General features: G+C 40.4%; 38 protein-coding genes and 3 pseudogenes (1 of these 41 cut by a window edge). 27 read left to right on the top strand and 14 right to left on the bottom strand.

Translation table 11 applies throughout. From position 1 onward, the window contains the following. On the top strand, positions 1 to 1,250 hold the 3' portion of the coding sequence (gene aldA / locus FNT16_RS19785) for an aldehyde dehydrogenase (protein WP_143873754.1). It extends 202 nt beyond the left edge of the window; 1,250 of the gene's 1,452 nt are visible here — the last part of the coding sequence; its start codon lies off the left edge, out of view; the stop codon is at positions 1,248 to 1,250. Positions 1,251 to 1,505: 255 nt separating this feature from the next. On the opposite strand, the gene FNT16_RS19780 is transcribed toward aldA, so the two are convergent. Next, entirely contained in the window at positions 1,506 to 2,333 is an 828-nt protein-coding gene (locus FNT16_RS19780) for a type 2 periplasmic-binding domain-containing protein (RefSeq protein ID WP_143873752.1), read from the bottom strand. A gap of 429 nt (positions 2,334 to 2,762) precedes the next feature. Between FNT16_RS19780 and FNT16_RS19775 the strand changes: the two genes are divergently transcribed. The 7 genes and pseudogenes from FNT16_RS19775 to FNT16_RS19745 all read left to right on the top strand — a co-directional run bounded on the left by FNT16_RS19775 (position 2,763) and on the right by FNT16_RS19745 (position 14,101). Continuing rightward, positions 2,763 to 6,413 carry a TonB-dependent receptor domain-containing protein gene (locus tag FNT16_RS19775; protein ID WP_143873750.1) on the top strand — a complete coding sequence of 1,217 codons (3,651 nt, stop codon included), beginning with the start codon at positions 2,763 to 2,765 and terminating at the stop codon, positions 6,411 to 6,413. Between the two features lie 54 nt (positions 6,414 to 6,467). Continuing rightward, the gene (locus FNT16_RS19770; RefSeq protein WP_143873748.1) at positions 6,468 to 8,552 is read left to right on the top strand and encodes a hypothetical protein; all 2,085 of its coding nucleotides are present in this window, start codon (positions 6,468 to 6,470) and stop codon (positions 8,550 to 8,552) included. Between the two features lie 138 nt (positions 8,553 to 8,690). After that, positions 8,691 to 10,243 (top strand): annotated as a pseudogene (locus FNT16_RS19765) (tryptophan halogenase family protein). A 15-nt stretch (positions 10,244 to 10,258) separates the two neighbouring features. Beyond that, positions 10,259 to 10,969, top strand: coding sequence for a SapC family protein (locus FNT16_RS19760; protein WP_143873747.1), 711 nt, complete (start codon positions 10,259 to 10,261; stop codon positions 10,967 to 10,969). Positions 10,970 to 11,015: 46 nt separating this feature from the next. Continuing rightward, positions 11,016 to 11,804, top strand: coding sequence for an IclR family transcriptional regulator (locus FNT16_RS19755; RefSeq protein ID WP_143873745.1), 789 nt, complete (start codon positions 11,016 to 11,018; stop codon positions 11,802 to 11,804). 343 nt (positions 11,805 to 12,147) lie between these two features. Beyond that, positions 12,148 to 12,912 carry a phytanoyl-CoA dioxygenase family protein gene (locus FNT16_RS19750; RefSeq protein WP_143873743.1) on the top strand — a complete coding sequence of 255 codons (765 nt, stop codon included), beginning with the start codon at positions 12,148 to 12,150 and terminating at the stop codon, positions 12,910 to 12,912. Between the two features lie 103 nt (positions 12,913 to 13,015). Beyond that, the gene (locus tag FNT16_RS19745) at positions 13,016 to 14,101 is read left to right on the top strand and encodes an NHL repeat-containing protein (RefSeq protein ID WP_143873741.1); all 1,086 of its coding nucleotides are present in this window, start codon (positions 13,016 to 13,018) and stop codon (positions 14,099 to 14,101) included. A gap of 101 nt (positions 14,102 to 14,202) precedes the next feature. On the opposite strand, the gene FNT16_RS20935 is transcribed toward FNT16_RS19745, so the two are convergent. Further along, the gene (locus FNT16_RS20935) at positions 14,203 to 17,145 is read right to left on the bottom strand and encodes an Ig-like domain-containing protein (protein WP_246072557.1); all 2,943 of its coding nucleotides are present in this window, start codon (positions 17,143 to 17,145) and stop codon (positions 14,203 to 14,205) included. A 108-nt stretch (positions 17,146 to 17,253) separates the two neighbouring features. Beyond that, positions 17,254 to 17,829: a hypothetical protein gene (locus FNT16_RS20930; RefSeq protein WP_246072555.1), complete on the bottom strand. Its 576-nt coding sequence runs from the start codon at positions 17,827 to 17,829 to the stop codon at positions 17,254 to 17,256. Positions 17,830 to 17,992: 163 nt separating this feature from the next. Between FNT16_RS20930 and FNT16_RS19735 the strand changes: the two genes are divergently transcribed. The 5 genes from FNT16_RS19735 (at position 17,993) to FNT16_RS19715 (ending at position 22,703) form a co-directional block, all read left to right on the top strand. After that, positions 17,993 to 18,385: a hypothetical protein gene (locus tag FNT16_RS19735; RefSeq protein ID WP_143873739.1), complete on the top strand. Its 393-nt coding sequence runs from the start codon at positions 17,993 to 17,995 to the stop codon at positions 18,383 to 18,385. Positions 18,386 to 18,561: 176 nt separating this feature from the next. Continuing rightward, on the top strand, positions 18,562 to 19,860 hold the full coding sequence (locus tag FNT16_RS19730) for a DUF2254 domain-containing protein (protein ID WP_143873737.1): 1,299 nt from the start codon (positions 18,562 to 18,564) through the stop codon (positions 19,858 to 19,860). Positions 19,861 to 19,876: 16 nt separating this feature from the next. Then, positions 19,877 to 20,962: an endonuclease/exonuclease/phosphatase family protein gene (locus tag FNT16_RS19725; RefSeq protein ID WP_143873735.1), complete on the top strand. Its 1,086-nt coding sequence runs from the start codon at positions 19,877 to 19,879 to the stop codon at positions 20,960 to 20,962. Positions 20,963 to 21,834: 872 nt separating this feature from the next. Next, a complete protein-coding gene (locus FNT16_RS19720) occupies positions 21,835 to 22,368 on the top strand; it encodes a DinB family protein (RefSeq protein ID WP_143873734.1) in 534 nt (177 codons plus the stop codon). 35 nt (positions 22,369 to 22,403) lie between these two features. Beyond that, a complete protein-coding gene (locus tag FNT16_RS19715; protein ID WP_143873732.1) occupies positions 22,404 to 22,703 on the top strand; it encodes a hypothetical protein in 300 nt (99 codons plus the stop codon). Between the two features lie 181 nt (positions 22,704 to 22,884). Here FNT16_RS19715 and FNT16_RS19710 read toward each other — a convergent pair. Then, a pseudogene (locus FNT16_RS19710) lies at positions 22,885 to 25,070 on the bottom strand (OsmC domain/YcaO domain-containing protein). A 114-nt stretch (positions 25,071 to 25,184) separates the two neighbouring features. Between FNT16_RS19710 and FNT16_RS19705 the strand changes: the two are divergent. Continuing rightward, a complete protein-coding gene (locus tag FNT16_RS19705; RefSeq protein WP_143873730.1) occupies positions 25,185 to 25,532 on the top strand; it encodes an FKBP-type peptidyl-prolyl cis-trans isomerase in 348 nt (115 codons plus the stop codon). Positions 25,533 to 25,640: 108 nt separating this feature from the next. Here the strand turns inward: FNT16_RS19705 and FNT16_RS19700 are convergent, their stop codons facing one another. The 6 genes from FNT16_RS19700 to FNT16_RS19675 all read right to left on the bottom strand — a co-directional run bounded on the left by FNT16_RS19700 (position 25,641) and on the right by FNT16_RS19675 (position 37,600). After that, entirely contained in the window at positions 25,641 to 28,052 is a 2,412-nt protein-coding gene (locus FNT16_RS19700; RefSeq protein WP_143873728.1) for an agarase, read from the bottom strand. Between the two features lie 13 nt (positions 28,053 to 28,065). After that, positions 28,066 to 29,892, bottom strand: coding sequence for an arylsulfatase (locus FNT16_RS19695; RefSeq protein ID WP_143873726.1), 1,827 nt, complete (start codon positions 29,890 to 29,892; stop codon positions 28,066 to 28,068). Between the two features lie 269 nt (positions 29,893 to 30,161). Then, on the bottom strand, positions 30,162 to 32,498 hold the full coding sequence (locus tag FNT16_RS19690) for an agarase (protein WP_143873724.1): 2,337 nt from the start codon (positions 32,496 to 32,498) through the stop codon (positions 30,162 to 30,164). Further along, positions 32,491 to 33,213, bottom strand: coding sequence for a SapC family protein (locus FNT16_RS19685; RefSeq protein WP_143873722.1), 723 nt, complete (start codon positions 33,211 to 33,213; stop codon positions 32,491 to 32,493). The genes FNT16_RS19690 and FNT16_RS19685 overlap by 8 nt, the downstream gene beginning before the upstream one ends. 8 nt (positions 33,214 to 33,221) lie before the next feature. Then, entirely contained in the window at positions 33,222 to 34,778 is a 1,557-nt protein-coding gene (locus FNT16_RS19680; RefSeq protein WP_143873720.1) for a tryptophan halogenase family protein, read from the bottom strand. A 65-nt stretch (positions 34,779 to 34,843) separates the two neighbouring features. Next, positions 34,844 to 37,600, bottom strand: a complete 2,757-nt coding sequence (locus tag FNT16_RS19675; protein WP_143873718.1) for a TonB-dependent receptor — start codon at positions 37,598 to 37,600, stop codon at positions 34,844 to 34,846. Between the two features lie 534 nt (positions 37,601 to 38,134). On the opposite strand from FNT16_RS19675, the gene FNT16_RS19670 reads away from it, so the two are divergent. From FNT16_RS19670 to FNT16_RS19615, 12 genes and pseudogenes are all read left to right on the top strand, one after another. Continuing rightward, a complete protein-coding gene (locus FNT16_RS19670; RefSeq protein WP_246072553.1) occupies positions 38,135 to 38,794 on the top strand; it encodes a GntR family transcriptional regulator in 660 nt (219 codons plus the stop codon). Positions 38,795 to 38,816: 22 nt separating this feature from the next. Beyond that, the gene (locus FNT16_RS19665) at positions 38,817 to 39,971 is read left to right on the top strand and encodes a mandelate racemase/muconate lactonizing enzyme family protein (protein WP_143873714.1); all 1,155 of its coding nucleotides are present in this window, start codon (positions 38,817 to 38,819) and stop codon (positions 39,969 to 39,971) included. A 16-nt stretch (positions 39,972 to 39,987) separates the two neighbouring features. Next, entirely contained in the window at positions 39,988 to 41,265 is a 1,278-nt protein-coding gene (locus FNT16_RS19660) for an MFS transporter (RefSeq protein WP_143873712.1), read from the top strand. Beyond that, positions 41,262 to 42,278: a sugar kinase gene (locus FNT16_RS19655; RefSeq protein ID WP_143873710.1), complete on the top strand. Its 1,017-nt coding sequence runs from the start codon at positions 41,262 to 41,264 to the stop codon at positions 42,276 to 42,278. The genes FNT16_RS19660 and FNT16_RS19655 overlap by 4 nt, the downstream gene beginning before the upstream one ends. Before the next feature lie 114 nt (positions 42,279 to 42,392). Beyond that, on the top strand, positions 42,393 to 43,028 hold the full coding sequence (locus tag FNT16_RS19650) for a bifunctional 4-hydroxy-2-oxoglutarate aldolase/2-dehydro-3-deoxy-phosphogluconate aldolase (RefSeq protein WP_143873709.1): 636 nt from the start codon (positions 42,393 to 42,395) through the stop codon (positions 43,026 to 43,028). Between the two features lie 12 nt (positions 43,029 to 43,040). After that, positions 43,041 to 45,323, top strand: coding sequence for a beta-galactosidase (locus FNT16_RS19645; RefSeq protein WP_143873707.1), 2,283 nt, complete (start codon positions 43,041 to 43,043; stop codon positions 45,321 to 45,323). Between the two features lie 127 nt (positions 45,324 to 45,450). Next, positions 45,451 to 46,521: an SMP-30/gluconolactonase/LRE family protein gene (locus FNT16_RS19640; RefSeq protein WP_185976774.1), complete on the top strand. Its 1,071-nt coding sequence runs from the start codon at positions 45,451 to 45,453 to the stop codon at positions 46,519 to 46,521. Positions 46,522 to 47,077: 556 nt separating this feature from the next. Further along, positions 47,078 to 48,064, top strand: a pseudogene (locus tag FNT16_RS19635) (IS110 family RNA-guided transposase). Positions 48,065 to 48,468: 404 nt separating this feature from the next. Continuing rightward, a complete protein-coding gene (locus FNT16_RS19630; protein WP_143873703.1) occupies positions 48,469 to 48,864 on the top strand; it encodes a hypothetical protein in 396 nt (131 codons plus the stop codon). 155 nt (positions 48,865 to 49,019) lie between these two features. Beyond that, positions 49,020 to 49,487, top strand: a complete 468-nt coding sequence (locus tag FNT16_RS19625; RefSeq protein WP_143873923.1) for a DUF2059 domain-containing protein — start codon at positions 49,020 to 49,022, stop codon at positions 49,485 to 49,487. 77 nt (positions 49,488 to 49,564) lie between these two features. Beyond that, the gene (locus FNT16_RS19620) at positions 49,565 to 50,077 is read left to right on the top strand and encodes a GNAT family N-acetyltransferase (protein ID WP_143873701.1); all 513 of its coding nucleotides are present in this window, start codon (positions 49,565 to 49,567) and stop codon (positions 50,075 to 50,077) included. 111 nt (positions 50,078 to 50,188) lie between these two features. After that, entirely contained in the window at positions 50,189 to 51,253 is a 1,065-nt protein-coding gene (locus FNT16_RS19615) for a RelA/SpoT domain-containing protein (protein ID WP_143873700.1), read from the top strand. Positions 51,254 to 51,288: 35 nt separating this feature from the next. Here the strand turns inward: FNT16_RS19615 and FNT16_RS19610 are convergent, their stop codons facing one another. The 3 genes from FNT16_RS19610 to FNT16_RS19600 all read right to left on the bottom strand — a co-directional run bounded on the left by FNT16_RS19610 (position 51,289) and on the right by FNT16_RS19600 (position 56,151). Beyond that, positions 51,289 to 53,208 (bottom strand): sulfatase family protein, encoded by a 1,920-nt coding sequence (locus FNT16_RS19610; protein ID WP_143873698.1) that lies wholly within the window; start codon positions 53,206 to 53,208, stop codon positions 51,289 to 51,291. Between the two features lie 174 nt (positions 53,209 to 53,382). Continuing rightward, positions 53,383 to 54,252: an EamA family transporter gene (locus FNT16_RS19605; protein ID WP_143873696.1), complete on the bottom strand. Its 870-nt coding sequence runs from the start codon at positions 54,250 to 54,252 to the stop codon at positions 53,383 to 53,385. A gap of 30 nt (positions 54,253 to 54,282) precedes the next feature. Beyond that, positions 54,283 to 56,151, bottom strand: coding sequence for a TonB-dependent receptor plug domain-containing protein (locus FNT16_RS19600; RefSeq protein ID WP_143873695.1), 1,869 nt, complete (start codon positions 56,149 to 56,151; stop codon positions 54,283 to 54,285). A 117-nt stretch (positions 56,152 to 56,268) separates the two neighbouring features. Between FNT16_RS19600 and FNT16_RS19595 the strand changes: the two genes are divergently transcribed. After that, positions 56,269 to 56,781 (top strand): peptide-methionine (S)-S-oxide reductase, encoded by a 513-nt coding sequence (locus FNT16_RS19595; protein ID WP_246072552.1) that lies wholly within the window; start codon positions 56,269 to 56,271, stop codon positions 56,779 to 56,781. Positions 56,782 to 56,792: 11 nt separating this feature from the next. Here the strand turns inward: FNT16_RS19595 and FNT16_RS19590 are convergent, their stop codons facing one another. Then, positions 56,793 to 57,659 (bottom strand): bile acid:sodium symporter family protein, encoded by an 867-nt coding sequence (locus FNT16_RS19590; protein ID WP_143873693.1) that lies wholly within the window; start codon positions 57,657 to 57,659, stop codon positions 56,793 to 56,795. Positions 57,660 to 57,671: the final 12 nt, after the last annotated feature.

Here is a 57,671-nt window from a genome sequence, read left to right as displayed (position 1 = left end):
CCAGTGTTTTACGTAAATTCGCGAGCTTAATTCGAGACAATAGCGAAGCGTTGGCGGAATTACTCGTTGCTGAACAAGGTAAATTAATCGCAGTTGCACGAATGGAAGTTAACGCCACAGCGACTTTTATCGAATATGCATGTGACAACGCGTTAACTTTGCAAGGTGACATTTTACCTTCAGACAATGAAGATGAAAAAATCTTCATTCATAAAGTACCGCGTGGCGTTGTCGTTGCGATTACTGCTTGGAACTTTCCGTTGGCGCTTGCCGGTCGTAAAATTGGTCCGGCATTAATCACCGGTAATTCGATCGTCGTTAAGCCGACACAAGAAACGCCATTAGCAACATTAGAGTTAGGTCGTTTAGCAAATGAAGCTGGCATACCAGCGGGTGTATTAAATATTGTTAACGGTACTGGCTCGGTAATTGGTCAAACACTTTGTGAAAGCCCAATTACTAAATTAATTACCATGACGGGTAGTACACGCGCAGGCAAGATTATTTACAAAACCAGTGCTGAGTATTTAACACCGACCATGCTTGAACTTGGTGGTAAAGCGCCCATGATAGTAATGGAAGATGCCGACTTAGACAAAGCAGTAGATGATGCTGTGGTTGCACGTTATCTTAACTGTGGTCAGGTTTGTACTTGTGCCGAAAGACTTTATGTACATGAATCTGTATACGATGCCTTTATCGAAAAATTCTTACCAAAAGTGAAAGCGATAAAAGTAGGCGACCCAATGGACCCAACAACCGAAATGGGACCAAAAGTTAACCAATCTGAAATTAAAAACATCCATCATATCGTTGAAAAAGGGATTGAGCAGGGCGCTAAATTAGTTTTAGGTGGTAAACAAGCCAGTATTGAAGGTTTTGAAGGCGGAAACTGGTACGAACCAACCGTACTGGTAGACGTAAAACAAGATAACATCCTAGTACATGAAGAAACATTTGGTCCGATTTTGCCAATTGTTAAAATCAGTAGTATTGATGAAGCTATCGCTTATACCAACGATAGTGAATATGGATTGTCGGCGTATTTATACACACAAAACTTAAACTACATTCATCGCTCAATTGACGAAATGGAAGTGGGTGAAGTTTATATCAACCGAGGCATAGGTGAGCAACACCAAGGTTTCCACAATGGTTGGAAACAAAGTGGTTTTGGTGGTGAAGACGGTAAATATGGGCTAGAGCAGTACGTAGAAAAGAAAACCATCTATTTTAAAGAAAGTCTATAATTAAACTGCTTATCGCGTTTTAAACAAAAAGCTACTTGCGTGAAAATGCAAGTAGCTTTTTTGTATTATGTTTGACATGTTTGTAAAAAAATAGAATAAATTTAAGTTGGTTTACTTGATTATTATTGTTAACAATGTACAATTAACTTTATTGAAGGTTTGAATTGAAATTCAGTCTTTTAATAACCCTGTTTTGTGTGTGTCCTGTTGCCCTTAAAAGTATTTAAGGGCATTTTTTTATACGGAACATTAAGACTAAGAAGCATTATTTGGATTTAATAATATCCAATCTTTGACGGCTGTGTTTTTAACGCCAGACAATTCTTTGGTTTTTTCTATTTCACCTTTCGCTCTTAACAGTTCGATGCCTTTATTCAAATTAGTATAAATAAGCTCACTGTTTTCCATATTTTTGTTAACAATGAAATGCCGGCTGCCTGCCAGTTTAATTTTAACATTGGGTATGTTAACTAATTCGATACCTTCCATTGTAAACGTCATATTTTGATTAAACTCACCGAAACAAAAATCAGCTCTTTTGGCTGCAACCATTCTGTGAATTGATGCTTGGCTTGGCGCAGAAATAACCTGTGATGTGATTTCATTCATTGCTTTCCAGTCATAAAACCAGTGTCCGACGCTGATACCAACGTAGTTCTGAAGTTGACTTGTTAATTTGTAGCTGGGGATTTTAAGCAGAGGGTGGTTTGGCAGGGTAAAAAGCCCTTTTTCTATCGTTTCTTTATCAAAAACTGGCAAACTCACATATACATTCAGTTTTTTTGCTTGTTCATACCAAACCGTTTCAGCGGTGGTATGGATATACTGGCTGCTCATTAGCTTAAGGTTGCGGCTGTAGTTACCTGACTCTATAAGCTCTAAGCGAAAATTTAAACCAGCCGCTTTTAGTGCTTTACAAAATATCAGTACTTCTACGGCAGGTCTGGGCGAATATGACGTTAAATAGTGAGTGACTTCAGAGCAATTTTGGTTTGTCGTCCAATCTAAATAAACCTTTTTATCTTCTTTTGAGATACCTACTTGTATTTTTATATCTTGAGAAACAGCCGTATTAGCGTTCACGAAACCACTAAAACCACTATATAAAGCGAGATATGTACACACGAACATGGTCGTTAGGGTATTCACACATTTGTATTTATAAGTTCGATTCATAAGTCGTATAGCAACAAATCCAATGCTTGAGTAACGAGCGTACTGACAAATTAATTTTAAGTATAGCTAAATTTGTCAAAAACAGGATTGTCAGACTATTTTTGTTGTTTATGTTTTTGAATTGTTAATTTAACTTCGACTGCTGTTGATAATAATTATCACAATATTGTGATTAATTTGTAAATTATGGTTGATTTATGTTTATTGTTGACAATATACTATTGGCATGTGGTTTGTTTACGTTGTATTAGCAAATACATATTTAACTCACGCTAAATAACCGAAATGGATATTTTGGAATTAGCGAAGTATTGAAGTCCTTAGTGGAGATGAAAGATGCCAACAACACAAGAACGATTTAAATTAAGCGCTTTATCGTTTGCTATACTCACTAGCGTGAGTATGCAGGCATATGCAGCGGAAGATGATTCAACTGAAAAAGAACAAAAAGAAGAGGTTGAAGTCATTGAGGTCCAAGGTTTCAGAGGAAGCCTTGCGAAATCAATTAACGACAAACGTTTTGCAAAAAACATTGCCGACACAATCAACGCTGAAGACATTGGTAAAAATACCGACCAAAACATCGCTGATGCTTTGGGCCGTGTGACCGGTGTATCAATTGTTAGCCGAGACGGCGAAGGTTCGCAGATTACGATTCGTGGTGCGACTTCGCAGCAAAATAACATCTCGATAAATGGCCAGCAATTAACAACAACTGATTTTAGCCAAGCTGTTGATTTAAGTACCTTCTCTGCTGATATTTTATCTCGCTTAGAAGTTATTAAAACAGCCAGTGCTGACCACGATGAAGGCTCATTGGGCGGTAGTGTAAATTTGGTAACGGTAAAACCTTTAAATGTCACCGATGACATCCGTTCTGCTACGATTCAGGGGCGTTATAATGACTACGCCGACGATACTAATTATAAGTTGCAATTATCTCTTTCTGAAAAGTTTTTGGACGATACCTTTGGTGTTGCATTAACTGCCTACAACGAAACAAACACGACAAGACGAGATCAGTACAAAGTTGAAGATTTTATCGCATCTCGAACTTTCCATACTGCTTCTGATCTAGACGGTAATATCGTCACTAACGACCGCGCAATTACGCACCAGAATACCGGTTACGAATTACACCTATCAGAAACAGAGCGTTCAGGTTTAACTTTAGGTTTGCAGTGGTTGCCTACTGATACCAGTGAATTAACTTTTGACTTAACTTATACACAACAAACAAAAAATACCTCGTTTGATGGTATTAAAACACGTGACACAGGTGGCACATCGAGTAACTTTATTTTCGGACAAAAACCACTTACCAACTACCCTGAATATGTTGCTGAATTTTCAGATCCGCATGCTGATTGGTATGTGATTGATGCTCAAACCAAAACCATGTTGAAAAAGGTTGATCGTTTTGGTGCAGGTGATATCAGCCGTTCAGAAGGCGGTAGTGAAGAAGATAACTTAAGTGCAACGCTTAAGTACGAAATCGATATTACCGATGACTTAAGAGCATCGGCTGCACTTGGTTATTCTTCTAGTGAATCAAAAAGTTTGCCCAATGGCTGGACAAACATGCAAAACTGGACTCAGGTAACTTCGCCTAAGTTGTTTGAAGCCGGTGCAGATGTTACGCCTGTTGGTTATGACTGTACCTCTGGTTTGTGTGAAATGGTCACGGGCGATACGCTTATTGGCTTAGGCGAAAATATATTGTCATACACAGATGAAGACGGTGCAGTACAACCTGGTTGGACGGACAATACCAATGTATTAACAGGTTTTAACCCAAGAGATCTTGAAACCTTCCACATGGGCTTTATTTCAGTCACAGACAGAACAGTGGAAGATGATTTAGCCAATGCGCAATTAGATTTTGACTATTTTGTTGATTTAGGCCCAGTCACCTCTTTTGAGTTTGGTGTCAAAGCCAGCAAGCGCGAAAAATATGTCGACGATCAGGTTTATACATTTACTTCATCCACGCAAACAAGCGTAATCGAAGATGAACTTGGTAATAAATTGGTTGATATCGGTGGACCACTTACTGATTTGCGTGCGCCGCTTATTGCGCGCGAAAGCGGCTTAGAGTATGACGACTTCATGGCTTCACTTGGTTATGGCCGCGGCCCTGCAACTTCAAATTGGACGCCAATTGACGTAATTGAAGCGCGAAACTTAATTTTGGATGATTCTCGAACTGTCCCTAATATCGACAATACCAAAACACGTAAAACCGATATTGATACTCAATCAATCTACTTTAAAGCAAATTTTGAAGGGTTTGATGGTCGCTTAACGGGTGATATTGGTGTTCGCTATGTTAAAACTGATGTGGACGCATCAATCGGTTATGGTGGTGCTAATTTTTGGACACACGATGCAACGAACTTAGAACGTGAATTTGATCTTGTTAAATTAAGAGAGCTGCGCGATAAATCATTGCCAGAGTGTCGTCCTTTAAGCCGAACAGATGCCGGGTACACTTCAAAATATGAACGTGTAGATGGTTTAGGTTGGGACACATCTTCTGGTCCAGATCCAAGCAATTGGACGCGTATTGAAGATCAAGGGGCATGTCATGACCCAGTTTACGCTGAGTATTATGAGTTAGCGACAGATGGAATAGACAATGATACACAAGAGTTCCCTGTAGTAAGTTGGGCCAGTATGTGGCGCTATGCTGACGTATCCACGACTCATGTTTGGGGATGGGATTCAAATATTACTTGGGACGGTGAAACTGTTAATGAGTTTGATACCGTTGGTTTTACACCAGGAAATCAAACCAACAAAAAGACCCAATCTGTTCCAAGCACAGGCTCACATAGTTATACCAATGTGCTACCGAGTTTAAACTTGAACTATGCGTTTTCGGATGAATTCGTCGGTCGTTTTGCGATATCTAAAACGATGACCAGACCTGAAATTGATTTATTACGCTCTGGTTTTGAGGTGAAAGAAGGGGGTTACTGGGGTGGTGGTAATGCGTTTTATAATAACTCAGTATTCCGCTACAACACTGAACTTGATCCATTAGAATCTAAAAACCTAGATTTATCGTTAGAATGGTACTTCAACCCAACTTCAATGTTGAGTGTGGCTTACTTTAGAAAAGATATGTCTAATTTTACAGATGTGACATCATCTTTGGCTTACTTGCAAGACTTACGTAATTTAGGTGACTTGGATAGTGTGGACCCAAGTCAAATCACTATGCAGCCAGATGAAACTAAAGAAGATTTTGGCTTGCAAGGTTGTATGCCTATTCGTTCAACCGCTGATTTCCCGTTCAATAAAGATGATCAGTTGGCAATGAGCAACGACTTACGTGATTTATGTGCAATTTATCAAATCAATACAGTTAACAATGGTAAAGGTGCAGAAATTAATGGTTTAGAATTTGGTTATTCTCAAACATATGATTTCTTACCGGGTGTATTGGGTGGCTTAGGTGTGTCAGCTAACTATACCTATCAGGATAGTAGTTATGACGCGAATATCGATCCGGTAACGGGTAATAGCCTTCCTGAATTACCCGTGGCTGATACGCCAGAGCATACTTATAACTTTACAACATTCTGGGAGCAAGATGGTCATCAGGTTCGTTTAAGTTATCGTGGAACTTCAGATACCTTGGTGGGTATCGATTGGAATACGATGCAACGTGGCCGTACTTGGAACCAAGGCTCTATTTGGAATGAAGGGCGTGACTCTCTCGATTTATCACTTTCATACAAGCTAAATGATCAAGTTCAATTTACATTGCAGGCAACAAACTTAACAGATGCAGCGTATAGAACTTATTTCACCAGCCGTACTTTAGATGTGCAAAAAGTGTATGCGGATAACGACGACGGTTACACCTTCGTTGGTTACAACGAAGGTAATCCGCTTGAAGGCGAAGCGCCCAAATCACGAACGTATACCAACTATAAAGTGGGTAAAACTTTCCGCTTTGGTGTTCGTGTCAATTTCTAAATTAGTTGAAGTGAGGCACTAAGTGCCTCATTGATAAAAGAATGGTGAAAAGTTATGAAATTATTTAATAAAACTATGCTTGTTGCGGCAATGCTAACGGCATTGTCGGGTTGTTCAGAAGAAGATTTTAAACCAACTGAAAAAACCGCAGAAGGAAATACTGCGCCAGAGCACGGTGGAGACATTGTTATTAACTTGCATGAAAAAGATGCAGCCACAAACGTATACCTAATGGGTACTATTGATGGTAAAGCTAGAGGCTCAAATGGTTTAGCTGTTGATAAAGACGGCGATAATATGCAAGTTGTTAATATGACAACCAATACTGAAGAGTTAGACGGTTTTCGTAACAATGGCGTATGGGTAGAAGTTGATACTGAGATTTTACGCGATATGTTAGATACAGGTGAAACGAAAACTGTCATCTACAACTATGAAATCTCAGATGGTTTTGCAAGTGTAGCACGTACTTTAACAATTAATGTTACCGGTGAAGACTTTGCGCCAGAAGCGGAAGGCAAACTAGTTGGTAACTATACGCGTGATGCAGCTAGCGGTTCGGTAAATTTAATGACGGGTGTTAGTGACCAAGACGGTGAAACTTTAGTTGCGAGCAACGTAGTTGCTGATGCCAGCAACAAGTTTACCATCCCATTTACACTTGAAGATAATCAATTATCGTTAGATATAGCGTCAGTCAAAAGTCAAATCGACGATGGCGAAAAAGTTACGCTTAAATTTACTTATCAAATAAGCGATCACAGATTTACGATTGATCGTGATTTAGAAGTCAACATCTTAGGTGTTAAAGATGTACCTGGAGCGCCATTATTTGCAGAATATTTCTTAACGGATGAAGTTAACGAAACTGCAAACGCAAAAGTATACGATTTAGTTGAAGGCACTGTTGACCGTGAAGGTGATAACATCATTGTGAGTGATGTTAAAGTAAATGGCTCAAGCGATTTAATGTTTGGTGCAATGTTGGATGGTACCAACCTTAAGTTTATACCGACCGCATTTTTAACCGAAATCGAAGCGGGTAAAACAAAAACGTTTGAGTTTACATATAAAGTAGCTGATGACCAAGGTAATGTATCAGACGGCGAACGCTCATTAACAATAACGGTCAAAGGTGTAGAGTCAAATATCATTGCGCAAAACGGGGCTTCTGATGGTTTTGAAGGCGTCGCTACAGGTGACTTACCTGCTTCTTCTGGTTGGGCAAAATTCGGTTGGGAAGGACCAGAGTTACCTCAGGTGACAACTGCAGAAGCGAGAAGCGGATCTAATTCTGTTTTACTCGAAAAAGGCGTAGGTATCGCATTAAACTGGACTGCTGAAGTTGATAGAATGTATTACTACGCCGGTTGGTTTAAAACCGCAGATCCGGTTACAGCCAATTTTGTACACTTTAATGCCTATGGTGAAGGTGATGTTGGAAGAGCATGGTGGGACGGTGGTTTCAGACCTTGGGTTGTAGATTCAACGCAGTGGAATGAAGGTGCAAAAATCTTCAACACCTTTTCTTGGGGCTTTCCAATTGTGCCAAAAGCAGCATTTCAGGCATTTAACGGCCCGTCTAGTTGCTGTTCAACAACCAATGCGTATGTTGATGATTTGAGAATTGTTGATATTACGGATATCCACCCGTTTGACAATAATGTATTAGTCAGTGGTGCGGGGACATTTGAATCAGGCGAGTTACCACAAACCAACGGTGAAGGTAATATCCTTATCACAGACGCAACAGCGTCAGAAAGAACAGGTATTTACTCTGTATCTGTCGATACAACCGGTAAATCCGGCTATTCAGCAGATATCATTTTGCCTGTACAGGCTGGTGCAGTAAAAACGTCTGGTCGCTACGTCGTTCAGCTTGATATTCACGCGACTAATGCACCTGCAGACGCAGCAAGTGGCTTTGATGTACGACTTGAAACGGCAAATGGTAACGTACTCGCGTTTGGTGAAATTTGGAGCAATACGGTCAATGAAGCGGTTAAAGTTGTATTAAATACAGATGCGGCTTCAGGAACTCCAGACTGGGAAAACGAAGATGTATTTGTGCGTATTCTGTTAAAAAGAGCTGACACTACTTACATCATCGACAACGTGACTTTATACGCTATTCCATAATTCATTGTAGTTTCAAGCAATTAAACGTTAAAAAATAAAAGCTTCAATCCTCGGATTGAAGCTTTTTGCTTTACAATAAGCTAGTATTAATAAAATAGTTTAAAGTTAACGAAAATAAGTAAGTGGGCTAAGCTGCACATGTCACGTAGAGAAGTTAAAAGCATCGTTATCATCGGGGGGGGAACTGCAGGGTGGTTGACTGCAGGCATCTTAGCATCTCGTTTAAGAACCCGAGTTCTACAAAAAGAATTAACCATTACCCTTTGTGAGTCACCTAATATTCCAACGGTTGGTGTAGGCGAAGGAACTTGGCCTACAATGCCCTCAACGCTCAGCAGCATGGGGATCTCAGAAACTGAATTTATTCGTGAGTGTGATGTGTCGTTTAAACAAGGTTCTAAGTTTGTGAACTGGGGAAGCGACAAGCAGCAAAATTATTATTATCACCCGTTTGAAGTGCCGATTGGTTCACTTGAGGGTTTATTACCTGAGTATTGGATACACAATACTAACCAAGGCTCATTGAGTCAGTTATTTACTACACAAGAGCAGTTGTGTGAACACAATATCGCACCTAAAGCGATTACGCATGCCGAATATGCAAAAGCAGCTAATTATGGCTACCACTTGAATGCGGGTAAATTTGCCGGCTTTTTACAAAAGCATTGCGTAAACAAGCTTGGTGTGCAGCATGTTTTGTCTGAAGTCACTGATGTGAACTTGAGTGTGAGCGGCGACATTCAGTCGGTCGTGTTATCTGAAAAAGGAGAACTGAGCGGAGATTTATTTGTAGATTGCACTGGCTTTCAATCACTGCTATTGGGGCAAACTTTAGGGGTTAAATTTAAGTCGGTCAAACATTTATTGTTTGCTGATACCGCCCTTGCAACACAAGTTCAATACCCTACAGCGAATCATGCAATCAAACCTTATACCCAATCTACGGCGCAAGAAGCAGGTTGGATTTGGGACATTGGATTACCCTCAAGAAGAGGTGTTGGACACGTATTTTCCAGTAAATATACCGATTTAACTTCAGCTCAAGATAAGTTATTAAAGTATATTCAAGAAACAGGCGGTGATGATAAAAGTCTAGAGATAAGAAAAATCAATTTTGAGGCAGGTCATCGTGAAAAGTTTTGGCACAAAAACTGTGTGGCAGTAGGTTTATCCGCAGGTTTTTTAGAACCGCTAGAAGCTTCAGCATTAGTCTTAGTTGAACTATCGGCAATGATGATCGCTGACCAGTTACCCCCGACACATGGCGTAATGCACATTGCGCAACAACGATTTAATCGAACATTTCATTATCGCTGGGGCGGGCTATTGATTTCTTGAAATTACACTATGTTTTGAGTGACAGAAACACCGCATTTTGGCGCGACAATCGATTAACTCAGAGCATTCCAGACAGACTATTAGATTTATTGGAGCTGTGGAAACATCAAGTGCCAAACGTCAGCGATTTTGAACCGACCGGTGAGTTATTTCAGGCAGCCAGTTTCCAGTTTGTGCTTTATGGTAGTGGTTACAAAACAGAACCTGTTTACTCACTGTCGGGGGCTGAAATTGCGTTTGTAGAAGAGCAAATTAAACAAAATCAAATAGCGACTCGCAATATGCTGGGAAGTTTACCGGATCACAGAGCTTTGATTAACCAAATAACACAGCATGGCCTTTCTAAGGTCTAGCAAATGAGGAAAAATATGAACCAACCAAATGTAGAATTATTAGATAAAGTAAGGCATAAATCGCTTAAAGTTGATACTAAAAAAGTAGATGTTGCCGAGTTTAAAGTGAATGCATCGTTTGTGGTAGTAAACGAATTGAGCACCTTGATTCATGAATATCCAATATTTATAAGCAAAAACCCAACCACAGGAAAGTTTCAGTTAACTGCATTATTGGGCTTTGATTCAGGCCAAAACCTGTTTATATCTCAAGGGCAATGGCGATCTACTTATTTACCGTTAGATATTTTACGTAGACCATTTCAAGCTATGGTCGAGGAAAATAATTTAAGCTCAGGAAAAATCGCAATAGATGTTAATAGCGACCTTGTAAATGAAACACAAGGAGAGCGTTTGTTTACTGAAGAAGGTGAAACATCAGATTATTTGTTAAGAATTCAGAAAAGCTTTTCACAGCTCATGGCTGGCACTCAACGCACTGAGGCTATTTTAAATAAAGCAGCTGAATACGATTTGATACACAGCGTGAATTTGGATATTGAATTAAAAGATGGACGAAAATCCAGAGTAAATGGATTATATGCTATTGATACCAAAGCTTTAGCTGCGTTAACTGGCGCTAATTTAGAAGAATGTCATAAAAATGGTATCTTAGAAGTCTGCCATTTAATTTTAAGTTCAGGTGCCCACTTACAAAAATTAATTAATTGGGAAGCTGAATTATAAATAAGACGTTATCATAGACGAATCTATAGCAATACAGAGCAAGTCATTGGAAAACAAAACGCAAGCGACAAGTAGCAAAACCAACAAATACGCAGTTCCTGCTTTAGAAAAAGGGTTGGATATTTTAGAGTATCTAGTCAGTCAGGAACTCCCCCGTACGCAAACAGAAATTGCTCAGGGCTTAGGCCGGGGGCCTAATGAAATTTATCGTGTATTGGTGGGTTTAGAGTCTCGTGGTTATTTAATACGGGATGATCTATCAGGTCGCTATCGTTTGTCGCTTAAACTGTACAATTTATCGCGTTCTATTTCGCCAATCGATCAGGTGCGTCAATGTGCATTGCCTCATATGGAAGATCTGGCGGTTAAAATTGGCCAGTCCTGCCATTTAAGTATGCTTTATCAAAGTCAAACCATGGTGGTTGTTCAGGCTCGCAGCCAAGTTCCGGTTTCAATAAATATTGCTGAAGGGTCATTGTTTCCGACTTTGTCTACGACATCGGGGATGGTATTGCTTGCTAACAGTAACGATTCGGTGCGGGATATGATTTTAGAGCGAGATCAAAACTTCAGTAAAAAAAGTAAAAGCAATCAACAGGCTATTTATGATCTTTTAGTCAGCATTCGCGAACAAGGCTTTTACGAAGCAGAAAGTGAAATGACAGAAGGGGTTTGTGATTTAGCGGTACTGATTGGTCATCCCGAAGGCAAAGTCGTTGCAGCGCTTGCTGTGTCTAGTTTAAATAGCCAAACCGGGAAAAAATTATCGCGCGATGAAATGCGCATACAACTAGTGGCGACAGCAACAAAAATAACCGAGCAACTCGGCTATTAATAAAGCTATTAATAAAGCTATTAATAAAGCTATTAATAAAGCTATTAACAACATTAATGGTCTTTAGTCGCAGGGTGTGTCGCGCGCTCTGCCCTATGTCTTCATATTTTCGTCATTCTGCACCTTCAAACCACAAAATTACCCCGCCCTAACAATAAAATATTTTTTATTTCAAATTGTTTTTTTGCGATAAATTGCTGATTTTGCTGCACATTAATAAATAGCTCTATTATTTCTATATAAATAATGTATTTATATAGAAATTATTTCTTGATTTATTTAATTTCTTGCTTCACTATTGTTAACAATGAAATGTTATATTAACTTTTGATGCGAGGTTTTTATGAGTGCAATATCTTTAACAGAACAACAAATGGCAGATTTTAATCGTGATGGTTATGTGATCGCGCGAGGATACTTTACGCCTGCTGAAATCGACAAACTGCAAAATAAAGCATTTAATGACGATTCTTTATATGACAGAGCTTGGAATAAAAAAGATGGCAGCGGTGCGGTCAGTAAAGTCTGTTTGTGGCAAAAAACAGGCGATGATTTATATAGCATGTTTTCACGCAGCCGACGTTTAGTTGATTCTTGCGAAAAACTAATTGGTGAACCGACTTATCACACCAGCACAAAAATCATGATGAAAGAACCATTTGTCGGCGGTGCTTGGGAATGGCATCAGGATTTTGGATACTGGCACAAAGATAATTTAATGCTTTACCCCAAATCAATCAGTTGCATGATTGCAATAAACAAAGCCACGATTGAAAACGGCTGTTTACAGGTATTAAAAGGTTCGCATCATATCGGCCGTTTAGATCACCAAAAAACCGGTGATCAAAAAGGTGCAGACTTACAATTTGTTGAAGAAGCAATGAAGTATCATGAGCTTATTAATGTTGAGCTTGAGCCAGGTGATGTGCTTTTCTTCCACTGTAATTTATTGCACAAATCAAATCAGAACCGTTCGCAAGATCCACGTTGGTCAATGATATGTGCGTACAACGCAATCAGTAATCAAGCATTTGAAGAAAACGAAGCGGTTTATTACCCATTCGAGCGTGTTGACGACGATGCCATATTAAATTGGCAAGAAAGCTAAATCTGAATATCTCTTTGTTAAATAACTAATAGCCGCTTTTGAGTTGTACTCAACAGCGGCTTGTCTATTTAAACATGCACAAGTTTATGTCACGGAGCAAAATATGACAGCCCCTATTACAAATAATTTAAGCCCCAAAGAAAACGCGCTGCAAAACGGTCAAGCCGTCGGCGCAAATGAGTTTAAATATAAACTTAATGCAAATTGGGGAGTACTTGATTCAAACCAGTACCCCGTCGAAAATTGTCATGATTTAGCGATCGATTCGCAAGGACGCATTATCATGGTGACCGACAATACCCGTAATAATTTTTTGATTTACAGTAAAGACGGCGAGCTATTAGATAGTTTTGGCACAGAATTTCCTGGTGCACATGCGGTAAAAATTGTCCAAGAGGGCGATGAGGAATTTATGTATGTCGTTGACAGCGGTTGGAAACTGAACCGACACTGGGATGGCGTTTCAATCAATGAGTGGGATTCACCCTACAACAAAGTTGTTGCGCAAGCCGGGTTTATTGCCAAAGTAAATATGCAGGGGGATATTTTATTTACCATTGGTCATCCACAAACCGTTGGCGCGTATACACCAGATATGCCATTTAGACCGACTGATATAGCAATTGCCGACAATGGTGATTTATACGTAACAGACGGTTATGGCTCTGATTATCTTATTCAATATGATAAGCAAGGTCGTTACATTCGTCATTGGGGTGGACATGATAATCAAGATGAAAATTTAAACTTAGCGAATACACATGGCGTTGAAATAGACAGACGCGATCCAAACAATCCTGTGCTTATGGTTAGTTCGAGAGCTGAATGTGCCTTCAAGTTTTTTACATTAGACGGTGATTATATCCGCACGCTTAAAGTGCCAGGTGCATGGGTTGGACGACCGGTATTTAAAGGTGAACATTTTTATGTTCCCGTTTGCTGGTCTGACATTAATGGTAAAAACGAAGAAGACTCTGGCTTTATCGCTATTTTTGATAAAAACAATCAGGTGGTTGCCAATATAGGTGGCGAACAACCCGTATATCAAAATGGTGAATTGCAACCTATGAAAACCAGTTGGAATTTATTTAATCACTGCCATGGTTTATGTGTTGATGATGACGGAAATTTATACGTAGGTCAATGGCGTGCTAATCAATCGTATCCGATTAAGTTAGAGCGTCTTTAAGTATACATTTCATGCCCTGAGGTTTTTTAGGAATCTGAAAAAACTCAGTAGTGACACATTAACGCGTGTTAATGTGTCACATAAGTGTATAAGGGGGGAAGCTATTCAGCGCAATTTCTGCGGGTACACAGCGTGCGCAGTCGGCTAACGTCACTTTGATGCACTCTACCGTCACCGTTGAAGTCAAAATCAGGTCGGTGACGTGATGGGTCTCTTAATGCACGAACAAAATAAGAGATGTCTTTGCGATCGACATCATTGTCACCATCAAAGTCTCCTAATACGCCGTAAACATCATCATATTGAAAGTGATCAATAGAATCGGGTACGCCATCGTTATCGTCGTCATTGTCAGCGCTATCGCCGATACCGTCTTGGTCAAAGTCTGAATCGATTGTTATTGGATTGGCAGCAACCGAATATTTGTTGCCATTTGACGATTCAAATTGAACAAACAAAAAGTAAAAATCGCCTTCGGGTAACTGAGCAGATGGTGTGAGCCCAGCTAACGGTATAGAAACTGATGCATTTGCAGTTTGTTCGCCGACAACCGAAGCATCATAAACGATTGTGTCATTTACCACAGACCAGTTTGAACGAAGATGGCGTAAAAATACCTTAACGCCGCCAAGCCCATCGGTTACGACATTGCCACTGCCAGCTTCTACATTTAAGTTGACGTCTAAGCTGCCTGACGTCAAATAAGTTGTAGCGGTATATTGAGCAAGATCATCAAAGCTAAGTGAAGGTTCAATGTTTACAGCCTCAATTGTGATAGGGAATGCATTCACTGAATATTTAAGGCCGTTTGATGACTCAAATCGAACCCATAAATAATAAAAGTGATCTGCGGGTAAGCTCGCCGTTGGCAAAACCCCTGTTAAGGATAAATTGGCAGTTGCAATACCAGATTGCATACTAACCACACTGTTATCGTTTGCAATAATATCGCTGACCACTTGCCAACTGCCACTTGATTTATCAATTAAGCGTAAGAAAAATTTAACTCCACCTAAGGTATCCGTCACTGTATTGCCAGTACCCGCTTGATAGTTAACAGAAACAGGTAAGGTGTCACCACTAATATAGGTTTGACTGGTATATTGGTTGGCATCATCAAAGCTCATCGAAGGCTCTACATTCTCTTCAACAATACTTTCTTCAATGTTAATACCTTTAAACGTTGTAGATTTCACCGTTCCGTCTGTTGATGCAAATCGGACGAATAAGAAATAAAAATGACCATCCGGTAATTGTGCAGTAGGTGTAACATTTTCAAGTGGCATGCTGACTGTTGAGATCCCTCTCTGTTTACCAATTGCACCATAATCTACTGCAGAATAATCTTTTACGACGTCCCAATTTGCATTGAGCTGACGCAGCAAATAGCTTACCCCACTAAATTGATCGGAAACGGTTTCGCCGGTGCCAGCGTTGTACAGGCTAGTAATATCCAAAGTACCATCGGTATAGTAAGTGGTGTTTGCGTATTGGCTTGGATTATCTAATTGCAATGAAGCCGCAACGGGTGCTTCGACGGTAATCGTACTTTCTGCTATAAAACCCCCTTCAACGGAAGTTGCGTTGACAACTACTGTACCTGCACTTAGACCGGTCAGCTCTCCCGTTTCGGTTATGCTAGCAACCTCTGTATTATCCACCGAGAAAGTGACTGCGGTATTTTGTGCATAAAAAGGTAACGCTTTACCTTCTAACGTAATTGTTTCTCCAACAGCTAAAACATGTTGATCATGTGACAGAGCCACACCGGTCACCGGAGAGCTTTTCGTTCGAAAATCCGTGCTATGTTCAAATACTTGCATGGAAACGCTGCTGATCCGGCCGCCTGCATCAGGGAAAGTGACTGAAACTGTGTTTTCTTCTTGCAATAAGTCGTAAGGGACTGGAATTTCAAGCAAGCTGAAAAACTCAGGACGATTTTCTTGCTCATCACCACTAAAATTAGTCGGTACATCAATGTTTACACCATTAAAAGTGACCTGCGGAATTCGGCTTTTATCCAATGCGCGGCCAATACCTAATCTTAAAACTGCATCACCATATTCGCTCAGCGATACGTTTGAAATGGTAAAATTAGTCGATTGATTTGCCGAAATTGCTTGGTTGTAAGTTGATGCATAGTACTTACCCTCTTTGGCGGTATGATCTATCACTAACTCATTGTTGAAAGTGTATTCGATAATCGCTGTTGCTTCAGTATCCAGCGTAAAAGCTTCTGGTGCTTCATTTTGCTCTATAATGTCTAGCGCAACATTGGCTCCGTCTAAGTGTAAATGTTTAATTTTAACACTTTGAATATCATTTTGCTGATGTCCAAATAAATTAAGATAAACCGTTTCTTGCTCGTATTCTAAGTTACTTAGAATCACGTAGGCTGTATTGCCATCAACATAAGTATCAATTAATACGTCTGGATTGGTGGTTTTTGAATCAACTCTGGTGCCGCTTACGTCAGACCAAAGCTCGTAAAATTTAACAACATCGGTAAATACCCAGTCGCCACTTAAGCCAGCTTCTGATTCGTTTTCTTGACGTAATAAACGCCAATTATAAGGAATGCCTTCAGACGTGCCCCAGATGGCTTTAACATTGATAAACGGAATCGACTTTAAAATTTGATTGGGTCGTGCCATTTGCGTTAATAACAAAGGGCTTATGGCTTTCATAGATTGCCAGTCACGATAAGAAGACCAATAATTCTTTTCAAGTTTATGATCTCGCCCAGCATATTCAGATAATACAAATGGCTTAACTTCACCTAAACGAATATTAGAATAATGCTCCATCATATCAAAAGTAGCTTCAAAGCGGCCGCCTTTAAAATTGACTTTGCCATCATTTCCAAGGTTGTTAAAGTCGTATATATGAATTGAAAAGAAGTCCATATATTCGCCGCTGGTATCAATAAAAAGCTTCATACGCTCATTCCAGCGTGCAAAATCCCGTTCTTCAAAAATTGGAAAAGCTGTGGTGTAACCACCAATCAGTGCGGTATCGTTAAACTGTTTAAAGGTGCTTGCCACGTCATTATGAAACTGGAATACATCAAGTGGCGTTACATGAGAATCCGCTTCGCCATCAATAAGCTCGTATAAGGGTTCGTTTAATACTTCGACTAATCTGGGGCGAGATTAACCTTGTGAAGGCGCTTCGCCTTCGTTACGATAAAATTCGTTAACGTAACGACCCATATATTCACCAATTGCGCCCGCACCGGCGATTTCCCAACCTTCTTTATTGCAACAAGGTCGGGTTGAACGCCCTTGCCAAAATGTACTGGTTTGTCCGCCAATCATGACATCGTTATGATCATCATATTGGTGTCTATCCGCGCGATTCGTGCCATATTGGATTTCACGGTTTTCCTGACCTTTCTGGTTGATGTAATTCGGGTCAATATAACCTGGGCGGTTGGGATCTTCATTTGCCTGATTTAAATTCCACAGCATAGAGCCGTTATCACGACCAAAATACACATTTAAATCTTCCATCATGTATTTTAGTTTGTCTTCTTCGCCGTCCCATCCGTTTTCATTTAACGTTGCATGCAAAGTAATAAATTTTTCGCGATCAAACTCAGCGACACGACCAACTGAATGTTTAACATTTAAATTGATGTCTGTTTCAGTTTGTGCAAATACAAGGGCAGGGTGCATTAATAATGCAGCCCCCATGATTACAACCGGTTTTACTCTATAGTTGAACATAAAAACACTACATTTTTTGTTTTATTGTGAATTGATTATCAACATGTTACATATAACAGTTGTTTGTTTAATGGGTATTTACATTTGAATAAACAAAATTTAAATTTTTATCACTGGTATGTTATAACCATACGGTCCAGTTGAGCGGGGGTGTTAAACGAATATGAAAATCACAAATAGAATTAAACTGGAAGAAATAACCGACAACTTTGTTTATTTATACATAGATGGCATTCAAATAGCTGGAACATTTTCCGGGCGTACTCTTGAAGCGCAATATGAGGTCTACGATTGGCTTCTTGTTATTCTAGAATTAGATCCAGAACACGTAATTTTCTATTTAATTGATGAATCGGGTTCTATTATTGATCAGCAAACTATAGGGCACTGGAATTTTGAAAGCCTCTTTGCAAGTCCTAAAGTTATAGATCCACAATCGCTAGAATTTGTATTTGTTACTCGCGGGAAGTTGAAGGTGCTAAAAATTCCTGAATATTCTATGTTAAGTAGGCGGAAGTGCCATCTTCAGTTTGAAAATGTTGCGATTGACGACTAATCTTAAAATCTGTCGTTTACCGCAACGTTATATTTTCTCAATTATCGTCGTAATGGCCACCAATAGCGAAAAGTTATTCAAAAGGACGCAATGCGGTTGGTTTGCGTTCCTTCATCGCTAATTTTAGCCAAGCATTTTGCACACATTAGTAAGACGGCGGAACACAGGGGATCATCATGAATTTATTAGTTTCGTTTGACCGTCTCCGATTTCTGCTCAATCGTTTTAGTGAGCGACTCTGGGTACGCCCATTGGCGTTATGCTCACTGTCGATTGCTGTGGTCTTTGCTGCGAAAATTATCGATGGCTCTAAGTTAGCGAATCTTGCTCCTGTAGTTGCACAGGACTCAGTTGAAACTTTGCTCTCCGTTATGGCGAGCAGTATGTTAGTGATCGCCACTTTTTCGGTGGCATCTATGGTATCAGCATACGCTGCTGCAAGCGGCTCAGCGACCCCACGCTCATTCGCCCTTATGCTTGCTGATGACGTGTCACAGAATGCGCTTTCTACCTTTGTAGGTGCATTCATTTTTAGTGTAGTAGCACTTACTGCATTGAAAAATGATTTCTATGAAAGCGCAGGACTCTTCGTCCTTTTCGCTCTAACGGTGATCGTATTTGCAGTGGTAATCGTGACGTTTGTGCGTTGGGTCGACAGCATTGCTAGATTGGGGCGAATTGGTTCGACGATTGATAAGGTAGAAGGGGCGACGGAAAGAGCGCTGATAAGAAGGCGAGATAAGCCGACTCTCGGGGGCATATCAACATCAGGAACACTGGGACCGGGGCAAGCAGTGTATGCCTCGAAAATTGGTTATGTTCAGCATATCGATATGGCGGTACTTCAAAGCTGGGCAGAAGGTGTTGACGCGCAGGTAGTGGTGTTGGCATTACCAGGAACTTTTGCGTCATCCAATCGGGCGTTGGCTTACGTAACCATTTCATCAGGCGAACAGACTGGCATTGACTACCCTAGCCTGCTCAGCGCGTTCCAAATCGGCAACGACCGTACGTTCGAAGATGATCCTAGATTTGGCCTGGTCGCCTTATCAGAAATTGCAGCTCGAGCTCTATCCCCAGCTGTTAACGATCCAGGTACAGCGATAAAAGTCATTGGCACATTAGTTCGTGTAATTTCTCTTATCAATGAGCCCTCCAATCCCGAGGCTCGAAATCTGATCGAGTATGACCGAGTAGCGGTGCCGGAGATCTCGATATCTGATATGTTCGACGACGCTTTTACATCCATCGCTCGAGATGGAGCCGGCACGGTAGAAGTAGGTATTCGTTTACAAAAAGCGCTGAGTTCTCTTGAGTCACTTAACAATGAGAGTATTCAGAAAGCGGCTAGATATCACAGAAATTTAGCGTTAAAGCGGGCATGTAAAGCACTTGATATTGAAGAAGACATAGCAACAGTTAAGAATGCTGCAAGTAAAAATGCGGATTTAACCTTGAATCAGGATCGAAATTAAAGACTAGGCCTTAGATATGATATCAATACTTATTTTCTTTACAGCATTAGCCTTACTGTTAACTTTGCTTCCACTTTCACGTCATCCACACTGGGTCATCAGAGGGATGGACTTTCCGCGCCTCCAATTTGCTATTTTCATAGCTACTCTGCTCGTTGCTGACTTTCTGTTTCTCAATATGCAATCGGCATTAACCTGGCTGTTAATCTTAATCGCTACTCTGTGCCTAACTTGGCAATTATGGTGGATTTTACCTTATACATTCTTGTGGCCAATCGAAGTTAAGAAAGCTAGCGGAAGCTTTGAAAATCAAATCAGTATTTTGACGGCCAATGTCCTAACACCTAACCGAAATGCAGATCTGCTCATTCAAATGGTAAGAGAATATAATCCCGATGTTCTTGTCACACTGGAATCTGACCAGTGGTGGGAAGATCAGCTCAAAGTGCTGGAAGCTGATATGCCTTACAGCGTGAAATGCCCGCTGGACAACCTTTACGGTATGCATATTTTTTCAAGATTACCTTTAAATGATCAGGAAATCTCTTACTTAGTCGAGGAAGATGTTCCATCCATACACACAACACTGACATTACGCTCAGGCAAAACAGTCCGCATGCACTTTCTTCACCCAGCTCCTCCTAGTCCGACTGAAAATCCAGAGTCAGCAGAGCGGGACGCCGAGTTAGTGATTGTGGCCCGAAGTGTTGCCGAAAGTGATCTACCTGTCATAGTTACGGGTGATCTTAATGACGTAGCATGGTCAGCCACAACGCGCCTTTTTCGTAAAATTAGTGGCTTATTAGATCCGCGGGTAGGGCGAGGTATGTACAATACCTTTCATGCAGACTTTCCTTTTCTGCGCTGGCCTTTAGATCACCTGTTTCACAGCCAACATTTTACTTTAAACTTAATCAAACGATTACCCTCGATCGGTTCTGACCATTTTGCTTTACTGACTAGATTAACATTTTTTCCGATGAAAGGGGCTGATCAAGAAGGGTTAGACTCAGATGCTTCCGACCATGATTGGGCCAGAGAAATTGCTGAAGAACAGGACGTAAGAAAGAACGATGTACCAGAACCAGGAGAGTCTAAATAAGGAAGAACAACTAAGCAAAGCGTATACCAGTCGCCTTATAAAAAAGGTAGGTTGCGCGAAGCCGTAACTTAATCCTAGGGCGTGTTTATCTTTGTTTATAATTTTTGCCTCAGCCCGAAGGGCAATGGCTATTTTAACCCTTAACGGCATTAGAATTCGTTTATTTAGAATGACTAAACCCCACTCATTCTGCTTTGTTAATGATTAAAATAGCCTATTGCTCAAAAATAATACAAAGATAAACACGCCCTATTGTTGGACTGTTTTTCTGCGTCCTACAATCACGGCATTAGTGTATCTTTACACGTCATAAGATCGGAATTGATGTAAATCCGTTTGCGTATCACGCCGATGCAAAGCATTTAATTGTGGTAGCAAGGGCAAGTGGCAGTGTAGTGGTTAATCATGACGATATTTTCAGCCATCACACGGCGATGATATAAATAGCGAGATTAAATAAGTGCCTACTCAGCTTGCCATATACTAACAATCTGTTGTCCAGTTATTAGGTGAACATCCAGTGGCTTAGTACAGTAAAAAAGTTGGCCAAGGTAAAGCTAAATCCATGGGGGGGTATATGTGCTTATTGCAAAATTGAATGGTACTACGCGCAATTTTAACAGCGCTCAATGGTTTTTTACCTTGCAATTTTAACTTGTTGGTATAGGTTAAATATGAAGTATTTAATGGGGTTTGAGTGTGGCTGGTGTCAACGACAACTGAAAAGTGGTAGATTCCAATAAAATGACTGCCGGAATTAGCAGTTATTTGATTAAAACCTCGAGCGCTTTATTTTGCGGTGTGGTGGACCTGTTGAATAAATGTTAAGTTTTTATATCTTTAGAACGCTGCGTTTTACCTAAAGGAAAATCATGTATCTAAAATCAAACTTTGAGTTGATGGCAGATTACAACCAGTGGATGAATCAAAATATCTATCTGGCTGCTTCAAATCTCAGAGCAGGTGCTCTGTCTAAAAATCGCGGAGCCTTCTTTGGTTCAATCATTGGAACGCTTAATCATGTTCTTGTCGGGGACATAATCTGGCTTAAGCGATTTGCAGAGCATCCATCAGAATTAAACTCTCTTAATTACGTTCGAACGCTGGACAAACCGAAGTCGCTTGATACGATTCTACATCATGAGTTTGAGGCGCTAGAAATTACACGAAGCAAAATAGACTTGATTATTAAAGACTTTACTCAAGAGCTTAGTAACGACGTTTTATCGTCGAATTTAACCTATAGCAACACTAAAGGTGAGATGTTTAATAAAAACCTTGGCTATCTTGTTCAGCATTTTTTTAATCATCAAACCCACCACCGGGGTCAAATTTCGACTCTATTAAACCAAGTTGGTATCGACTTAGGAGTAACAGACCTAGTTGCTAGGATTCCAAGCGAGTAAGAAGGCTGAACTTTAACTGGCGTGGGTTTAAAGATATGCTAGGATATTTTAAGTTAAACCAATACGAGTCAGCAAAAGGTCGTTCTAACATGACTTATTACAAAGAGGGTTGGATGAATAAATGCATAACTTTAATAAATGCAGCAGGTAAAGGGTTCCTAGGTGGCCTAGGTGTTGGTGCTGTACTTTTTGGTTTTTTATTTTTGTCCTTATCATTTAGTAAAGGGCAATCATTAAATATAGGGGCACTTGCAGCTATCGCTTCAGGTCTAGCTTGTGTGTTTATGGTACTTAAGTTTAAAAAAATACCGTTAAAACGCATAAATGATAAATAAAAGCCGACTCATCCTCACCTTACCTAACAATCTGTTATTCAGTTATTAGGTGGGTACTCAGTTGCTGCTCAAGGTAAAAAAGTTGGAGTTGGGTCGTGAGCCATAGCTTGAAGTAGGTTTAGCGAAGGACTTTACAGTATTTTGAGTCGTTGGCTGTAAAGTCCTGCAGGGGATATAAAAATTACAATCCGGCCGCTTTTTTACGTGCGTTGTGCAATTTTTTGTAACTGTCGATTAAACGTAAATGTCTGTCTAAGCCTTCCAGCTTCATACTGGTTGGGGTTAAACCATAAAACTTAACCTCACCTGTAATTGAACCCACTACATTTTCCATTACTTCGTCACCAAACATGCGTTTAAAGTTAAAGATGAAATCATCTAACGCTAACTCGTCGTCTAAAGTCACTTCTAATGCTGCGTGTACGGCTTGATAAAACAAATTACGTTCAACTGTGTTGTCGTTGTATTGTAAAAACTCACCCACTAACTCGATGGCTTCTTCAAGTTCACCTAACGCAAGGTAAATCAGAATTTTCAGCTCAAGTATCGTTAACTGGCCCCAAACAGTGTTTTCGTCAAACTCAATGCCAATCAGCGTGATAATGTCGATATAATTGTCTAGTTGGCTTTCTTCTAATCGTTCAACTAAATCGACTAATGCATCGTCTGACAGTTTGTGGATATTGAGAATATCTTCACGGTATTGCAGCGCTTTGTTGGTATTGTCCCAAATTAAATCTTCAACTGGATATACTTCAGAATAACCAGGTACCAGTATGCGACACGCACTGGCGCCGAGCTGATCAAACTGCGCGACATAAGCTTCTTTGCCTAAATCTGCTAAAATACCGAATAAGGTTTCGCATTCTTGTTGATTGTTGCCAGAAAAATCCCATTCAACAAATTCGAATTCAGATTTACTGCTAAAGAAGCGCCATGAAATTACCCCCGTTGAGTCGATAAAATGCTCAACAAAGTTTTCAGGCTCAGATACCGCCATGCTATTAAAGGTGGGTTTTGGAATATCATTTAACCCTTCAAAACTGCGGCCTTGTAATAGCTCGGTTAAGCTGCGTTCTAATGCAACTTCAAAGCTTGGATGTGCACCGAATGAGGCAAACACGCCACCGGTTTTAGGATTCATGATGGTTACGCACATCACAGGGAATTGCCCCCCAATGATGCATCTTTAACCAATACTGGAAAACCTTGTTGCTCTAAGCCTTCAATGCCCGCCACTATGCTTGGGTATTTGGCTAATACCGCTTGTGGCACGTCTGGCAAAACAGTTTCTTGCTCGATAATTTGTCGTTTAACTGCACGCTCAAATATTTCTGATAAGCATTGCACTTGCGCTTCAAAAATATTGTTGCCCGCGCTCATGCCATTGCTTAAAAACAGGTTTTCAATAATGTTAGATGGCATATAAACCGTTTCGCCATCGCTATGGCGTGTGTACGGAATGCAACAAATGCCGCGCTCAACATTACCTGAGTTGGTGTCAATTAAATGCGAACCTTGCAACTCACCGTCTGGGTTAAAAATATCTAAGCAGTAGTCGTCTAAAATACCGGCTGGCAGCGAGTCGTCTTCGGTTAATTCAAACCATTTTTCATTCGGGTAATGGACAAACTCAGCGTTGGCGATGTCTTCACCTAAAAATTGGTCGTTGTAGAAAAAGTTACAGTTTAACCGTTCAATAAATTCGCCCAACGCGCTACATAAAGCACTTTCTTTGCTCGAACCTTTACCATTGGTAAAACACATCGGGGAGGCAGCATCGCGAATATGTAATGACCAAACATTAGGCACTATGTTGCGCCATGATGAAACCTCTATTTTCATCCCTAAATCAGCCAGTTGCTGCGTCATATTGGCAATGGTTAGTTCAAGTGGTAAATCTTTACCAACAATATAGGTTTGGTTATTTTCATCGGTCTCAACCATTATCATGGCTGAGGTGTCTTGCGCTAAACTTTCAACTGCCTCAACAACAAATTCAGGGCCGGTTTGCACTACTTTTTTAACTGTGCAGCGGTCGATTGAGCGCAAAATACCGATGCGATCTTTTTCTGAAATGCTCTCTGGGAGTTCTATTTGAATTTTAAATTGTTGTTTATAGCGGTTTTCCGGGTCAACAATATTGTTGTGCGCTAAACGAATATTGTCGGTAGGAATATCACGTGCTGCACAATAGACTTTCACAAAATAGGCCGCACACATAGCGGATGAGGCTAAAAAATAGTCGAATGGACCCGGTGCAGAGCCATCGCCTTTATAACGAATTGGTTGGTCGGAAATGACGGTAAAATCGTCAAATTTGGCTTCGAGGCGTAGGTTGTCTAAATAATTTACTTTAATTTCCATCAATAATTCCAATTCACTGGGTGAGTGTTTAACATGTTACCAATATGGGCGTATTATCCAGATTTTTGAAGCAGACGTCTTGAATTAATCCAAATTTTTCTCAGAGAACAGCTTATGACAGATACAAAAGAGCTTGAAATCACAGATATTGTGGTGGGGGATGGCAAAGAAGCCGTAAAAGGTGCATTAATTACCACAAACTATGTCGGTTATTTAACGGATGGTAGCAAGTTTGATTCATCGTATGATAAAGGACGTCCGTTTCAATGCGTGATTGGTACAGGCCGAGTGATTAAAGGCTGGGACCAAGGCATATTGGGTATGAAAGTCGGAGGTAAACGCAAACTGTTTGTACCGTCTCACCTAGCTTATGGTGAACGCAGCATGGGCGATAAGCTGCCAGCTCATTCAGATTTAACCTTTGAAATTGAGCTGTTGGAAGTATTAACACGCGATGATTGATCGCCTGTTATATTTTGTGTTTGCCTTAAACGGCTAGGCACAACATTAGGTAAATAAAAAAAGGCTTAAATTAATTTAAGCCTTTTTAAGATTAACCAAAGAGCAAGGCTATTCTTTTTTATCTAGCAGTGCTTTGAATCTTCGCTCGTATAGCGTGCCATTCACTTCTCTAGCGGCATCAACCATAGCGTTGTAGGGCACGTCGGTAACCGAAACAAAACCGATATTATAGTTTTCACCGTCATAAGCCCGACCAGTGATAGGCGAGTCAATATACTGGAACCAATGTGCGCCGATGAAATAATCATTGTCGATAATCGAGTGCATGTATTCTTTATACATACGCGCCCGATCTTTTTGATCAGCCGCTGCAATTAACCCCGGATGGAAGAAACCAGAAGATGTAGTGCCAAAGTGATATTCACCAATAACCGCCGGCATATCTAATTTTTCAAGAAACTTCCAAGTAGAGGGAATTAACCCCTCTTTATATAAGTTAATACTTAATACATCTACGTATTCAGATGCCGCTTTCACCACAGGTGCAGGCATGCCCCAGCCAGCAAATCTAACGCCCATATACAAGTGATTCGGCAGGTACTTAGCCAATGCGCCGTCTACTACTTTAAAGTACTGCTTAGCATAGAGATAAAGTAGGTTTTCGTAATCTGCAATGCGGTTTTTATTAGATGGTGCGGTATCAAACCCACCTTTTTGGAACGCATCCCACGAGCTTAGAGATAAGTCCCATGCTTGGTTTAACTTTTTAATGTCACCATATTGTTTCTTTAACGTTTGGGTAAACATATTTTTAGTGGGCACGTCTGCACCATCGCGGTTTAAGGTGTGAATGACAATACCTAACTCGCTTTCAGGTCGGCCCGGTCGGCCCCAACTTTTTTCATTGTCAACAAACACACCCACACACCAAGGGCTGCCTTTTACTTCATCTGCCACCACTTTTAAGGTTACATCGGCTCGTTCAGCAAATTTAGGATCAAATACATCTGGCAGAGGAGACCAAAAATCATTGCCGCTAGAAACTGTTTTAAAATCACCAATTATCCAGCCATTGGCGAAATAAGGCATTTTTTTGTTGTCGTAAAATATTGGGTCTACCCAGTTTCCGAACGAGGTAAATCCCCAGCTACGCATGCGATCTAGGGTCACTTTACCCCAGTTATTGACATAAGAATATGGGGTTGTTTCACCATACTTGCGCTCTAAGTTCGCCATATAGAAACTAAATACTTCACCATGCTCAATGGGGCCTGAATGTACTTCACGGCGATAACCATAGTTACCGGCAAGCGGGTCTGTATAATCCGGTAACCACTGAAACATGTTTTTACGTGTTTCTGAAACCACATGTCTGGTTGGGATGGCTTCTGCTGGTGGGGTGTTTAAGCCTTCAGAATCTTCCGGCGTTACATCGTCCGCTGAGCGCTGTTTAATGGTATCTTTAGCGAAATCATAACCTGTCACTGTGGTGGTATTAGACATTCGAACATTGGCGATACCTGAGGTAAAGAAAATATAGCCTTCTGGATCAATCAGCGACCATTTATCGCCTATTTTTTGAGTTCTGAAATAACCGGTTGCTTCAAATTTAGGGCCGTCTTCCCAGCCACTAAAACGAGAGCGTCCATCAAGCATTTCACCATCGTTAAGACGCGCGAGTTCTTTATTTTTAACTTCAATTAATTCTGCTTCAGAATGTACTTTTTCTTCGAATTCTTGTTTTGACGATTGGCCAAATTTATCCACGATACCCACTAAGTAGTCAGGGTTGAGTTTGGGGTTTGGACGAATTCGAATGTTGTCGATAATAATTTCTTTGTTACGCAGGTTGTGTTCAAGCGTAAAGTTAATTTTTTTAATACCTTTTAAATTCAGGTTTTTATTGCCCCACATCCAAACAAATTGCACATCTTCTGATGACCATGTCGGAGGATTCGAACGCAAACCCGAACTGAGGTTAAGCTCAACGCTATCGCCTAAATCTGAATCAGGGCTTCCAACGTCATGTCCGGCCATCTTTGAATAATAGGTTTTCGATTTGCCAACCGGTACAACAACTGAACGTGTATAGTTGCTACCATCAATATCAGTGACACCTAGTTTCATAAACACTGAAACTTCACCCTCGTTGGCAATATCAAATGCAATATTAAAACTATCGTATTGGCTCCAGTCCCATGGGGTTTCTGGCTCAAAGCTAATTGACGAATAAGGCTTGTTAGCAGAATTAAATTTAACTTTTAACGCTTTGTTCCCCTGAGTTACGCCATTTGATTGAATCAATTCGCCTTCGGCGTTGCCAAACTTAATGGATGCAGGAATGCTGTTGCCTTCAAAATCATACATAATTTCCGTACCCGCTTGAGCTTCGTCGGCCTGTGCGGTTTTTTCAGCCATTGTTGATTGAGCGGCGGAGTTTGTTTCGTTATCAAAACAAGCTGTACTTAAGAAACAACTTGCGGCGATAACAGACCATTTATATAGGTTAGTTTTTAACATTTTATTTTATATCTCAATTGCTTGGTTTGATATACAGGTAATAGGCACTAATTAGTTGTCCGCTGTTGGTTTGCATTACACCTTCCAATGTGTGTAAACCAGTGCTTAAGTCGAATTCGAAACTTACTTCAGTTTGTTTATCATGCGAAACATTTGCTTTGGCGATTGTCTTATCGTTTAGCTTAAAAAATACTGACTTAATATTGAGTGTTTTGGGCTTGTATTGATAAAGCGTAAAGTTTGGATCTAAGCCCGGATTATTCATCGCTCGAACATAACCTTCGTTAAATCCAAGATTTGCTTCACGTGGCCAGCGAGCAAACGTGATTTTGTAACGGCCGGGTGTTTTTACTTGTACATGCCAAATGCCTCGATTGGGCACACCGGCAATAACATGAGACTGATCGTATGTGGCTTTATCGCCTTTCCATGCTTGTGCAGTCAAAAACACTTCTGGCTGGTGTTGCGTATCTAAAACGGTGGGTGAGAGCCTTTCGTTTTGACTGATGTCTTGCCACCAGTTTTCATAATAGGCTGAAAGTTGATTCATTAAATCCGGATGCTGCTTTGCTAGGTTGTTTTTTTGTGACGGATCGTTTGATAAATCAAATAGCTGTTTATCGACTAACCGCCAATGATTATGCATCACCGCATAATCACGGTATTTTACTAAACTTCCGTCACCGAGCGAGCTGCCAAATCTTGCTTGGTTGTGAACGACTAATGTTCTGTTTTGTTGTTCAAGCGGGAATTCACCGGTTAAAATTGTTTTGATACTCGAACCGTCAAAATTAATGGGTTTGGGCAACTGCATGTTGAACATATCAACAAATGTTGGCAGTAAATCTAAATGGGCGGTTAAATGATGATACTGTTTGCCGCCCGTTAAGCCGCCATTTGGCCAGTGCCAAAAACTCGCTGCTCTGTGTCCACCTTCAAAAGGAGACGTTTTACGGCCCCGCATATCCGCGTTGTAACCACCTGTTATTTGACCATTGTTGGGACCATCAGCGCCTGCGGTGGTGCCATTATCTGTAAGGTAGATAATTAAAGTATCATCGGCTAGTTTGTTTTTTTCTAAGAACCTACGTAACTTGCCAACATTATTATCAATGGTGTTTATCATGCCATAAAAGCGTGCGCGCGTTTCTGGCACCCCTAACTTTCGGTAAGGCTCTGCAAATTCGTTGGGTACATTAAAAGGGCCATGTGGCGTATTGGTTGCGAGATAAATAAAAAACGGCTTAGATTGTTGTTCGTTAATAAAATTTTTAGCCTGCTCAAACCAGATGTCGGTTGAATAACCAGATACTTTTGTCGGCTTACCATTGTCAAAATAGGTATCGTCAAAATAATCATTTTGCCAATAATCCGGAATTTCACCCGCTACGCCACCAGCGTGAATAAAACTTTTATCAAACCCTCTATCTGTCGGGCGGAAAGGGTAATTGTCGCCTAAGTGCCATTTACCAAATATCGCGGTGCGGTATCCGTTATGTTTGAAAACATCCGCCATGGTCACTTCTTCTTTATACATATGGTTGCGACCGGCAAAGGTAAGCCATGCGCCGACTCTGGCTGAGTATCTGCCTGTCATTAATGCCGCGCGGGTAGGGGAACATGTTGGGTCAACGTGAAAATCGGTTAATCTGACGCCCTCATTAGCGAGTTTGTCTAAGTTTGGTGTTTTTATTATTGGGTTACCATGAATTGAGAAATCACCATAACCTTGGTCGTCAGAGACAATTACAATAACATTCGGTTGCGCGTTTTGTGCACTCACTGCAAAAGTGATAAGTAACAAATTAAGTAACAAATAGAGCAGCGTTATAATTCTCATTTTAACCCTTGTTGCAATTGCATGGATTGATAACTGTTAACAATTGTATAGAGTGTATTAACGAATTTGAAGTATTAATTTAATAATTTACCTATAAAGGCATGCGGTTTTATTTATATATGGCTTTAAAATGCAGGTTGATCACCCGTTAGTTTATTAATATTTAAAAAAAATGCCGCTCTGTTTTTACGAGCGGCATTGTTGGTCGGTTATATTATAACGCACTAATTTATAGCGCTTTATTTTTATAACTCTTTATTTGCAACTCTTTATTTGTATTCGGGGCTATCAAATTCACCTTTAAAACGCTTAGGATAAATGTCGCCCATAAAGTCTTTAATTGCATCGACCATGTGTGGATACGGGATATCCGTAGTTGAAACAAAACCAACATTGTAAGGTTCGCCATCAAAAGCCCGGCCGGTAATTGGCGAGTCAATATACTGGAACCAGTGCGCGCCAACAAAATTAGGATGGGCAACAACACTATGCATATAATCTAAATACATTTGTGCGCGATCTGCCTGATTGTCTGATTGCACTAAACCTGCGTGGAATAAGCCTGCATCTGTCGTCGAGCCAATATGGAATTCGCCAATTACAACCGGTAAATCAATTTCGGTTAAAAAGCCCCATTCTTCCGGTTGTACACCTTCTTCATAAATATTGAACGATAGCACATCTGAGTAGGTAACTGATGCTTTGATGGTTTCTTTTGGCATACCGAAGTTGGCCATGCGAGCGCCCATATATAAGTGATTTGGCAATGCTTTTTCTAATGTATCGTGGACAACTTTAAAGTATTGATCAGATAAAGATTCAAGCATATAAGATAAATCAGCGGTCAATGCATCCGTATATGGGGCGGATAATTTAACGCCTTGGCTTACCGCTTGCCAGTTGGCAAGATCTAAACCCCAAGCTTTATTGAATTGCTCAATACTATTATGTTTGCCTTTTAGATATTCAGTAAAGTGTGCTTTAGTTGGGCTGTCGGCATCACTGCGCGCCAAGGTACTGATAATGACACCATAACGCTGATCAATGGTGCCTTCTGGCATACCCCAGCTTTTTTCGTTATCAATGAAAATACCGGCGCACCAAGGTGAACCTTTAATTTCTTCAGCGATGACATCAATTGTAATTTTTGCACGTCGGGCAAATTCTGGATCGAAAGGATCTGGTAAAGGTGCCCAAACATCATGCTCGGATGATAAGGTTTTAAAATCACCTATTATCCAGCCATTGGCGAAATAAGGGACTTGTTGATTAGGATAAAATGCCGGATCAACCCAGTTACCAAATGAGGTGAAGCCCCAGTTATTCATACGATCCAGTGTTACTTGCTGCCACTTTTCTTCAAAGTTATCGCCATATCTTCTTTCTAGATTCGCTCGGTAAAAACTAAAAGTTTCACCTGATTTAAGTGGACCCTTGTGTACTTCACGACGATAGCTGTAGTGTTTGGCCATTGGATCATCATAATCCGGCAACCAAGTAAACATGTTATGGCGTAGTTCAGAAGATACGTACTTAGTTTTTCTAATTTCATCAGAAACAGACACAATACCGACGGAATCTTCTGGTGTAACCCGTGTTGGGTCAATATATCTGACTTTTTCATCTTTAAAATCGATACCCGTTAGGGTGGTTAAGTTAGCCATACGAACGTTAGCCGGCCCGTGTGAGAAAAACAGGTAACCGTCGGGATCAACCATCCACCAGCGGCCGTCTATTTTTTCAACTCTGAAATACCCGGTCGATTCGAGTTTAGGGCCATTTTTCCAGCCGCCAAAACGTGAACGGTCGGCCATTAAGCCACCTGATTTTAATTCTGCTAGCTCTTGGTTGGCAGCATTTTTTAATTCTTTTAGATCATCGATTTTATGTGGGTAATCTTGTTTGGCATTTTGACCAAATTTATCCACCAGATTGCGTAAATAATCTTTGTTATATTCTGGATTGGCACGCAGTCGTATATTGTTGATTTCAATTTGTTTATCCGATAAGTTGCCTCGGACAAAAAATGCGACTTCCGTAATTCGGCTTAAGTCCACTTTTTTACCAAAACGCGTGACAAACATTTCTTCGTCTGTTTGCCAAGGTAGTGGTTTTTCTCTGATGCCAGCATCTGTATCAACGAATTTTCCTTCGATGATTAAAAAGTAAGTGCCTTCTTCACCTTTACCCAAGTTAACCGCACGGGTTAGAGAACGGGCGCGGCTACCCGTAATTTCCATATCTTCTTTTACGCCGGCTTCATCGGTGAGTGAGATGTATACCTGAACTGATTCATCGGATAAGTTTTTAATATCAACCGCAATGTTAAACTCAGAATAATTTGACCAATCCCAGGGTTTCTCAGGGTGGAACTTAACAGAAGGGCGGTAATGATCAGATTGATAATCAACTTTTACGCCATTGTTAGTCAGTTTGGTTTCTGCTCCCCAACTTCCTATTTTAACACCGGCGCTTTCTGTGCCATTCCATATAACTGCAAGTGGCTGGCTGGCAGTCACTTCAGTGTTTTGCGTTTGTGAGCTGTTGTTGTCACAAGCTGTTAATAATATTGCAGATAACATTGCTGCAATGGGGAGTTTACGCATTTTCGACCTCGTGTAGTTTGTGTTGTTTTAAGTTTATTAGTGATTGAACCTTAAGTTTTGAAGCGAGAATTAAGTAGCATGCCGCCAAATATCCTGATTGATGGAGTTCATGCGTTTGTGCAGATGATAGTTTATTCAGCGCCCGTTCATTGATGTTGTACAGCGCGCTTGTAGATAAATTGCTGCTGTAATTTGCATTGATGTTTAACTGCACGCGCTCTAGTAATTCATAATTACTCAGCGTATTAAAAAAGTTTTGGTTATGTTGAATAGAGGCAAACAACTGTTGTAATGAGGCGATAGCTTTTTTGAGTATGTCGGATTGATTCGAATTTTTATCAAACAGAGCGTCACCGGTTTCAGCCTGTACACTGGCATGTTCAACGTCAACTGTAACTTTTGCATTGCTTAAATCGTTTTGCTCAACGCTTAAGCGAAAAGGTTGTGTTGCAAAATAAAGTGGTACATAAGCGCTTTGCCAGGTATTTTCTTGTAAAAACAAGTTTTCTTGCGCATTTAATCCAAGCATAGCTTGCAAGCCAAATTGTCCTGTATTCGGGTGTTTAGCAATAAAAATTGGGTAATTGACCGCTATCTGTGGCACCTCTGCTAAACAAATAGGTGCAAATTGATGATGTGCATTGGCAAAGATAAGCGCCGGTTCAACCGTTAATTTAGCATGAGTCTTCGGGTCTAAAATTTGATAATCACTCATAATATTCCTTAAATTTTTTGCAAACCGTATTGGTAAATTTGCTGCAGTAAAACTCGGTTATTGGGTAAAGACTGTATTAATTGGTCGGTGGCAATCTGGTTGTTTTGAAAATGCTCATCAGCGTGTGTTTTTGCGGTCAAATTGAGTCCATGGTCAGTTAACCGGGTTTGAAAGCCCATACCGAACAGCACATAGCGGTAACTAGCCGCCGGAAATACCTCTACAGCATGCGGAAATTGTTGATCATACGGCGGCATGTGTTGCCATAAATCCAACAAGGCACTCAGTGATTTGGGTATCGATTCAGGGTTGCGATTATCCTGCCAGAATTTTTCTGGCCTATTACTTAAGACGTAATGCAATTTCAAAAAGTCGATAATACGTTGCCATCGGTACAAGGACGTTTGGTTATATTGGTTTGCCAGCCCCAGCATTGATTGGCGATTAACTGGGAATTGTTCGGCTATCATTTGCGCTGAAATTTCAATAAGTACTAGTGCAGACGCTTCAAGTGGTTCTAAAAAACCGGCGGCCATACCGATAGCAACTGCATTTTTATGCCAAAATTTTTCTCTATGCCCTGGGGTGAATTTAATTTTTTTGAAGTTGAGTTGACTGGTTTCATCAAGTGTTAAATTTGATTTGAGCACCTCGAGTGCTTGATCATCCGTTTGATAGTGACTTGAATAAACATAACCAACCCCCCGACGCGTGGGTAAGCCGATATCCCAAATCCAACCGTTTGCTTGCGCGGTAGAAATAGTGTGTGAAGCAATAGGTGACATTGGATCCGGATAGGGCACTTGCGTTGCAATTGCAGAATCAGCAAACAAAACATGCTGGCAATTATTAAACGGAATTTGGTAATGTTTATCGATTATTAGGCTGCTAAAACCGCTACAGTCGATAAAAAAGTCAGCTTTAATAGCGCCTAAATTTTTAGTCGTTACAGAATGGATAAAGTCTTCTTGATCTGCATTTACATCAGTTATGTGATCTTGGGTATAAACCACACCTAATTTTTCTATGCAGTGCTTTTTTAGTAGTTTGGCAAATTTGCCTGCATCTAGATGATACGCATAATTGGCAATCGAATCGTATTCAGCGGTTGTAATTGTTTTAGGGGCTAACCCCGCTTGGCAAATAGCTTCTTGCGAGCATACCGCATTTGAAAAAGACGGCGTACAATCAGACGCATTTTTGTAAACTTGCCAAAATGGCGTTAAGTCAAAATCACCATCACCTTGTGGCAACATGAGCGGATGAAAATAAAAATCATCATCTTCACCTGTATGCCATTTGGCAAATTTTGCACCCTGCTTAAACGAAACATCACATTCTTTTATAAATTCTGTTTCAGAAATTCCAATCGACTTAAGCGTTTTGCGCATCGTCGGCCAAGTGCCTTCCCCCACACCTATAGTGGCGACATCTGGCGATTCTATTAGGGTTATGTTTATCGGTTTTTCAAACTGCTGTTTAACTTGCGAAGCTAAAACGGCTGCGGTTATCCAGCCTGCAGAGCCGCCACCAATAATCAAAACCGAATTTGTTGTTGGATTCATACACTAATCCGAAATTAACAAAAGGAGTGCCAGAGCACTCCTTTTAGTTTGTCGAATGAACAAACTTAGAATGATGCGCGCACACCTAAGTTAAATCGTGGGCCAAATTGTTCCGCACTTAATACTTGCTCAGGGAAACGCTCGTAACTGCGTGTACCTTCGTCCGTAATATTCAGTGCTTCAACAAACACAGAAATATTGTCGTTAATTTCATAACTTGCGTTTGCGTCGATCTGTCCATAAGCCTCAACATGAATCGGATTTGCACCACCACGTTTTAGGAATTCATCACGCCAGTTGTAAGCAATACGTGCTTGAATACCATTGTCGTCGTAGAAAGCAACTAAGTTTGCAGAGTCGCTTAAACCCTCTAGTGCCATTTGTGATTCAAGGTTAAATGGGTTGTATGCGACGTCGGCATCCACAAGGGTATAGTTGGCAATCGCACCAAAGCCAGATTGAGCAAACATATGTTGTACATTTAATTCCCAACCATCGACTTTTGCTTTAGCCATATTGCCGTTTGTTGTGACATCCCAAGTGATAACTGGATCGCTCTCGTCCCCAAAACACGCCGGGGTTGGTATGTCTGAGTCAGGACAACCCGGTGCTGGATTCACACTTGGATCGGTTAAAGGGTTACCATCTACATTATTGATTGTGCGTTTTTCCAACGAAGAACCAATAAAGTTGTCTACATCTTTAACAAAATAGCCAACCGAGATATAACTGGCATCGCCGTAATAATATTCTAGCGACAAATCGATATTGTCTGATTCGAACGGTAATAAATTAGGGTTACCTTGACTTGCGTTATAAGGTCCGCCTGGTCGTGGTGCGATTAAGTTAGTAGACGGGAACATAGACGCAATATCACTACGTGTGATGGTTTTGCTGTATGAAGCTCGGGCCACTAACTCGTCAGTTAAATCTACTTTTACATCAATATTAGGCAACAAGGCGTCGTAATCACCCTCTAAATTTTGAGCAACCGGTTTGCCGTCAAGTACAGCTTTTAATTCCTCTACATGAAAATATTGCAGTGCGGTAATGCCTTCTTGTACTGAGTAGGCCGTTACGTCAGTTTGTTCATAACGGAGCCCGGTATTGATTGAGACATCCATATTGCCCGCAGCTAAATTAAAATCAGCAGACACAAAAGCTGCGTTAGTTTTTTCTTCTATACCATTTAACGTTGGAGCAACTTGGAAGAATAAATCTTGATCTTTCGTTAACTCAATAAACTGAGATGCTTGATAGCGAGGTATTTGTGGAAAGATATTTCCATTGGCTGAAAATGCATCCAACATACCTGATGTTGATTTAAAGGTTAAATCTAAGCCTGAGATATCTAAATCTGTAACAAAAGCAAAAGTACCAAATTGTTTGGTATCTACAGCGTAAGTGGTATTCGACACTCCAAAGTTAACTTTTGATAAAGCACCTGCGTCTAGTTCCCATTCACCTTGTAAATTATATTGCTTAATATTATTTTTGATTTGGAAGCCACGTGTTTGGAATAGATCGGGAATAATATTATCTTTGTTAAATGCGCCGCCTGCTAGTGCCGAATCGTCTATTGTGATACCCGGAATTTCACCCGAGAAATCAACTGTGTAATCGACCAATTTACCCGGGTTGGCTAGGTTGGCTAAATTTTCAGAGTTTGTGCCATCTGGGTTTGATTCAGATGTTGAGTCATGTGCATCAAAGGTGAATTTTAATGAATCGGTGGCATGCCATTCAAGGTTTAAACCTAAAGAATCCCCTTCGGTTTTTTCAAAATAATCCCATGCCCAAAAGTTGAGCTCATCGCCAGTTTGCACCGCGTTGGTTAGTGTACCGTTGCTGTCAGCGGTGCCTGTTGGGCTGTCAAACCATAAACTCATGCGGTTCATTTGCGTTTTTTGTTCAAAACGTGTGAGCGTATAATCTAGCGTCGCAACTAAGTCATCTGTTGGCGCAAATTGCAAAACCAACTGACCATTCTGACGGGTTCGTTCTGTATTCGAGACATCCACACTTGAGGTAAAAGGCGCCCATACCTTTTTCGTTGGGTTTTTACTTGTATCTATCGCACTGGTGTTAACATTGTTACTACCATTTCCCCAATTCATATCCGCACCGGCGCGTTCTTTTCCGCTATCACGCTCAGCATGTGATAAAGACAAAGAAATACCAAAAACGCCATCCATATTGTTGCTAACCATGGCAAACAATTCAGGCGTGATATCTCGACCGTCTTTGTTGCTAGTATCCATGACCGCTTTGGCACTTGCTACCGCTTTGAATCCTGGGTGGTCAAACGGACGGGCTGTGGTTACGTTAATCGTTGAACCTATACCTCCAGAGTATACATGCGCTTTACCTGATTTATGAACTTCTACACCTGATACGGATTCTGCGGATATTTCTCTAAAATTAAAGTTGCGTGGGATGCCATCGTCTAACAGCGAAGAAGAACGGGGCATCTGACGACCATTTAACGTCACGAGGTTAAAACTAGGGCCAAAACCACGAACGGTTACTTGGTTGCCTTCACCATTGGTCCGGTCAATTGAAACACCGGTAATACGTTGTAGTGATTCGGCAAGGTTAGTATCTGGGAATTTACCAATATCTTCGGCTGAAATCGCATCGACTACGCCGGATGCATCTCGTTTAATCGCTGCAGATTTATTAAGAGAGCTACGAATACCGGTAACTTGAATTATTTCTGGATCATCAGCTTGTGATTGTTGTGCTTGAGCGGTTGTTGTGAACCCAGATGCGGCTAACATTGAAATTAGCACGGTGTTGAGTTTAAACATGCTGTGACGCATTTTTGAATCCTCTTGTTTATTTTAAGTATTGAGTGTCTAACTTCCAGGCTGTGTTGTTTGTAGTTCCAGCCATACAAACATCTCAGTAACATTATTACTGTTTATTGCCTACATTTGTCAAGTGTTGGTTGTCAACAATATTCAATGTAATGCTAGGTTTCCAGATCTTGTTTTGATTTATCGCTTTTTATTCCTCTGTGCGCTAAAAAATTGCGACCATTTAGATCAAAATTTATCCACGCACTTTCACTTTCCTTTTTATATTTACTTTTAGTTAACATGTTGTGTCAAGTATTAATTGTAAACAGTATTTTGAGTTTTGTTTGTTTTTGGATTTGTTTTTTCTTTGCTTTAACTTTGTAAGCTATTGAAATTGATGTTTTTTATGTTTTATTTTATTTATTCTCTGTCACTGTTAAATCATTATAATTAATTTTAAAAAGTATAAAACATTAAATTATATATTGTTAACAATAGTTTTTGAGTGTAATCTAGTTAAAGATTATGTGTAATTTAAGGCAGGTTGTACGCAATATGTCCGACAGCGATTATTTTAGAGACTTTTTTGAACACGATAACAAAGTGTACGCACAAATCCTTGCGGATATTGCGCGAGGCGTTTACGTCAGTGGTGATAGGTTAGTGACCACTCAATTGGCGAAGCGTTATCAAACCTCTATCAACCCCATTCGCGAGGCGATCAAACAGTTAGAAGGTGAAGGGTTTGTCAGCTCGCAAAAAAACAGTGGGGCCAGAGTCGCCAAATTCACTTATCAAACCATGCGTGACGTTTTCGAAATCTTGCAATTATTAGAACCTTATTTATTTGATTGGTACACCCAAAGATATAGCCAAGACTGCTTGATTAAATTAAACGAAGTGCTGTATGCAATGCGGGGTTTAGATGCCGATGAGCATATGCGTTTTCGTGAGCTGGATACTGAATTCCACTGGCAAATGTATAGACACCACTATAACCAGAGCGCTGTTAACTTGTGGAAAAAAAATAAACTGATACTACAAGCTTTGAATGGAAACATTCCTATCAGTTTAGCCCGCCGTCAGCATGCCATCGAAGAACACGAAAAGATTTTATCTGCGTTAGTCAATAAAAAACCGCAAGACGCGATCCAAGCGTTAAGTGACCATATAAGCCAAGGCGGCGAATACTGGTCGAAAGTCTTGGTTCAATAAGGTTGTTTGTTAGGAAAATAAAATGAAAATTACAGATATTAAAACCTATACATTTTGGCTTGGCTTTAGAAATGTATGTTTAGTCAAAGTGGAAACTGATCAGGGAATTTATGGTTGGGGCGAGTCAGGTTTATCTGGCCGCGAAAAAGCTGTTAACGGTACAATTGAACATTTTAAACAGTTTTTGATTGGCCAAAACCCTCTGAATATTTCTGCCATTTGGCAAGAGTTATACCGAAGCCAATATTTTGAAGGCGGACGCGTACTGGCCGCCGCCATTTCTGCCATCGATATTGCATTGTACGATGTGGCTGGCAAATATTTTAATCAACCCGTATACCAATTGTTAGGAGGTAAACAGCGAAACTCAATTCCGTTGTTTGCAACTTCTGTAAAAGATTTTAACCAAGGACTCATTGAAGACTTATTACGCTTAAAAGAACAAGGCTGGCAATCCATCCGGGTGACAACAGGCGAGCATGGACAAGCAAATCAACAAACCATATTTGATAGTCGCAAATCTATCGCAAAAACATCTCATTGGTTGACTCTGGCGCGGGAAGCATTGGGCAGTGAAACGGTTTTAGGTATTGATTACCATCACAGGTTAACGGTCGCCGAAACGGCTTCATTTTGCCAACGCATGCCACCCGGTACGATCGATTATTTAGAAGAACCTATCCGCGATCAATCTATTACTGCCTATCAAAATTTGCGGAAAATGGTTGATGTGCCTTTTGCCATCGGTGAGGAGTTAACCAGTAAGTGGGAGTTTTCGCCATACATCACCAGTGGTCTGACGAACATGGCGAGAATTGATATTTGTAATGCAGGCGGATTTACCGAAGCGATGAAAATTGCTGCCATGTGTGAAGCCAATTATATCGATATGATGCCACATAACCCGTTAAGTCCAATCTGCACCGCCGCATCGATTCACTACTGCGCGGCGATTGCCAATATGAGCTGGTTAGAATTGGCGCCGTATGATGGTGACCTGTCAGAATACGATGAAATTTTTAGCCGCCGCCCGATCATTGAAAACAACGCGTTTACTGTCTCGCAGCAACCCGGGCTCGGTATTGATGTCAATGAAGATAAACTCAAAAATCAAAATTTTAAATATTGGGAGCCGCCTCGTTTAATCAAGCCTGACGGTAGCTACACCAATTGGTAAAACTTGGGGATTAAATATGAAAAAAGGTGGAATCTTAGCGCTGATTTTTATCAGTGTCGTAATTAACTACATGGATAGAACCAATATATCTGTGGCCGCAGCTGCAATTTCGGCTGAGTTAAATATCAGTAAGGTCGAAATGGGGCTGATATTTTCTGCATTTGCTTGGACTTACTCAATCATGCAAATACCGGGTGGTATGTTGGTGGATGCGGTACGCATTCGTATATTGTATCCTTTTATTCTTGTTGCATGGTCGCTGGTGACTGTTTTTAAAGGTTTGGTGAGTTCAGTTGCCGCATTAATTGGTTGCCGCATGGCGATCGGCTTTTTTGAAGCTCCCAGTTATCCGGCCAATAACAAAATTGTTACTCAGTGGTTTGCCGAGCAAGAGCGGGCAGGAGCCATTGCAATTTACACCTCTGGTCAATTTATCGGGCTAGCATTTTTAATGCCTGTACTGGCTGTGATTCAAGAATGGTTTGGCTGGCGTGGCTTGTTTGTCGTATCGGGTTTAATCGGTATCGTTTGGGCGGTCATTTGGTACATTTTTTATAAAGAAGCACCGGATGAACAAAAGAAAGATCAACCGGGAGTGGCGCAGGCGAATCTGCAAACACCTGAACATTCACCTAAACATTTACCTAAACAAACACCTGTAAGCTGGGCAAATTTAAAACTGGCATTTTCCAGTAAAAAATTGTGGGGCATATACATAGGTCAGTTTTGTCTTGGCGGCACCTTAATTTTCTTTTTAACTTGGTTTCCAACCTACCTTGCTGAATACCGTGGTTTCAGTGATTTAAAAACAGGTTTTCTGGCATCTGTACCCTTTTTAGCGGCATTTTGTGGTGTGTTGTTATCCGGGTTTGTTTCTGATCTTTTGGTTCGTAAAGGGTTTTCAAATGAATTAGCGCGTAAAACGCCGATTATTTTAGGTTTGTTTTTATCCAGCTCCGTGATTTTCGCTAATTACACGGATAGCACCTTGTGGGTGACATTCTTTTTATCTTTAACCTTTTTTGGCAACGGCTTAGCCTCAATTAACTGGGTTTTTGTCTCGCTCATTGCGCCTAAACATATGGTGGGTCTAGTTGGCGGATGCTTTAATTTTATCGGTGGTTTATCCGCTGTAATTGTTCCGGTTTTAATCGGCTTTTTAGTTCAGGACGGAGATTTTCGACCTGCGTTGGCGTTAATTGCAGGGCTGGCTTTTACGGGCTTATTTTCTTACATATTTTTGGTTGGCAAAGTCGAAACGATTGAAGTGCCCGTTACGGAGGCAAAAGCATGAGCATCGTGTTTTTTGGTGAAATAATGCAGCGCCTGACACCCGCGCAACCGCAACAAAAGTTAGTTAACACAAAAAATTACGCAGTGGATTTTGCCGGAGCAGAGTCAAATGTTGCCAGTTCGCTCGGGCGTTTGGGTCATCAAGTGACGTTTGTTACAAAACTACCGCATAACCCAATTGGCGACCATTGTCTTGCGACACTTAAACAATACGGTATTGATACCACTTTTTGTCAGCGCGGCGGCGAACGAATTGGCAGTTATTTTATTGAGCTCGGTGCATCTATTCGCCCATCTAGAGTGGTGTATGACAGAAAATACTCTGCATTTTCTGCAATACAAACCGGCGAGTTTAATTGGCAAACGATATTACAAGGCAAAAGTTGGCTTTTTTTGGGGGGGATAACGCCCGCTCTGTCAGAAAATTGCGCTAAAGAGCTGGTTATCGCGGCAAAAACCGCAAATCAGATGGGCGTTAAAGTGGCATTTGATGTTAATTTCAGACGTAGTTTATGGACCGAAGCGCAACAAAAAGCGGGCGTACCAGAACACTATTTTAGTCAGATTTTGCACTATAGCGATTTAGCCTTTGCCAACGCAGGTTCAGTTGCCGATGTTTTTGCTCAAACTTTTCATGAAAAGCATCCGATAGAACAAGCAAAACGGATCGCATCTTATTTAAACAACCGCTTTAATCTTTGCGCTGCAATTACCTGCCGTGAGCACAATAGCGCTTCAAGTAATCAGCTTGCTGCCGTATATCTAGAAAAAGGCGAATATTACCTTACAAACTGGTTAGAAGTTGAGATTTTAGACAGGCTAGGAACCGGAGATGCATTTGCAGCTGGGCTGTTGCATGGCTTATTAAATGACTGGTCTTGTCAACACAGCATTGAATTTGCCAACGCGGCGTTTGCATTGGCACATACCTGTTATGGCGACCAACATTGGTCGGATGAACAAGAAATAAATACGGTTGCGCAAGGGCAAATTTCGGGTCATGTGATTCGTTAAATGTACAGCGTCGGAAAAGATAAATACGTAAAAAATTTTACTTTAAATAGATTGGTTAACAATTGATATTTATTTTCTGGTCAATTAAAAGCAGATGACGGAACTTAGTAGATTATGAATAAATCAGACATCCTAAATAAAATAAACCAGCATAAGCTGGTGGTTATTATTCGCGTTGAATCGCCCGAGTTGATCAACAATATTGTCGAATGCATGATTGAAGCCGGTGTAGCGGTATTAGAAATTACCAGTAATACACCCGGGTACGCCGAAAAAATAACCGAGCTGCGCGCCAAATATCCAGAGCTCATTATTGGTGCGGGCACTATTATTGATGGGCAAATAGCGTTACAAGCGATTGAAGCGGGCGCGCAATTTTTAGTGACGCCTAACACTTCTAAAGAAGTTGCCAGTATTGCCAACCAGCATGAACTGCCCGTACTGATGGGCGCATTTACCCCCACGGATGTGGTTGAAGCGAAAAAAGCCGGTGCGGATATTGTAAAACTGTTTCCGGCTGAACCAATCGGTTGTAAATATTTGGCTTCATTGGCTAAAGGGCCGTTTCTGGACATACCGTTTTTTCCGGTAGGAGGGATTGATGAATATAACTTTATTGAATGGATGCAAAGTGGGGCAAAAGGAATCGGCATTGGCGGCAGTTTAGCGAAGCCAGTATTCAGTAACCAAGATAAACAAGAACTGATTAAACGTGTTAGCAAAATTGTTAATACGTTGAAAGTATTATAAGAGAGGAACGTGATGTTTAATTCTAATAAAAATATCCTGGCAGCTGCACTGACAAGCGTTTTGTTGGTTGCTTGTTCTAATCAACAGCATGCGCAAAATAATGAAAAAATATTGTGGGATTTTGAATCAGGCGCTTATCAGTCTGTTTTAAAAGTTGAAAATGGAATGGCTAAAGAGCTTAATCAAGATGGAAATCAACAACTGCTGATTAATTTTGATGCAAAAGATAATCATGTTTCTGGTTTTGAATTTCAGTCAGAAAAAGGTTGGAATTGGCAAGATCAAGGTCATTTTGCATTTGCGCTGGATATCGCCAACTCGGATGCTGCTTCGATTCATGTATACGCAACGGTTAAAGATAAACAGGGTAAAACACACAATCGCAGTTTTGTTATACCGGAACAATCTCAACAAACCTATTTTATTGAACTAAAAGGACCCGATTTAGATGTTGAAACCGGCATTCGTTCCAATCCACCGAGTTGGAAATCTGATTATGTCCCAGTGATATGGCGATGGGGTAGCAAAAATTTAAATTTAGCTGAAATTGTCAGTATCAAATTTAGTATACGCGGCGTTTTAGAAGACAAGTCGATTACAGTAGATAATGCGCGGCTCATTTATCCTAAAGCAATCGATCACAACTACTTGAACCATTTAGTCGATAAATTTGGTCAAAGCACCCGTGTTGATTTTGTCAACAAAATAGATTCACAAGAGCAATTACGGCAAATCAGCGAACAGGAACAAAAAACGCTGACAATGCGTAACTTTGCAGATCGCAGTCAATTTAATGGCTGGAAAGACGGGCCAAAATTAAAAGCAACCGGTTTTTACCGCACTGAAAAATATCAGGGAAAATGGACACTGGTCGATCCCCAGGGGTATCTGTTTTTCTCAAATGGCATTGCCAACGTACGTTTGGCGAATACGTCAACCATAACCGGCTATGATTTTGATCATAGTCTGATTAAAGCCAGAGAAGAGGGCGACTTAACACCTGAAGATTCTCTAGGGTTAAATCGAGCGCCTAAAATTGCTTGGCCAACACGCGAAGTCACCTCTGAGTTACGCGCCAATATGTTTAGTTGGTTGCCAGCACAATCCGAGCCACTGGCTGATAATTTTGGCTATCGCCGTGAAGTGCACACAGGTGCAATCGAGCGGGGCGAAACCTTTAGCTTTTATCGCGCCAATTTGCAGCGTAAATATCAAACCAGAGACGAAGAAAAATTAATGCAAAAATGGCGGGAGACTACAGTTAAACGCATGCAAAGTTGGGGTTTCACATCGTTTGGCAACTGGATAGATACAGGTTATTACGACATGCAAAACTATCCGTATTTTGCCAATGGCTGGATTATTGGTGATTTCAAAACGGTCAGCAGTGGTAACGATTATTGGAGCCCATTACCGGATCCATTTGATCCTGTATTTAAACAACGTACCGATATTACGGTTAAACAAATTGCATCCGAAGTAAAAAATAGCCCTTGGTGTGTTGGGGTGTTTATCGATAACGAAAAAAGTTGGGGTATGATGGGCTCAACCGAAAGCCAATACGGAATTGTGATTAATACCTTGTCGCGTCATGCAAATGAGAGCCCAACAAAACAAGCATTTATGACGCATTTAAAAGCAAAGTATACAAATATCGCGGCACTCAACAAGGCTTGGTCAAGCCAAATGGTAGATTGGTCAGAGCTTGAAAAAGGTGTCGTGTTAGATGATTTTTCCCAAGGCATGATTGACGATTTTGCTCAGCTTTTAACTTTGTATGCTGAACAATATTTTAAAGTTGTTAAGCAGTCAGTTGACACTTATATGCCTAACCATTTGTACATGGGGGCGCGTTTTGCGGATTGGGGGATGACACCTGAAATTCGCTCAGCGGCAGCTAAATACGCAGATGTGGTCAGTTACAATTATTATAAAGAAGGGATTAATGAAGACTTTTGGGGCTTTTTAGCTGACATTGATAAACCCAGTATTATCGGTGAGTTTCATAACGGTGCGATTGATTCTGGATTGTTAAACCCAGGTTTAATCCATGCGTCATCGCAGGCCGATCGGGGTAAAAAGTATAAAGAATATATGTTAAGTGTCATTGATAACCCGTATTTAGTCGGCGCACATTGGTTCCAGTATATTGATTCTCCGTTAACGGGTCGTGCATACGACGGTGAAAATTATAATGTTGGATTTGTGTCAGTTACGGATATCCCTTACAAACCATTAGTTGAAGCGGCAAAAGAGGTAAATAAACAAATTTATCCCCGCCGGTTTGCAAATTAATCGAGATAATTCTAATTAATTCGAGTGCAATTGCAGCATAGATTAAAACGAGTTATAGACGCACCTCAGTCTTACCGGGCTTGTTAACGGTAAGGTTGGGGTATTTTAAATAAATACGGATATGATTATGAGTAAAAAAATAAAAATAGCTTTGTTGTTAACATCGGCATTTGGGATAACGCAATTGACTGGCTGTCGTTTGACAGCGGATCAAGAAAATGCGCATCAGCCAATTCAACAAACGCAGAAAATGACAAAAACGAAAAAAACGCCAAGAACAGAACAAGGTATTTACCAAATATACGATGACGAGGCGTTGTTATATTTGGATCTTGAGCAAAGTTATGAAGCGCTTGCAAATGGGTTTGAATGGGTGGAAGGCCCAGCCTGGATTTCTGCAAATACAGCCGGTGGCGAGCAAGGCGGATATTTGATTTTTTCAGACATACCAAATAATAAGATTTATCAATATCACCCTGCAAATGGTTTAGCTGAATATTTAATGCCCAGTGGGTTTTCAAATGGTTTGTTAATTAATCATCAAAATGAATTGGTGATTATGCAATCGCGCAGTCGGCAAGTGGTTAAAATGCATACCCCGTTAAATCATCCGACTACTGAATATAATGTGTTAGCGAGTCATTATCGGGGTAAACGACTGAATAGCCCAAATGATTCAGCTATCCACAAAAACGGTACGATTTATTTTTCTGATCCGCCTTATGGTTTACCAAAACAAATGGATGATCCGGCTAAAGAACTGGATTTTCAAGGCGTTTTTCAACTTAAACCGACAGGCGAATTAAAAGTCTTGGATGACAGTATTAGCTTCCCAAATGGCGTGGCGATTTCTCCGGATAATCAATTTTTATATGTCGCGGTATCCGATCCTAAAGCGCCTAAGTGGTATCAATTTAAATTGGATAAGCAGGGTGAAGCAATCGAGAAAAAAGTATTTTATAAACCTAAAGCACGCGGCACGAATGACCACGGGGCACCGGATGGTTTAAAAGTACATAGCTCGGGCGTCGTTTTCGCGACAGGCCCAGAAGGTGTTTGGTTGTTTAACCCAGACGGCAAAGTATTAGCGAAAATTAAAGTCCCGCATTTTTGTGCCAATTTAGCATTTGATGAAAATGAGAAAAATTTATATATCACAGCACATAAAAAACTGCTGAGAATTAAACTGCGCGGATGACGGGGGAGATTCGAGCTTCGAGCGACGAGCTACGAGTTTCGAGCTACAAGCTGCAAGCTGCAAGTTGCAACTTGCTCAAAAATGTAGGTCGCGGCTTCAGCCCGACAAATCATGCAATATACCCAATGTCGCCCTAAAGGGCCGACCTACACAGCTTGTAGCTCGAAACTCGAAACTCGAAGCTCAAAAATGTAGGTCGTGGCTTCAGCCCGACAAATTTTGCAATATGCACAATGTCGCCCTAAAGGGCCGACCTACACAACTCGAAGCTCGTAGCTCGAAACTCGTAGCTTAAAACTACAATGTAGATCGTTGCTTCAGCCCGACAAATTTTGCAATATAAACAATGTCGCCCTAAAGGAACGACCTTGTATCTCTCAGTGATTGATGTTTAGCTAGCAGCAATCACATCGGGACGCCAGTGAGTATGTGAACGACCTAATCAGAAAATGATGGGTTGTAGATAATGCCCTGGCTTCCTAACCTCCATAAAACTGAATGGTATCCTAGCGCCCTATTTCAGGTGACGCTGCATGTACAAGGGGAGTAAATAGAGATGAAGGCCTATGCAGGTATTGATGTCGGTAAAGATAAATTAGATGTTAGTTGGTTACGTGACGCCACCACAAACAAGAAGAAAACGAAAGTATTAAAAAACACACCAAAAGGGCATAAAGAACTGGTGACGTGGTTGCTCAAAAATACAAAATATTAACCGCATGAAATCGTTATTACAGTTGAACCAACGGGTGTTTATAGTGAACCCCTCATGTACTATTTACATGAACAAGGATTCATTTTATTACAAGCAAATCCAAGTAAAGCGTCGCAATATGCAAAAGCGTTGAATTTGGTTCATAAGACAGATAAATCGGATGCCACGATGCTAGCCCGTTATGGACATGACCAGCAACATTCTTTGTGTAGATGGCAGCCAGAGCCGGTGGAATCAAGAGCGTTAAAGGCGATGCTACGCAGGCTAGAAGCACTAGAGCAGGATTTGCAGCGGGAAGAAAATCGATTTGAAGCCGCTAATTTTTCAGGCGCATCAGCACGAGTGATTCAGTCGCTGGAAGACATGATAGCGGTGTTGAAAGATGAAATAGACAAGTTAACTCAAGAAATTGACGACCATATAGATGGGCATCCATCACTAAAAAAGAACCGTAAATTACTCCAAAGCATAAGCGGCGTTGGGGTTGTTGTTTCAAGAGTGATGGTTAGCTTGTTAGCCTGTAAGAATTTTAAAAATGCAAAGCAGTTTTCAGCGTATTTGGGTTTAATTCCGAAGCTTAAAGAATCGGGGAAACAGGCTGGAAAAACCACATTAAGCAAACAAGGCCCGAGTTATGTTAGGGTCAAATTATATATGGCAGCAGTCGTGGCAGGGCAACATAATCCTGATATAAAAGCTCAAAAAACACGGTTATTGCAGCAAGGCAAGAATAAAATGCAGGCATTAGGAGCGGCGATGAGAAAGCTGGCTCAAATATGCTTTGGAGTTGTAAAAACTCAAACAGAATATCAGCCTCAAGTTAATTAAATAACGACTTGAAGCTGATTGTGAGAGATGGTATCTACACTGATTGTGAAACTCGAAACTCGAAACTCGAAACTCGAAACTTGAAACTTGAAACTTGAAACTTGAAACTTGAAACTCGTAGCTTAAAACTTGAAACTCGTAGCTTAAAACTACAATGTAGGTCGCGGCTTCAGCCCGACAAATCTTGCAATATGCACAATGTCGCCCTAAAGGGCCGACCTACACAGCTCGAAACTCGAAACTCGAAACTTGAAACTCGTAGCTCGAAACTCGTTGCTCAAAACTACAATGTAGGTCGTGGCTTCAGCCCGACAAATTTTGCAATATGCACAATGTCGCCCTAAAGGGCCGACCTACACTGATTGTGAAACTTGAAACTCGCACCAAGAATCTAATGAGGATGTATGAAATATAAATTATTAATAAGTCTGTTCATTTTTATTATGTGTAGCACTGCCAGTGCACAAACGCCAAAAGAGTTGAAATGTGAGACATATGGATATGCACAAACAAAATATTCTGGCAGCGGGGGCATTGACCTGTATGAACAAAAAGGGCGGCCTAACTGGCAATTAAAAATATCATTTGAAAAAGGGCTATCCGAGTCTAACGAGCCTGAAATGGGATTCCTTCAAGAAAAATTAACGAAAATCACTAAACAAGTTTATCTGGGTAAAGGTGTCGATAATGGATCAGCTTACGAGGTTGCTTTTGTCTTTTCTAAAGATTTTGATCTTATGACGCTTTCTCAAGATGGTACTTTTACCGGGTTTTACGCTTGTCTTGTCACTAAAAAATAAACTTGCAATAAAACAGGCAACTCGCTTAGATTAGAAACCTAAGCGGTTAAACGATCATACAAACGAAAGTAGGAGCTGTTTGACTGCTTAAAAATGAATTATTCATAAAAACGTGTGGATAAATATTAAAACTATAATGATTAGGGATATTGGGTATGAAAAAAATTCTATGTTCAGCGTTGCTATGTTTATTTTCTATTGGCAATGGTTATGCAAGCAATAGTTCAGTGGACAAAATGTTCGAAACTATGCAAATGGATAGTCAATTAAATGGCGGCTTTGAAGCGATGCTGCCGGTGATCGACCAAATGTCAGGTCAACTAAAATTAGACGCCGCAGCAAAAGAAGAATTAACAAATATTTATAGAACATGGTTTAATGAAGATATTGATCGCACTGCAGTCATCGACAAAATTAAACAGCTATACGCTCAAAGCTTTACTGAAAAAGAAATACAGCAAGTCACAAAATTCTACCAGACACCAGTTGGACAAAAGTTTCTTCAAAAATCTCCGGAGTTAATGAAACTGGGCGCTCAAATCGGAATGGCAGAAGCACAATCAAAACAAGCCCAACTATTAAGCCGGTTAAAACCCTTTTTTAAAAAGCATAATATCGAGTGATTTTTGTATCACGCATCGCAATTACCTGTAAAGCTGCTTTCAGCTAACCTTCAACATCTTAGGTAGATAAGGAAATCATGAAATTTACAATTAGAAAAGCATTGATGGGTGATGTTGATAAAATCGCACAAATACATGTAAATTCTTGGGCATATGCATACAAGGGACTGATGCCTCAAAGTTTTATCGAAAGTTATACAATAGAAAAACGCCAGAAACTGTGGTCGAGCATCATTGGTCACAACTTAGCGGAAGTTCTTGTTGCGGACAATAGTAACGGAGTTGTCGGTTTTCTGTGTTTTGGTCAACCTAAAAAGTTAAAAGGCACAGCAGTATATGAATTGAGCTCTATTTACATAGATCCTGACAACATTGGTAATGGTATCGGTCAAAAACTTTACAATAAGTGTGAACAAATGCTTTGCGAATCGAAAGCCCAAAGCATTTCGTTATGGGTACTGGATAACAATAAACGCGCATTAAACTTTTATACAAAACAAGGTTTCACACCTACAGGTGAAATCAGTAAAGAAACTGCAAATGACGTTGTTCTTAACGATATCGAGTTGGCAAAGAAGCTACCTGTTTAATCTTCTAGAAAAGTTTTAGATTGGTTTAAATAGGGAGGTGTCTCGTTAGCTTTATTTTTACCTAAGTAGTAAGATAAGGCGTTCAGAAAGACTTAGGCACAAGGCGTTTCGATGGTTAATGAAAACTACGAAAAAACAAAACAATATTTAACGTTTTCTAAAAAGCAAGTTGAAAAAGCCGGTCGTGTTATCCGCAAAAAAGACGGTGATTATGACCATGCTGTCAGTGTGATTCAAAACTTTCGGGCCGCACATTTATACCCATTGCAAATAATTAAAAATTTAATTTGGAAACACGTCAAAAAATTAGGCTTATTAGAAACAGCTACCATAGTACGGCGTTTAAAACGACTACCTACTATTATTGATAAACTGCAGAGACAATCTTTAGATGGTAAAAGCGAAAACGCGATCAGTTTAAAGCGTATGCATGATATCGGAGGTTGCAGAGTAATTGTTGAATCACTTTCGGATTTATACAAGCTCAGTGATAGTTTAGATGACAGTCGAACTGTGCACGGTGTGAAGGTATACGACTATATTCAAACCCCAAAACCTACTGGTTATAGAGGTATACACAGAGTATATAAAAGCTATGCAAACGTTGAACAACATAAGTGGAAAGGCTTCCAGATTGAAGTTCAGTTGAGAACGAGACTACAGCATCTATGGGCAACTACTGTTGAAATAGTTGACATTATTGAAAAAGAAACTTTAAAAACAAACCCTCAGGCTGCTAGTGCAAATTGGAAGAGGTTATTCTTTATTATGGGCGAATTTCTCGCCGTTAAAGATGGTTCCTTTGAAATATCAGAACAACAAAAAATAGACTATAAAAAAGAATTAACCGCATTAAACGAGTTGCTCACTGCTTATCATAAATTAGATGCATTCAATAGTGCGTTTAAAATGGATGAAATAAAAGATAAGTCGAAAAGTTCGGGTTACACATTACTTGTATATAACAACGAAGCTCAATCAGGCAACGCCTTTTTGTATGCGGCTAATAAAAAAGAAGCCGCACTACGACGTTATGCGGAGCTGGAAAAAAATACAGAGGTAAATGTACTTTTGGTTGCTGGCAGCGATCTTAAATCAATTGAAAAAGCCTATCCAAACTATATCAATGATACATCAGAGTTTCTTTCTGAGTTTAGTCGTATACTTTTGTCTTGATATACAACGTTTATCAATTTAATAATTAGATCATTTTAATTTCCCAAACTTGGTTTCAAATATTTGATGCGACTTGAAGTCCAATAGTGTGTAACGCGTTGTAAATGTTGGTTTGTATCTGATTTTGTCGCTTCGCGCCATGCTGGTTTTGTTGTGATATCAAAGGTGTACCCCTCTAAGTCATACAATACAGTGGCGATATTCATAATTTCTAGCGCCGATAGGGTGTCGTTTGTACGTTCAATTAACTGAGGTATCACGATACTTGGGTTGTAATCAGTCGCTAATGTTAAAAACTCTACCGCACGCGCTGCAATAACAGGGTTAGGGTGAGCAAGTAAATTACTAATCTGATCAACTTGATCGCCCGCTTGCTGTGCAAAATAGGTAAAGCCAATGAGTGCCCAGTATTGCTGCCATTGAGCATTTGAATTCAGCGCTTTAATGAGTTGAGGTTTTGCTTGGGACCAACCCAATAGTTGCAGGTTTGCGATGTCAATTAATTGAGCAATTTCTGAAATATTCTGCTCGCCAAATTTGTGCGGGCTTTTAAATGCATATTGAGCTAAATGAGATTCTGGGAAAAACGCTAAATCAGGCATAGATTTTAGTTGGTTGTTTAGCCTTTTTCTAAGTGCAATCAATTGCGATTTATAATTTGGATCTTGTGCTAAGTTATGGGTTTCGAATGGATCAACAGAAATATCGTACAAAGCCTCTGCTGGTTTTGCTTTGAAAAAAGCAGATTGTACGGCATTTAATTTTTGTTGTTGAAACAAGTCTTTCCATTGCTGATATGCTGCTTGGCGATAACGATATTGGTTAAACAAGGCGTTTGGAATGTACGGCATATAATTTCTGACGTATTTTAAATTGCCTTTTCGCAGGGTACGAACCATATCAATTTTTTCGTCAAATCTGTCAGCGTAGGCGAAACTGTCATCTCGTTGGTTTAACTGTTGCAAGCTTACATCAAAACCTAAAAACGCTTTACCATCATGATAAGGGTTGGCTTTGGCATTGGCTAATTTAAGCAAAGTAGGGGCGAAATCGACAAAGTTGATAAAACCATCAATTTTAGTGTTTTTCAATTTTTGCATACTCGGATGCAATAAATGGCGGTAGTTTTCGGGTACACGTACAACCAGCGGAATATGTAAACCAAGGTCGTTTACATAACCTTTTGTGCCGGGAAGCACACCACCATGGTCGCCAAAATAAAAAATAAAAGTATTTTCTAGTTCGCCGTCTGCTTTTAATTGCTTAATTAATTTGCCAATTTTTTTGTCTAAAACTTGGTGTTGGTCTAGATATCGTGCAAAGGTATATCTGAATAACGCTGTATCTGGGTAAATAGGCGGTAATTTAATTGCATCCGGTTTGTGCTTTGTTGGTTTGCGGGTGACATCCGTTGCAGGAAAATGTAGATTGTACTCATGTGTGGTAGTATATGTTTGCATATGAAAAAATGGCTGTTTGTTGGCACGCGCTTTCCAACTAGCCGTATTTGATGATGCATCCCACACAGGATCGTTTTTATGCTCTACAAAATTAAAGTCGTTTTTAACATTATTGCTTGTGTAATAGCCTTCTGCTTTTAATAATTGCGCGATGGGTCGCACACCTTCTGGTAATTCGCTCTCGGTATAACGCCTGTGATAATTTAAAGCGATTTTGGATGCATACACACCCGTAGCCAAAGTTGACCGTGCAGTAGAGCATACCGGTGCATTAGAAAATGCATTGTTAAAAATGAGTCCGTCTTTGGCTAACGCTTCTACATTTGGCATCTCTGCGCCTTGTTTGTTGTACAGGCGTGAAAAGAAATACGAATTGTCTTCTGAAACTATCCAAAGAAAGTTAGGTTTGTCATTTGATAGGTTAGCCGCGTAAAGTTGGCCTTCGAATAGACCGCCCAATAAAACTAGATACAAAAAGAGAACGACAAAACGCATTAAAGACACAACCCGTATTTATTTAAAAGTGTATTTTTGTATGTGAATTATTGTCGGGTTTTAAACTGCTGTCAATTGTTAATTGTTTGTAAGTCGTTGGGGCCGCGTAGTACTTGGGCGCGTTTAGGTTTTAAATCCGCTTACTTTTTGCGTGTTGCTTGTTGCGTGCGCCTGTTAAGTGTGCGTTTTACGATTTGCAAGTACCACGGCGCATGTAATTAATGCAGCACCAATTGCCAGCCGGATCAATTGTTCAGGCGTGCCACCTGTTGCTTCACCAAAAATAAAGAGCGAAGTGAACATAGCCAGCGGCACAACCGCGTTATTAAATGCAGCCAGCACACCCACTGAGGTTTGTGTTGCGCCTTTATTCCAACAAAAGAAACCAAAACCAGAGGCAATGATGCCCAAATAAATTAAAGCAAACCATTGTGCAGAAGTGGCTTGCATTGGTATCGGTGGCTGTTTGGCGATAATCAAGGTCGCCAGGGCGGTAAATATCGCAGCACCCAAATACAAATAACCAAACAAATTTGCGTCTTTTAGATGTGGGCGCGCTTGTTTCCAATCGCGGTAATAAACCTGTCCAAATGCAAAAGCGACATTGGCAATTTGCATTAAGATAAAGCCAAGCCAAATTGCATTTGTCTCGATATCTTTAGCCTTAATAACGGCTGCGCCTGCAACTGAAAGCAGAGTGGCCAGCAAGTACCAAGGGCTAAAACTGCGCTGACGAAGGTCGTTAATTAGAACCACATATAATGGCGTTAATACACTAAAAAGAGCCACCAAATGTGAAGGAATAAAACGAAATGCTGACAAGTAACAAGTGTACATAATGCCAAATTGCACAGCACCTAGCAGGACAAGCTGTCGCTTTTCCTGCCAGTTGGTTGTGTTAAATTTTAAAAATGGCAAAAAGGCAATAAATGCCAGTAGTAAGCGTGTATCGGCAACCTGAAGTAAATCTAATCCTTTTAGCGTGTTGCCGATAATTCCGAATGAAAACGCCCAAATGAGCGTTGTGATTATCAAATAAATCATTGTATTGCGCTTACCTTAAAGATTGTTTGATTACCAATTATAGGTTGCACTCACCGTGTATTGTTCTCCGCGGCCCGGCGTGCCCGGTATTTCTTCAAAGGATTCGTCCCATAGATTGTCTGCCGCTAACGCAATAGACAAACCGGATATTTGTTTTGGGGTAAAGGTTAAGGTTAAATGCGTGAACAAGGCTTCATCTTGACTATTTGTGCTACTGGCTCTTAATGGATTATCATGTTGCTTGCGCCATTCATTATCTATTCTGAACTCAAGTATTTCCATTGGTCGCCATATTGCACCTAAGGTTATTCTATGGTCAGGAAAGTTTAAAGCATAAAAGCTTGCGTCAATCTCTTCAGAGCCATAATCTTCCGATTTATGTAAATAGGTGTAACTGGCAATGATTTCAGCCGAGTCGAAGTATTGGGTAGCGAAAAACTCCAAACCTAACGTGTCAATATCTACCGGGTTAGCAACACGAGCCGAGGTTGAATCAAAGCTAAAGGTCCAGTCAGTTAAGTTATTATCTTGACGATAAAAAATTGCTGAATTTAAACGCCAGTTGTGTTCGTCCAGAAATAATCCAAGCTCGATATTTGTGGTTGTTTCACGTTTTAAATTGTAATTACTTCTGAATAAACCGCCGCTGTCGCTGCCACCTATTGCAGTATAACCCGCCACTTGACTGGCTTGTGCGTAGGAAAAGTAAAGCGTTTTTGCCGAGCCATCCGCCTGAGTTTTTTGCCATGCGACATCACCTAACAAAGACCATTGTGAATCATCTCGGTTGCTATCATCAAACGCTGCGCCTAAGCGCATTGTGAGTACTTGGTCGGTTTGTAAATCGATTTGATATTCAGGCAGTATGCTTGCTTTAAAATAGCTGCGAGAAGTAAAGTTGTTTTCAAGTGAAGTGGATTCAATTTCGTCTGCTAACAACTGTGATGAATAATTAAGGGCAAAAGACTCGTTTATAGAATGGCGCCCTGCAAGTGCGAGTGAATCCACATTCGTCTCGTGAAACGACTGAAATGTTTCGGGATTCTCGCGTGAAAAAATATAGTGGTCATTATGGCGACGGGTGTACGCTGTTACTTCAAAACGACTGTCTTTTGCATAAGTGTGTTGATGATTCAGGATAATTAATCGTGTTTTAAGATCTTCGGTTTCGTTTACGTTAAACGGTGTATACATATTTGGCCAGCCGAAAAACTTATGCTGCACCCCAAAAAACAAATCAGTTTGTGTATTTGAGCTGGTGAGCTGAATGCGAGCTGATGCACGGTTAAAATCGTGATCACCAAATTTTACCGTACCATCACTGGCAGAACGGGAATATTCCCCTTCAAAAGCCAAATTCCAATCGTTAACGTTTTTTAAGGGCATTTGATAACCGGCATGGATGCTTTGTAAGTTAAAGTCATGATTACCTGCAGCAACAGATAAACTACCTGCGGTTTGAATGGGTTTCCAAGCAAAAGAGACGGTGCCAACTGAACTGTTGACACCATAAAGCGCATTATCAGCACCGGTTAAAATATAAGGGCCTTGTAACATTTGTGGGGCAATTGGAATTTCAGAAACGTAATGACCCGTTTGTGGATCAAATAACGTAGCGCTGCCCACTCGAAAACCTGTGTTTTCAAATATGCCACCCCGGATGGTGACATCGGCTTGTGCTTCGGCCATGTTGCGCGACTGCAAATCAACTCTGGGATCATATTCTAAATTTGAAACCGGAGCATCAAAAGTACCCACTGGAACTTTGTTCGCGGTAGCAGAAGCTTCAATCGTAATTTTTTCGATTTCCTGTGTGTTTTTTGTGTTGTCTGCAGCAAGTGCAAAATTAGGAAGGCTACATAACAAAGTGGGCAGTATTATTTGTACAGCTCTAATCATATAATGTTCTCTTTTACGCAAAATAGAAGATAAATCTGAGGACGATTGAAAAATCACATAGGTAAATTTGCGTGGTATTGTATAGCAAATTTAAAATAATGCATTTGATAATCATTTATGAATAAACAAGCGATGAAAAATGAAACAACGCAGCTAGAAACCTTATATTTCGCCGGTGGATGCTTGTGGGGCGTGCAAGAATTTATGAAACACCTGCCCGGTGTAGTCAGTACAGAAGCAGGCCGTGCGAACGGCACAAGCCAAACAACAGACTCTGAATACGATGGCTACGCCGAATGTGTAAAAGTCACCTTTAATACAAATGCTGTTACCTTAACTCAATTAATCGAGTACTTTTTTGAAATCATCGACCCTTATAGCATTAATAAGCAGGGCAATGATGTAGGTGAAAAATACCGCACGGGCATATACAGTCGTCAACAATCTCATTTAAAGTTAGCTCGGCGAACGATTCAAAGTCGGGCCGATGCAGATAAGGTGGTTGTTGAAATTTTACCACTCAGCAATTACGTTAAAAGTGACGATGAACATCAGGACAGACTTTCTAACAATCCGAATGATTACTGCCATATTCCCAAAAGCATCTTGCATAAATATAAAAATGGCTAGGCGATTACTTATTAAACTGTCTCATTATCTATTTTTACCCAATACGCAAACACAGCGCCGGTTACAAACATTAATAAACTATAGGTGATTGCTGGTGTTGTCATCACTGGATTTTGCAAAATACTATTGGCTACGAGTAAAGCTAAGGTACCATTTTGAATGCCAACTTCTATACCTATACTGGTCGATTGACGTTTATTTAAACCAAATTGTTTCGCCAAATAAAACCCCAGCATTAACGTTGTGACATTTAAACTTAATGTTGCTAAACCGGTAGCGACAAAATAACCCGCCATGTTTTCCCATTCGTTGGCTACGATACCCGCAATTATCAAAAATAAAAAAATTAAAGACAGGGCTTTAACGGGTTTATCTGCTTTATGGGCGAATACTGGAAACTGACGATGCAACCACATACCAATGGCAACAGGCAATAAGGTGATGGCAGATAATTGAATCATTGTTTTGCCAATAGGTAATGAAAAGTGTTGTGATTCGTTCATAAACAATTCCATCATCCATACGGTTAAAAGTGGAATTGTAAAAGGGGCAAATAAACTGACAACGGCGGTTAAACTTATCGAAAGCGCAGTATCACCGTTTGCAAGGTAACTGTACATATTGGATGTCACGCCGCCCGGGCAAAATGTCAGCAACATTAAACCAACGGCTAATTCAGCTTGTAGTGAAAACAGCCAAACAAAAATAAACCCCACCAAAGGCAGTAGCAACATTTGGCAGGCAATACCGATAATAGCCGCTTTGGGCTGCAATAATACTCTGGAAAAATCAGTTAACTTAAGTGATAACCCCATGCCCAACATAATAATAAATAATGAAGCGGGCAATATAACCTGAGATAAAATTGTAGCTTGCATGCAAGCGCTCCA

This window comes from Catenovulum sediminis (assembly GCF_007289895.1).
Lineage (GTDB): Bacteria > Pseudomonadota > Gammaproteobacteria > Enterobacterales > Alteromonadaceae > Catenovulum > Catenovulum sediminis.
Note: the sequence above shows the minus strand (reverse complement) of the source record. Positions and strands in the feature narration are given on the sequence as shown.

Bases quoted from the DNA above. Each gene is read 5' to 3' on its own strand.
- FNT16_RS19620 (WP_143873701.1), top strand. From the start codon at position 49,565: ATGAAATTTACAATTAGAAAAGCATTGATGGGTGATGTTGATAAAATC.
- FNT16_RS19750 (WP_143873743.1), top strand. From the start codon at position 12,148: ATGAGTGCAATATCTTTAACAGAACAACAAATGGCAGATTTTAATCGT.
- FNT16_RS19625 (WP_143873923.1), top strand. From the start codon at position 49,020: ATGAAAAAAATTCTATGTTCAGCGTTGCTATGTTTATTTTCTATTGGC.
- FNT16_RS19680 (WP_143873720.1), bottom strand. From the start codon at position 34,778: ATGAATCCAACAACAAATTCGGTTTTGATTATTGGTGGCGGCTCTGCA.
- FNT16_RS19700 (WP_143873728.1), bottom strand. From the start codon at position 28,052: ATGTTAAAAACTAACCTATATAAATGGTCTGTTATCGCCGCAAGTTGT.
- FNT16_RS19650 (WP_143873709.1), top strand. From the start codon at position 42,393: ATGAATAAATCAGACATCCTAAATAAAATAAACCAGCATAAGCTGGTG.
- FNT16_RS19735 (WP_143873739.1), top strand. From the start codon at position 17,993: ATGAAAATCACAAATAGAATTAAACTGGAAGAAATAACCGACAACTTT.
- FNT16_RS19655 (WP_143873710.1), top strand. From the start codon at position 41,262: ATGAGCATCGTGTTTTTTGGTGAAATAATGCAGCGCCTGACACCCGCG.
- FNT16_RS19705 (WP_143873730.1), top strand. From the start codon at position 25,185: ATGACAGATACAAAAGAGCTTGAAATCACAGATATTGTGGTGGGGGAT.
- FNT16_RS19605 (WP_143873696.1), bottom strand. From the start codon at position 54,252: ATGATTTATTTGATAATCACAACGCTCATTTGGGCGTTTTCATTCGGA.
- FNT16_RS19670 (WP_246072553.1), top strand. From the start codon at position 38,135: ATGTCCGACAGCGATTATTTTAGAGACTTTTTTGAACACGATAACAAA.
- FNT16_RS19645 (WP_143873707.1), top strand. From the start codon at position 43,041: ATGTTTAATTCTAATAAAAATATCCTGGCAGCTGCACTGACAAGCGTT.
- FNT16_RS19760 (WP_143873747.1), top strand. From the start codon at position 10,259: ATGAACCAACCAAATGTAGAATTATTAGATAAAGTAAGGCATAAATCG.
- FNT16_RS19660 (WP_143873712.1), top strand. From the start codon at position 39,988: ATGAAAAAAGGTGGAATCTTAGCGCTGATTTTTATCAGTGTCGTAATT.
- FNT16_RS19630 (WP_143873703.1), top strand. From the start codon at position 48,469: ATGAAATATAAATTATTAATAAGTCTGTTCATTTTTATTATGTGTAGC.
- FNT16_RS19610 (WP_143873698.1), bottom strand. From the start codon at position 53,208: ATGCGTTTTGTCGTTCTCTTTTTGTATCTAGTTTTATTGGGCGGTCTA.
- FNT16_RS19665 (WP_143873714.1), top strand. From the start codon at position 38,817: ATGAAAATTACAGATATTAAAACCTATACATTTTGGCTTGGCTTTAGA.
- FNT16_RS19725 (WP_143873735.1), top strand. From the start codon at position 19,877: ATGATATCAATACTTATTTTCTTTACAGCATTAGCCTTACTGTTAACT.
- FNT16_RS19745 (WP_143873741.1), top strand. From the start codon at position 13,016: ATGACAGCCCCTATTACAAATAATTTAAGCCCCAAAGAAAACGCGCTG.
- FNT16_RS19720 (WP_143873734.1), top strand. From the start codon at position 21,835: ATGTATCTAAAATCAAACTTTGAGTTGATGGCAGATTACAACCAGTGG.
- FNT16_RS19770 (WP_143873748.1), top strand. From the start codon at position 6,468: ATGAAATTATTTAATAAAACTATGCTTGTTGCGGCAATGCTAACGGCA.
- FNT16_RS19730 (WP_143873737.1), top strand. From the start codon at position 18,562: ATGAATTTATTAGTTTCGTTTGACCGTCTCCGATTTCTGCTCAATCGT.
- FNT16_RS19595 (WP_246072552.1), top strand. From the start codon at position 56,269: ATGAATAAACAAGCGATGAAAAATGAAACAACGCAGCTAGAAACCTTA.
- FNT16_RS19640 (WP_185976774.1), top strand. From the start codon at position 45,451: ATGAGTAAAAAAATAAAAATAGCTTTGTTGTTAACATCGGCATTTGGG.
- FNT16_RS19695 (WP_143873726.1), bottom strand. From the start codon at position 29,892: ATGAGAATTATAACGCTGCTCTATTTGTTACTTAATTTGTTACTTATC.
- FNT16_RS19715 (WP_143873732.1), top strand. From the start codon at position 22,404: ATGCTAGGATATTTTAAGTTAAACCAATACGAGTCAGCAAAAGGTCGT.
- FNT16_RS19690 (WP_143873724.1), bottom strand. From the start codon at position 32,498: ATGCGTAAACTCCCCATTGCAGCAATGTTATCTGCAATATTATTAACA.
- FNT16_RS19600 (WP_143873695.1), bottom strand. From the start codon at position 56,151: ATGATTAGAGCTGTACAAATAATACTGCCCACTTTGTTATGTAGCCTT.
- FNT16_RS19590 (WP_143873693.1), bottom strand. From the start codon at position 57,659: ATGCAAGCTACAATTTTATCTCAGGTTATATTGCCCGCTTCATTATTT.
- FNT16_RS20930 (WP_246072555.1), bottom strand. From the start codon at position 17,829: ATGTTCAACTATAGAGTAAAACCGGTTGTAATCATGGGGGCTGCATTA.
- FNT16_RS19675 (WP_143873718.1), bottom strand. From the start codon at position 37,600: ATGCGTCACAGCATGTTTAAACTCAACACCGTGCTAATTTCAATGTTA.
- FNT16_RS19775 (WP_143873750.1), top strand. From the start codon at position 2,763: ATGCCAACAACACAAGAACGATTTAAATTAAGCGCTTTATCGTTTGCT.
- FNT16_RS19615 (WP_143873700.1), top strand. From the start codon at position 50,189: ATGGTTAATGAAAACTACGAAAAAACAAAACAATATTTAACGTTTTCT.
- FNT16_RS19685 (WP_143873722.1), bottom strand. From the start codon at position 33,213: ATGAGTGATTATCAAATTTTAGACCCGAAGACTCATGCTAAATTAACG.